We start from the raw sequence: 57671 nt of genomic DNA on the forward strand, positions 1-57671 counted from the left end.
GGCCAAAGACGTGGCCGGCTCGCCCCCGGATCAGCCGCTCGACAAGCTCATGACGCGCAGGCCGATGACGGTGACGCTGACGACGCCGATCGCGGCCGCCGCCCACCAGATGGTATCGGAGGGACTGGAGCTGCTCCCGGTCGTCGACCGGCAGCGCAAGCTGATCGGCGTCATCAGCCGTACGGAGGTGCTCCGGTCGATGCAGTTCGGGGACAGCAGGCGCAGCAGGGCGAAACGTTCGACGCCCTGATGTGGAGCGGATTTACGGAACGGAGGGACGAGGAGAACCGTCCGGTCTTCACGGGGATGGTCTCGCCGCAAATGTCCGGTCCGCTCGGCACGGTGTCCGAAGGCGTGCTCGCGGCGCTGATGCAGCAGGCCGCGGTCAAGGCGGCGAGCGATTTGCGCAAGCGGGAGCACGTGCTGGAAAGCATGACGACGTATTTTCTCCGTACCGTGCCCATCGATTCGACGATCGCCATCGTGCCGAGTATTATCGAATCCAGCCGCCGTCACATCATAATGGAGGTGCAGGTGCTGCACGAAGGGGACACGATGGCCAAAGCGATGCTTATCGCGCAGACGATCGGAGTTTCGTGAAAACCGAATGGTTGCGGATGCCCGCAAACAGGTTGAACAGCCCCATCAGCAGGAAAACGGCGCCGACGATGACGCGGACGGTCGAGCCGGTAAACAGAACCATCTGAACGAGCGCGAGAACGGAGAGCGTCAGCCCGATAAAGATGTTCGTCCGGGCCCCGTAAAGGCCGCGCAGCACCGGATCGGCATTCCGGCGGGAACGGTAGCTGTTGTAGACGGCAAGCACCGACAACACGACGACGGACAGGGAAAACGTCCATTGAAGCACGGATATTAACAACTCGAGCAACCCCTTAAACGTTTGTCCCCCACATTCTATCATAAAAAGACGGAGGCCGCTTCGGGCTATTTAAGCGTAGGGCGGGCTTCGATCCATACGGTCAGGACGCCGTCGGCGACCAGCATCGTCCTTATGCTGACGGCGTAATTTTTTCCTCCGATGTCCGTGTACCGCTTGCCCTCCAGAAGCGCCCGGGCCATTTGGGCTTCGGAGCCGATATCGTAGATTTTGCGACCGAGAAAAACGTTCAAATCCCCGTTTTTGCCGGAGAGCCTTTTCTTGAGCTCCGCTTCGGCCGCCCGGTCGAGCGGAGGGTCGTCCGGCCGTTCCTCGATATAGACGACGATGCTGCGGATGGACGTTTCCTTGCGCGTCGCCTGCAACTGCTGCTCGGTCAGGTGAAGCTGCTCTTTCAGCTCGTAATTGTCCGCGACGATCCGGTGCGTCTGGTCGAGCACCATGCCTTGATGGACGGCGGCCCCCAGGATCATGCCGCACAGCAGAAAAGCCGCGGCCTGCATCCCTTTGCGGTAACGACTGAAATCCGGCACTCTCATCGGCCGCTCACCCCGCGTCCCGGCACATCCACTGGATGAGCTCCGTCGCCAGATGCGCGCCGAGGAAGGCGCATAAAATATAGCCGATCTGCTCGACGGCCGGAGACAGATAGCCTTTCATGACGTGCGACTCGATGACGCGGATCGGATCGATCGAGCCGCCGATGGCGACGACGACCGCCCATATTTTGATTCGGCCCGCGATGTCCAGCATCGTTTCGACGGGCGACCGCCACAGAAAAAAAGAAGCCATTCCCGCGAGCACGGCCGCGCCGAGCACGACGCCGAACGCGATGAAAAAATCCAGCGTCGCTTGCGCATAGATCCGGTTCATGTCCATTCCTCCCACTATCATCTATATGGGACGGGTCCGGCCGCTTATGATACAATGAAAAAAGGGAGTTTACGCGGAAAAGAAGGGATCGATATGTGCGAATTCGTTCATTTGCACGTTCACAGCGAATACAGCCTGCTCGACGGCGCCTCCCGCATCCGGGAGATGGCCGACCGGGCGGCGGAGCTCGGCATGAAGGCGCTGGCGCTTACGGACCACGGGGTTCTGTACGGCGCCATTCCATTCTACAAGGCGTGCCGGGAGCGCGGCATCAAGCCGATTATCGGCATGGAGGCGTATATAACGGCCGGTTCGCGCCACGAGAAAACGTCGCGCAAGGAACAGCCGATCTACCATTTGACGCTGCTCGCCAAAAACGGGACGGGCTACCGCAATCTGATGAAGCTGAGCACGATCGGCCATCTGGAAGGCTTTTATTACAAGCCCCGCATCGATTTCGAAGCGTTGTCGCGCCATGCGGAGGGACTGGTCTGTCTGAGCGGCTGCCTGAACGGCGAGCTGTCGCAGCACCTGCTGCACGACCGCTACGACGAGGCCAAAGCGCTGGCGCTGAAGTACCGGGAGCTGTTCGGGGACGATTATTTTCTCGAGCTTCAGGATCACGGCGTGCTCGAGCAGAAAAAGACGGCCGCGGGCCTTTTGCGGCTCGCGGAGGAAACGGGCATCCCGCTGGCGGCGACGAACGACTCGCACTATCTTTGCGAGGACGACGCCGAGCTGCAGGACGTGCTCATCTGCATCGGCACCGGCAAAACGCTCGACGATCCCGACCGGCTGAAATTGGATACGAGCCAGCTGTTTCTGAAAAGCGCGGACGAAATGGCGGCGCTGTTCCGCCACGCGCCGGAGGCGATCGCCAATACCGCGCGCATCGCGGAGCGCTGCGAGCTGGAGCTCGACTTCGATCGGCACGTGCTGCCGAAGTTTCATCCGCTGCCGGAAGGGACGACCTCCGGCGAGTATTTGGCCCGGCTCAGCCGGGAAGGGCTGGCCCGGCGATACGGCTGGGCGGACGGGAGCCGCGCGGCGCAGCCGGCGAACGATGCCGGCGGCGCGGCGGGGGAGCCGGCCGAAAAGGCGGGACGCGGGAGCATGGCTGCGGCTTCGGAAGGCGAGGGCGAGGGCGCTCCCGGCACCGGGAAATTCCGGCGCGAGGCCGAGGAGCGGCTCGCTTACGAGCTCGGGGTCATCGGAAGAATGGGATTCGACGATTATTTTTTGATCGTGTGGGATTTTATCCGGTTCGCCCGCGAGAACGGCATCGTCACCGGCCCCGGCCGGGGGTCGGCCGCCGGAAGCCTCGTCGCCTATTCGCTGTTCATTACCGACGTCGACCCGCTCAAGCATCACCTGCTGTTCGAACGGTTCCTCAACCCGGAGCGGGTGACGATGCCCGACATCGACATCGACTTCAGCGACGAGCGCCGGGACGAGGTGATTCGCTACGTTGCCGGCAAATACGGCAGCGACCGCGTCGCGCAAATCATCACGTTCGGAACGCTCGCCGCGCGCGCCGCCGTCCGCGACGTCGGCCGCGCGATGAACGTCCCGTACGGCGAGGTCGACAAGGCGGCGAAGCTCATTCCGCCCGCCCCGGGCATGTCGATCGAGCGGGCGATGGAGATCAGCCCCGAGTTTCGCGCGCTAAGCGAGGCCGGAGGGCGATCGGCGGAGCTGGTCGCCATGGCCCGCCGCGTGGAAGGGATGCCGCGGCACGCTTCGACGCACGCCGCCGGCGTCGTCATCTCGACCGAACCGCTGACCGACTACGTTCCGCTGCAGGAAGGGACGGACGGCGTGCCGCTCACGCAATATTCGATGGAAAACCTGGAGTCGGTCGGCTTGCTGAAGATGGACTTCCTCGGCCTCCGCACGCTGTCCATCATCGAGCGGACGCTCGGCTGGATCGAGGAGGAGACCGGCAGCAAGCTGGACTGGTCCGGCATTTCCGCGGACGACAGGGAAACGTACGAGCTGCTCGGACGAGGCGATACGACCGGCATCTTCCAGCTCGAGTCGGCCGGCATGCGGCGCGTGCTCCGGGAAATGAAGCCGTCCTCGTTCGAGGACATCGTCTCGGTCATCGCGCTGTACCGGCCGGGACCGATGGAATTCATTCCGCAGTTCATCGCCTCGAAGCACGGGAAGGCGGCGGTCCATTATCCGCACCCGTCGCTGGAGCCGATTTTAAAAGATACGTACGGCATCATCGTGTACCAGGAACAGATCATGCAAATCGCGTCGCAAATGGCCGGCTTCACGCTCGGCGAAGCGGATCTGCTCCGGCGCGCCGTCGGCAAAAAGAAGCGCGAAATCCTGGACGAGCAGCGGCAATTTTTCGTTCGGGGGAGCCTGAGGCAGGGCTTCGGGGAAGAGGAGGCCAACCACGTTTACGATATGATCGTCCGGTTCGCCGATTACGGCTTTTGCCGGGCGCACGCCGCCGCGTATGCGGTGCTCGCTTTTCAGACGGCCTACTTGAAGACGCATTATCCGGTGCCTTTCATGGCGTCGATGCTGACATCGGTGATCGGCAACCAGCGAAAAACGGCGGAGTACGTCGACGAATGCAGGAGGATGGGGATTTCCGTGCTGCCGCCGGACGTCAACGAGAGCGGCGTGCTGTTTGCGCCGGCTAACTCCTCCGCCGGCCGTGCGATCCGCTTCGGTCTCGCCGCGGTCAAAAACGTCGGCACGCAGGCGATCGAGAGCGTGCTGGCGGTGCGGCGCGAGGCCCCGTTTGCCGATTTGCTCGATTTTTGCCGAAGGGTCGATCCCCGCACGTGCAACAAGCGGGTCATCGAATCGCTGCTGCTCGCCGGAGCGCTGGACACGTTCCCCGGCCATCGGGCGCAGAAGTACGCGGCGCTGGACGAAATGGTCGAAGCGGCCGTGCAGTGGCGGAAGGAACGGGATGAAATGCAGCTCCAGCTCGTGCTCGACGATCTCGGCGACTCCCCGAACTGGGCCGTCGAGTTGCCGGGGGTGTCGCCGTTCACGCAGGCGCAGACGCTGGAGTTCGAGCGCGAGCTGATGGGCTTGTACCTGACGGGCCACCCGCTCGACGAATACGCCGGGTTATGGGATACGCTCCGGCTGGACCGGCTTGTCGATCTCGCGGAAGCGCCGGACGGCGCGCCGGTGCTTACGGCCGGCATGATCGTTTCCGTCAAGCCGATCGTGACGAAAAACGGCCAGGCGATGGCGTTCCTCGAGCTGGAGGACCGGATCATGGGCGTCGAGCTGGTCGCGTTCCCGAGCGTTTGGAAGACGGCGTCCTCCTTTGCGGGGAAGGGGGCGCTCGTGCTCGTGAAGGCGAAGCTCCAGCACGGCGACGAAGACTTCAAGCTGCTCGCCGACGGCATCGTGCCGCTGGCGGCGCCGGATTTGGCCGCGCAGGCGGAGCGTCTGCGCCGCGCGGGCCCCGGCTTCGGCCGCGAGGCGCCGGCGGGGCGCCAAGCGGCCGCAAAGGCGGCGCCGTCCACCGGAGGCGCCGGGAGGATCGCGGCCCGGCCGGAAGCGGGCGGCGGGCGCGCGGCTTCCGCCGAGGCGGGGCAAAGGCGCGCTAGCGGACGCCGGGCGGAGGGCCAGCGCGTGTACGTCCGCATCGGCGAGCGTTGCGAGCGGCCGGAAGTGCTGGCCCGGCTGCAGGAGATGCTGTCCGCGCACCCCGGGCCGCTGCAGACGGTGCTGTTTTACGAGCGCGGGCACCGGACGCTGGCGCTCAACGACGCATATCGCGTCAAGCCGTCGCCCGAGCTGCTCCGCGAGATCGAGTCGCTGCTGGGAGAAGGCAGCGCGCGGGTCAAATAGCCATCAGCCGCTCGGACCTTCGGTTGCTAGTCTCACGACATGTGTGCTATCATTTCTTTATCGTGATAGGCGGCGTCGGCGGCCAAGCTTCCAAACTTGTGTTCGAGCGTCTAATCTTGCGCCCAAGCGTCTAAATTTGCGTCCAAGCGTCTAAAGTAATTATTTGGGGTACCGCTTCATGTGGACGGTCATCTACATCGCGCCGACCGCTAAAATCGCGGAACGGATTCAGAAGCGCCTCACGGAGGAAGGCTTTCTCGTGCAGGTGCGCCCCATCAACCTGACCAAGCCTCAATATGAGATATTGGTGCCGTCCGGCGAAGTGCAGGAAGTGCAGGAAGTGCTCGGAAGCATTTTGCATATGTAACCGATTGGAATCGACTGTTTTCCGGTCTCATTTTTCATAGTTTAGTTGAATGCGCGGCAGACGCCCCGGAAGCCGTCATGCGGCTTGCGGCATGACAGGCGCGAACGGAAACTCATGCGGCTGCACGCCCGCACTTCGGCGGACCGAAATGCGAACGTCTCGCCTGCTCGACGCGGGACATAGGCCGATCGTACGGCCGGAGAAGCCCGTCATCTTTGCCATGTGAGGTGTCGCTGTGTTCAAGGATTTATTTCAGAAGAGAAAATACGCCGTCGTCCCGTCGGCTGCAGGGACAAGTCCCGACCAGGAGGAAGAACGCCCGAAGCGGGAAATTCCCGAAGGGCTGATGAACCGCTGTCCTCAATGCGGCACGATTCAGTTTACGAAAGAACTGGAAAAGAACTTTAAAGTATGCTCCACCTGCGGACACCATTTTCGATTGAGCGCCTCGGAACGCGTCGCGATGACGCTTGACGAAGGGCGTCTTTTTGAGATTGACGCCGATCTGATCGCCGAGGATCCGCTCGAGTTCCCGGGCTATAAGGAGAAGCTGGAGCTGCAAAAGCAGAAATCCGGCCTGAACGACGCGATCGTGACGGGCGAAGGCACGATCGGGGGCTTCCCCGTCGTCATCGGCGTCATGAGCTTCGACTTTTTTACCGGCAGCATGGGCTCCGTCGTCGGCGAAAAGACGACGCGAGCGATCGAGCTCGCCATGGAAAAGAAGCTCCCGCTGCTGCTGTTCTCCACCTCCGGGGGGCGCGGATGCAGGAAGGGATTTTAAGCTTGATGCAAATGGCCAAAACGAGCGCCGCGCTGGCGAAGTTCCAGCAAGACGGCGGCTTGTTCATTTCCGTCTTCACCGATCCGACGCTGGGCGGCGTTTCCGCCAGCTTCGCAAGCCTTGGCGATTACATTATCGCCGAGCCGGGAGCGATCGTCGGCTTTGCGGGCCGCATCGTCATCGAGCAGACGATCCGCCAGAAGCTGCCGGACAATTTCCAGACGGCCGAATTCAACCTGAAGCACGGCCAATTGGACAAAGTGGTGCACCGCAAGGACATGAAGGCGTTCTTGACCAAACTGCTTGACATGCATTCGGGGAAAGGAGAACGCGCCGATGTCAACTGAGCTGCCGTTCGAACAGCCGCTGGACGAGCTTCGCAAGAAAATCGAGCATCTGCGGCGTGTCGGCCTCGATCAAAATATCGATTTTTCGGAAGAGCTGAACCGGCTGGAGGAGCGCTACAAGAAGCTGGAGGAAGAAATCTACAGCCAATTGACCGGCGCGCAAATCATGCATCTGGCCCGGCTGCATCAGCGCCCGACTTCCCTTGATTATATCAATCTGATTTTTACCGACTTTATCGAGCTTCACGGCGACCGCCTGTTCGCGGACGATTTGGCGATCGTCGGCGGACTTGCCAAGCTGAACGGCGTTCCGGTCACGGTCGTCGGCCATCAGCGGGGGAAGGACACGAAGGACAACATTCAGCGGTTTTTCGGCAGTCCGCACCCGGAAGGGTTCCGCAAGGCGCTCCGGTTCATGCAGCAAGCGAACAAATTCGGACGCCCGATCATTACGTTCATCGATACGAAGGGCGCTTATCCCGGCGACACCGCCGAGATGCGCGGCCAATCCGAAGCCATCGCCCGCAACCTGAAGGAAATGGCGCTTTTCGGCGTGCCGATTATTTGCGTCGTCATCGGCGAAGGCGGAAGCGGCGGGGCGCTCGCTCTCGGCGTCGGCAACCGCGTCCTCATGCTCGAGAACGCGATTTATTCCGTCATTTCGCCCAACGGCGCGGCTTCGATTTTGTGGAAGGACGCGTCCAAGGCGGAGCAAGCCGCGGAAGCGATGAAGATCACGGCCAAGGATCTGAAGCAGTTCGGCATCATCGACGAGATCGTGCCCGAGCCGAAAGGCGGAGCGCACCGCGACCCCGCGGCCTCGGCCGAAGCGGTCAAGACGGCGCTGTGGGCGCAGCTTGAGGAGCTTTCGCGGATGACGGCCGAGCAGCTGATCGAGGATCGCTACGCCAAGTTTCGCAGCATCGGCCGATTCGCCTCCCTGGAGCCTGTTTGACCGCAGGCGCAGAGAAGCGGGGCCGTTTGACTTTGATGTTTAAACGACGGAGGAAGAGAAAACCATGCGCAAAACAAAAATCGTCTGTACGATCGGTCCGGCAAGCGAATCGCTGGAAAACACAAAAAAGCTTATCCAAGCCGGCATGAACGTAGCCCGTCTCAACTTTTCGCACGGGGATTACGAAGAACACGGCAAGCGGATTTTGAACATCCGGCAAGCTTGCAAGGAGCTCGGCAAGACGGTCGCGATTTTGCTCGACACGAAAGGTCCCGAAATTCGCCTCGGCAAGCTGAAGGAAGAGCCGATCGAGCTCGTTCAGGGCGAGACGATCACGCTGACGACGGAAGAAATTTTGGGCGATAAAGAGCGTATCCCGGTTACGTACAAGGACTTGCCGCAAGACGTCAGCGTCGGTTCGACGATCCTGATCGACGACGGCCTGATCGGGCTCAGCGTCCTGGACGTGCAGGGGACGGAAATCAAGTGCGAGATCGTGAACAGCGGACAAATCAAGAGCAAAAAGGGCGTCAACGTGCCCGGCGTCGCCATCTCGATGCCCGGCATCACCGAAAAGGACGCGAACGACATCCGTTTCGGCATCGAGCAGGGCGTCGATTTCATCGCGGCTTCGTTCGTTCGCCGGGCGAGCGACGTGCTGGAAATCCGCGAAATTTTGGAGCGCCACGATGCGCGCCACATCCAGATCATTTCGAAAATCGAGAATCAGCAGGGCGTGGACAACCTCGACGAAATTTTAGAGGTTTCGGACGGGCTCATGGTCGCCCGCGGCGACCTCGGCGTCGAAATTCCGGCCGAAGAAGTTCCCCTCGTGCAAAAATTGATGATCGAAAAGTGCAACCAGGCCGGCAAGCCGGTCATTACCGCTACCCAAATGCTCGATTCCATGCAGCGCAACCCGCGCCCGACGCGGGCAGAAGCGTCCGACGTCGCGAACGCGATTCTGGACGGAACCGATGCGATCATGCTGTCCGGCGAAACGGCCGCGGGCAAATATCCGTTCGAATCCGTCGCGACGATGTCCCGCATCGCCGAGCGCACGGAAGCGGCTTTGCATTACCGCGAAATTTTCCAAAAGCAGGCGAAAGCGCAGCAGACGACCGTTACCGAGGCGATCAGCCAGGCGGTAGCGAACTCCGCGCTCGATCTCGACGCGAAAGCGATCGTTACGTCGACGGAGAGCGGCTATACGGCCCGCATGGTATCCAAATACCGCCCGAAATCGCCGATCATCGCCGTTACGCCGCAGGAGCAGGTGCTTCGCCGCCTGCAGCTCGTATGGGGCGTCGTGCCGGTGCAGGGAACGATGGCCGACACGACCGACGGCATGTTTGAAATCGCCGTGGAAGGCGCCCTGCAATCGGGCATCGTCCGCGTCGGGGATACGATTATCATTACCGCGGGCGTTCCGGTCGGCCGTTCCGGCACGACGAACCTGATCAAAATTCACCACATCGGCGAATTGATCACGCAAGGGCAAGGAATCGGCTCCCAAAGCGCGACCGGCAAAGTCGTGACCGCGCGCACGCCGGACGAAGCCGTGGCGAAAATGACCGAAGGCGCCGTTCTGGTCGCTCCGTCGACGGACAAGGAATATATGCCGGCATTCCAGAAGGCCGCCGCCGTCGTTACGGAGAGCGGAGGCATTACGTGCCATGCGGCCGTCGTCGGCCTCAACCTCGGCATCCCGGTCATCGTCGGCGTCGCCGACGCCCTGGAAAAGCTGTCCGACGGCATGGAAATTACGCTGTACGCCGAAAAAGGCGTCATCTATTCCGGCCAGGCGAAAGTGCTGTAACTTTACAAATACGGGCAAAGACCGGGAGCGACGGCCATTACAGCCGTCGCTTCCGGCATATCGAAAGGTGGTTTCGCAAGCTTTGGGCGATTGGTTTCTTCACGCGCTTCGCGTCCGGTACCAAGAGACCGACCGGATGAAGGTGGTTTATCATACGAATTACGTCACCTGGTTTGAAATCGGAAGGACGGAATGGATTCGCCAGGCGGGAATCGCATACCGCGATATCGAGGAAAAAGGGCTGCTTCTGCCGGTCGTGCGCCTGGAAGCGAACTTTCATCAACCCGCAAGCTACGACGATCGGGTCACCGTCTGCACGAGGGTGACGGAGATGACCAAAGTTCGCCTGCGTTTCGAATATCGCATCATGCTTGGCGATTTGACGCAAAACGGGCAAATCCGCCATGCGGACCCTGCGCCCGAAGGCAAGCTTCTGGCAAGCGGAGGCACGCTGCACGGCTGGGTGAACGGGGACTGGAAGCCGGCCCGGCTGGACAGGGAGGCGCCGGAGGTATATGCGACCCTCGTCGAACTTGCAAAAAAAACCGGCGCGAACGGCGAAACGGATTCGGCCTCTTCTACGTAGCTCATAGAAGGCTTCGGCACGTTTCCAAGGGGAGGGATGATCATGAGAAAAAAATACGGCTTATGGCTTGTCTTGGCCGTCGCGGCGGAAATTGCGGGCATCGTCGTTGTCGCCGATTGGATCGGAGCGGGCTCGACATTCGGTTTGCTGCTGCTCGGCGTCGTTGCCGGCGCGCTGCTCGCGCAGACGGAAGGCCGCAAAGCCTGGATGGAAGCGCAGCGGCAATTCCAATCCGGCGGTGCGCCCGGACATGCGATGCTGAACGGCCTTTGCATACTGGCGGGCGGCTTGCTGCTGATCATCCCCGGTTTTTTGTCCGATATCGTCGGGCTGACGCTGCTGCTTCCGTTTACCCGCCCGCTTTACAAAGGCTGGCTATACCATTGGCTCGAGCGCAAATTCCGCTCGGGCTCGTTTCGCATCTACGGCGGCCCGATGCGGTAATGCCGCCTTTCGGATCATTTGCCGTTCGCAATGAACCGGCCGGAAATCGCGAAAGTCGCCGGCCCAACGGCAGGTCGCCGCAAGGATCGTTTCCCGAAGTCATTTTACGCAGCGTTAACAATCCCATAACGTTATGTTTACATTTTTCCGACATAATGATAGAAGAAAGTGGGTTCGCATGCCTAAGCGCAGCATAGGGGGACTTGTGGTGACCGCTTCAAAGAAATATATAAACCGGGATTTGAGCTGGATCGAATTCAACCGCAGAGTATTGGAAGAGGCGGAAGACGCGACGACGCCGCTGCTTGAGCGTTTTCAGTTTTTATCGATCGTAACGAGCAATCTGGACGAATTCATGAGCGTTCGCGTGGCCGGGTTGAAGGATCAACTGCGGGCGGGGTTCAACAAGCCCGATTTTACCGGCTATACTCCGCAAGGATTGACCAAACGGCTGGCCAAGCGGATCAACCGGATGGTGAAGGATCAATACAAGGCGTACCGGGAGCTGATGCGGGCGATCGCCAAGGAAGGCGTCGTCTTCGTCAAATGGCCGGATTTGACCGAAGAGCAAAAAGAAGAATTGGCCTCGTACTTTCAGCAGATCGTCTATCCGGTGCTGACGCCGATGGCGGTCGATTCGAGCCGGCCGTTTCCGCTCGTGCACAGCAAGGAGCTGTACATGGCCGTCGTCTTGCGGCCCGATACCGAAGGGGACAAGCAGGAAGAGCGAACCTATTGCGCGATCGTCCAAGTGCCTTCGATCCTGCCTCGAACGGTTCCGGTTCCGGGACGCAGAGGAACGCGCAGGCACTATTTCATCATGCTCGAAGACTTGATCAAGGAGCAGATCGGTCGGCTGTTCAGCGGCTACGCGACCGAAGCGGTACACGCTTTCCGCGTGACGCGGAATTCGGATCTTACGCTTAATGAAGAAGGCGCGGAGGATTTGCTGGCGGAAATCGAGAAGGAGCTTCGCCGCCGCCGCCGGGGGTTTCCCGTCCGGCTGGAAATCGAGAAAGGCATGCACGAGGACGCTCGCGAATTGCTAGCCGACGAACTGGAGCTGGCCGACGACGAAATCGAGGAGATCGACGGACCGTTGGACTTGTCGTTTTTGTCCCGGTTCGCGGGCTCGCTGCCGAACGCCGAACATCTCCGCTATCCCCGAGTAGAGCCGGTCTATCCGGCGGAATTCGAGGAAACGGACGACATGCTGTCGGCGGTGCGGGAGCGGGACGTGCTCGTCTACCATCCTTACGAATCGTTCGAAGCGGTCAACGATTTCATCAGCGAGGCGGCGGAAGATCCGGAAGTGCTCGCGATCAAAATGACGCTCTACCGGGTCAACGCGAATTCGATTCTCGTGCAGGCGCTCGCCGCGGCGGCCGAATCGGGCAAGCAGGTAACCGTTGTCGTGGAGCTTAAGGCGCGGTTCGACGAGGAGCGGAACATCGCCTGGGCGAGACAGCTGGAGAAAGCGGGATGCCATGTCGTCTACGGGCTGGTCGGCCTGAAAACCCACGCGAAAATTACGCTCGTCGTCCGGCGGGAAAACGGGCTGCTCCGCAGGTACGTCCATGTCGGAACGGGGAACTACAACGAAAACACGGCCCGTTTGTATACGGACGCCGGCCTGTTTACTTGCGATCCCGAGATCGGGGAGGATGCTTCCGCCCTGTTCAACGAAATGACCGGATACTCGACGCCCCACGACTGGCGTTCGATCGCCGTCGCCCCTTCCGGCCTGCGGCCGAAGCTGTTCGAGCTGATCGACCGGGAAATCGCCTTCGCCCGGGAAGGAAAACCGGCCCGCATTCTGGCGAAGATGAACTCGCTGTCGAACCAGTCGATAATCGACAAGCTTTACGAGGCTTCGGCGGCCGGCGTCAAAATCGATCTGATCGTCCGCGGCGTCTGCTGCCTCCGGCCGGGCGTTCCCGGCCTGAGCGAAAACGTGCGCGTCATCAGCATCGTGGACCGGTACCTGGAGCATTCCCGCATTTTGGCGGTCGGCGGCGGAGGCAAGGAAGAAGTGTTTATTTCGAGCGCCGACTGGATGACGCGGAATTTGATTCGCCGCGTGGAATTGCTCTGTCCGGTTTATGACCCCGGGCTGAAAAAGATGCTCGTCAACTTGCTGGAGTTGAATTTGCATGACAATGTAAAGGCGCGGGAGCTTCAGGCGGACGGCGGCTACAAGCGCGTCGCTCCGAAGGCCGGCGAGGCGCCGCTGCGCAGCCAGTTTGCGGCCGCCGATATTTTGCTGTGGAAAAAAGTGGCCGCAGCCGCGGCGGAGGAAGAGCAGGCGGGCGCGCAAAACGCCGGGGATTTTTGAGAGATTGCAGCCAAGGCGGATGCCGGTGCCGGTTTCGGAAGTCGAAATCGGCCCGGCATCCGCTTTCGTATCGTTTCGCCCGCTTGGCGCGTTTAGCGGGCTTTGAGCTTGGGGCTCAGCCCCCAGCATTTTTTGAAGTCTTTGGCGATGGACTCGACTTCCATTTTCTCCATCGGAAGCGGATGGCGCGCTCTGGCCGTCAGCACCAGGCTTTTGCCTTTTTCGACGGCGACGTCCAGATCGACGATTCCTTGCGATTCGCTGCGGTCGAGCGCGGCCGCAAGCTGCAGCAGGACGCCAAGCCGGGCCGAGGCCTCCACGTCTCCGTCCTTCAGAATGGAACGATACGGCGCCAGCTTGCGGCGGAGCTGGCTCGGTCCCCGGTAGGAGGCGATCGACGCGGTAATCAGCGTCTCCCGGTGCGACAGCCCGTACCAATGCGCGTTCAGCAGCAAGTAGAACGTATGGTTCGCGCATTCGTTGTAATCGATGACCGCGCCGATGCGAAAGAGGCGCGAAGCCGCGTCGAGCCATTTGCGCGAAGGCTCGTCCAGGCCGGCGGCCGGCGCGAGGCGGTCGAACAAGTCCAAGGCCAGCCGGTTGACCTGGGCCAAATGCTCCCGCGGCGCGGCCGGATACAGCGTCGTCAGGTTGCGTACGCTTTCGTTCAGCACGTCTTGCGGAGAGGGCGTTTTTTCCCGGGGGAGGCACGTTTCGAAAAACAGCCCGTCCCGGATGCCGGCGCCGCACACGACGATGCGCGAGGCCGCGGCCGATTTCAAAACGGCGCGAAGAATGGCCAGCCCGGGGACGATGACGTCGGTCCTGTCCTTGGACAAACCGGGCACCTTGCGCCTTTTCTCGACGTCCAAGGCGGCCAGCATCCCGACGCTCTCGTCCAGAAGCCGGGGCTCGATCTCGAAGCCGTGCAAGTTGGACAGCGGATAGTTGTCGCTGCGCTGCCGGAATTTGGCCAATGCCCGAACCGTGCCCCCCAGTCCGATCAGCGGGAGACCGGGATAGGACGAAATCCAGGGCTCGCCTTCGAACAGCTTCCGCGCCTCGGCTTCGATTTTTTCCAGGAGGGCGGGCGGCACCGGGTTGCCGTTCAACGACCAGCGGGCGGCGGTGTTGACGCAGCCGATCGGAAACGAAACGGAGGCCGCGACCTTGCGGCCGAGGATCAGGCTGATTTCGGTGCTGCCGCCCCCGATATCGACGAGAAAAGCGTCGGAAAAATCCATCGTGCGCAGCATGGCGACGCTCCCGTAACGGGCTTCGTCCTTGCCGGACAGCAGCTCGACCGACAAGCCGGTTTCGCGCTTCAAACGCTGCAGCGCCACATCGCGATTGGCCGCCTGGCGGATCGCGGCGGTCGCGACGGCCCGGATTTGCTTCGCGCCGTGCATGTTGCAAATGCTGCCGTAATGCCGCAGCACCTCGGCAAGCTCGGCGAGCGTCGCGTCCGGCAGCGTTCCGTCTTCGGCCAGCTTTTGGCTGAGCCTGGCGGACCACCGGCCCTGGTCGATGACGCGGTACGCGCCTTCGCTTGATACTTGATAGACGGCAAGACGCACGGTGTTCGAACCGATATCGATCATGCCGGTTACGGTGGCGGATGCATTCAAAAGGTCGGGAGCCTCCTTCGATGACGAACGGCCGGCAGGTTTCGGCAATTTCCCCGTCGGAGGACGAATCGCCGAACGCCGGACTTCTGATGTGCGTTTAGCAATCATTTTACCACCCGGGGCGCCGGGGCAAAAGAGAGAAAGCGGACGAGATCGCGGTCTCGGGACGGATCTTGGCATTTTTTCCGAAACGCCGAAAACGTGGCTCGAATAATTTGTCACAATTTGCTAATCCTTATGGGTGGCCGCATGACAAGAAATCATTATCCAATCGATAAGACATTTTTATTCGGGCCTCGGTTCCATTCGCCGTTGAAATCGTTTATCATAAAAAAAGGTCAGAAAAGCTGAAACTTTTTCCGTTTTACGCGTCCTAACGCGCGGAATGTCTTCGTTGCTCGCTTTTTTGGCGGCCTGCAGCAGAATCCGCGCACGAAATCATGCGCTCGCATTCGCCCCGGCGAATTCGAAATTTTGGGAACGAAGGAGAGAAAACGATGACGGCAACAAAAGGTCTGGAAGGAATCGTCGCCGCGACTTCATCCGTCAGCTCCATCATCGATGGCGTTTTGACGTACCGCGGCATCGATATCGACGAGCTCGCGGAAAAGGCGACTTTCGAAGAAGTCGCCTATTTACTGTGGAAAGGCAAGCTTCCGACGCAACGGGAACTGGACGAACTGCTCGCCCAGCTCGGGGAATACGCGGCCGTGTCCGACGAAGTGATCGCGGGTCTGCGCCTCTATCCAAAGAGCGCCAACTCGATGGCCGCGCTCCGCACGGTCGTATCGAGCCTCGCTTTGTACGACGGGGAAGCTCAGGACATGAGCGCCGAAGCCAATTACCGCAAGGCGGTCAAGCTGCAAGCCCAATTGCCGACGGTCGTCGCCGCTTTCGCGCGCATCCGCCAAGGACTGGAGCCGGTCGCCCCGAAGAAAGGCGTCGGCATCGCGCATAACTTCCTTTACATGCTGACGGGCGAAGAACCCGCGGCGGTGGCGATCGAAGCGCTGGACAAGGCGCTCGTGCTGCACGCCGACCATGAGCTGAACGCGTCGACGTTTGCCGGCCGCGTTACGGTCGCGACGCTGTCGGATATTTACTCCGGCGTCACGTCGGCGATCGGCGCGCTCAAAGGTCCGCTGCACGGCGGCGCCAACGAGGCCGTCATGGTCATGCTGGACGATATCGGTTCCCTGGCCAACGTCGAGCCGTACATTCAAAACAAGCTGAACAACAAGGAAAAAATCATGGGCTTCGGCCACCGCGTGTACAAGAACGGCGACCCGCGCGCGAAGCACCTTCAGGAAATGTCCCGCCAGCTCGGCGAGCTGAAGGGCGACTCGACCCTGTACGAGATGTCCGTCAAGATCGAGGATCTCGTCACCGGCCAGAAGGGCCTGAAGCCGAACGTGGATTTCTACTCGGCTTCTTGCTACACGATGCTGGGCATCCCGCGCGACCTGTTCACGCCGATTTTCGCGATCAGCCGCGTGTCCGGCTGGACCGCCCACATTTTGGAGCAGCTTGCCGACAACCGTCTCATCCGCCCGCGCGCCGAATACGTCGGTCCCGTCGGCCAGCACTACGTGCCGATCGAACAGCGCGGCTAAGCTTCCGGTTTTTTGCGAACAAATAACCTTGCAGGAGGATAAATGAACATGCAATTGGAAAAATTCGCTCCCCCGACTTCCGGCCAACCGATTACCGTAACGAACGGCGTACTGAACGTGCCGAACAATCCGATCATTCCGTTTATCGAAGGCGACGGCACCGGCCGCGACATTTGGCGCGCTTCCAAACGCGTCCTCGACGCCGCCGTCAAGAAAGCCTATAACGGAGAGAAAGAAATCGCCTGGTACGAAGTGTTCGCCGGCGAAAAAGCGTTCAATACTTACGGCGAATGGCTGCCGGCAGACACGCTGACCGCCATCCGCGAATACATCATCGCCATCAAGGGTCCGCTGACGACGCCGATCGGCGGCGGCATCCGTTCCTTGAACGTCGCGCTGCGCCAGGAGCTCGACCTGTACGTTTGCTTGCGTCCCGTGCGCTATTTCGACGGCGTGCCTTCCCCGGTCAAACGCCCGGACCTCGTGGACATGGTCATTTTCCGCGAAAACACCGAGGACATCTATGCCGGCATCGAGTACCAAGCCGAAACGGCCGACGTGAAAAAAGTGATCGAATTCCTGCAAAAGGAAATGGGCGTCAAAAAAATCCGCTTCCCGGAAACGTCCGGCATCGGCATCAAGCCGGTATCGTCCGAAGGCTCCAAGCGTCTCGTTCGCGCCGCGATCGAATACGCGATCAAGCATAAACGCAAATCGGTTACGCTCGTGCACAAAGGCAACATCATGAAATTCACGGAAGGCGCGTTCAAAAACTGGGGCTACGAAGTGGCCGAAACCGAGTACGCGGATCAAACCTTCACCTGGGGCCAATACGACAAAATCAAAGCCGAGCAAGGCGAGGAAGCGGCCAACGCCGCGCAAAAAGCGGCTCTCGCCGAGGGCAAAATCCTCGTCAAGGACGCGATCGCCGATATCGCGCTGCAGCAAGTGCTGACCCGTCCGACCGACTTTGACGTCATCGCGACGCTGAACCTGAACGGCGACTACCTGTCCGACGCGCTGGCGGCCCAAGTCGGCGGCATCGGCATCGCTCCGGGAGCCAACATCAACTATGCGACCGGCCACGCCATCTTCGAAGCGACGCACGGCACCGCTCCGAAGTATGCCGACAAGGACGTCGTCAACCCGGGCTCCGTCATTCTGTCCGGCGTTATGCTGTTCGAGCATCTCGGCTGGCTGGAAGCCGCGGACCTGGTGTACAAAGGCCTGGAAAAATCGATCAACAGCAAAATCGTGACCTACGACTTCGCCCGCCTGATGGAAGGCGCGACCGAAGTCAAATGCTCCGAATTCGCCGACGAAATCATCAAAAACATGTAACCGGGAGGCGCTGCGGGATATGGCTATAAAGCGCGCTAAAATTACGGTGGTCGGCGCCGGCTTCACCGGCGCAACGACCGCGCTGATGCTCGCTCAAAAGGAACTGGGAGACGTCGTGCTGCTCGACATCCCGCAGATGGAAAACCCGACGAAAGGCAAAGCCCTCGACATGCTCGAATCGACGCCGGTGCAAGGCGTCGACGCGAACATCGTCGGCACGTCGAGCTATGAGGATTCCGCCGGCTCCGACGTCGTCATCATTACCGCCGGCATCGCCCGCAAACCGGGCATGAGCCGCGACGACCTCGTGAACACGAACGCGGGCATCGTCAAATCCGTCTGCGAAAGTGTCAAGGCGACGAGCCCGGACGCTTACGTCATTATCCTGTCAAACCCGGTCGACGCGATGACCTACGTCGCGAACAAGGCGCTCGGCTTCCCGAAAAACCGCGTCATCGGCCAGTCCGGCGTGCTCGATACGGCCCGCTACAACACGTTCCTCGCGCAAGCGCTGAACGTGTCCGTCGAAGACGTTCGCGGCGTCGTTCTCGGCGGCCACGGCGACGACATGGTTCCGCTCGTCCGCTATACGACGATCGGCGGCATCCCGGTCGAACAGCTGCTGCCCGCCGATCGGATCGAAGCGATCGTAAAGCGCACCCGCGTCGGCGGCGGCGAAATCGTCAACCTGCTCGGCAACGGCAGCGCCTACTACGCTCCGGCAGCTTCTCTCGTGCAAATGACCGAGGCGATCCTGAAAGACAAAAAGCGCATCCTCCCGGTCATCGCCCTGCTGGAAGGCGAGTACGGCTACGACAACCTGTTCATGGGCGTGCTCGCCGTTCTCGGCGGCGACGGCATCGAAAAGGTGATCGAGCTGGATTTGACGGCCGAAGAGAAAGCCGCGCTGGACAAGTCGGCCGATTCCGTTCGCAACGTCATTCAAGTCGTGGAAAAAGGGTAACCCGGCGCCATCGACGCTAATCAAGCGCACCTTCGCTGCGGCCTAGCCGCTTCGGAGCGTGCGCTTTTTATTCGATTCGGATGAAAAATCGGCAAATTCAAACTTTCCGTTAATTCGAAGCGGCTCGTTTTCGTTTTGGGCGTTTTTTGTGTATACTGGACATGAACTGTTGTAAATATTGGCTGGGAGGATTTCTACAAATGTCGACGTTTATGTTGTTTTTGCATGTCGTGGGCGCCGTCGGAATGGGCATATATGCCGTGCTTCCGTTCGTCGCGGCAAGGTTTCGGCAATTGTCCACGCCTGCGCAGGAAGGACTTGCGAACGGATTGGTGACGGCCGGCAGAGTCGGGCAGTTCGCGCTCGTCATTCAGCTGCTTACCGGCGGCTATCTGATTTCGCAAGCCGACTATACCGTCCCCTGGATGATCGTCGTGGTCGTGCTGTTTGTCGTCATGGGCGCTTTCACCGGCATTATGCAAGGACCGCTGAAGCGGATTCAGGCCGCGGCCGCAAGCAACACGGACGCCAGCGGAGCGATCTCGCGAGTGCAGACGCTGAGCGTGCTGACGCTGATCGTTTTCCTCGTCGTTTTGTGGCTGATGCAGGATCCGTGGTACGCCTAAAACGAGAAGACGTTTGCCTTGCTTCGTTCGGGGGATCTTCCCCAAGCGGAGCAAGTTTTTTTATATTCATTGACCGTTGACCGTCCCGCGACAGCCGAATGTACCCGCCATTTTCGCCCTCTTGACCGCCGATCGTCCGCAGCGGTGCCGGAGCCGTATTCCGAAGTCTCCAGGCCGTAGCGTTTTTCGACAAAGAATAGGCACAAAGGTCAAGGCCACCTTGCCATCCGGCAAACCGGGACTTATAATCAGAAAAGTTGCAAATATGTTCGATCGTCCATACAAACTGGGAGGCACTACGCAATGAAAAAAGGATTTTTGCTACTGACGGCTATCATACTGGCGCTGAGCCTTGCGGCTTGCGGAGCCTCGGAAAATGAAAGCGGCAACGCCGGCACGGAGAACGCGGGTCAGAAGATTGTCTCGATTATGACTCCTTTCCTATCCTCGGTCACGACCGGCCAAATGGTGGAAGAGCTGAAGAAAGACGCGGAGGCGAAAGGCTGGAAGACGAACGTCGTCGATACGAAGGGCGATGTCGGCCAGTTGGCAAGCCGGATGGAAGACGTCATTTCGTCGAAAACGGACGCGATCGTGCTCGTCAGCACGGACCCGAATCAAGTAAAAAGCCAAATCCAGTCGGCGGCGGAGCATAACATTCCCGTCTTCGGCTGCGATTCCGGATATATCGAAGGCATGGCGATGAACGCCACGAGCGATAATGCGGCCATGTCGGAGATGATCACGAACCACTTGTTCGAAACGATCGGCGGCAAAGGCAATCTGGTCGTGCTGACGTACCGGGCCCATCCCGGCGTGCTGAAGCGGACCGAGAAGCTGGATGAGCTGCTGGCCGCCGCTCCGGACGTGAAGACGGTAACGGAGCAGCAGGTCGAAGTGCCCGGGCCGATCGAAAGCGCCCGCAAGCAAATGGAAAGCCTGCTTCTCGCCAATCAGCAGGAAGGCGCCGTCACGGCCGTCTGGGCGGGCTGGGACGAGCCGGCGATCGGCGCGGCGCAGGCGATCGAAGCGGCCGGACGGGACGACATCGTCGTCATCGGAATCGACGGCAACAGCCAGGCGGTCGATATGATCAAAAAGGGTTCGCCGCTGATCGCCACCGTCGAGCAAAACTTCGAAGGAATGGCGGATATCGTCGTCGCCCAGATCGATCGCACCTTCCAGGGACAGGAAGTGGAAGGAACCGAGCTTTACGCACCGGCCAGCCTGATTACGAAGGACAGCGCCGAATAACGCCGATACGTTGGGACGATGAAGGGATTAGAATCGAAGTTTGGCAAGAGGCCGAACGGAAGGGGCGGGGGTTGTGGCCTTGTTGAAGGCAAGCCGACTCGATAAGAGGTTCGGTCAAAACTACGCGCTATCCGGGGTCGACATCGAAATCGAACCGGGGGAAGTGCACGCTCTCGTAGGCGAAAACGGCGCGGGCAAGTCCACGTTGATCAAAATCGTGACGGGAGTGTACGTCCCGGACGGCGGAGAGCTGCTGTGGGAGGGACGGCCGGTCGATGTCGGCAGTCCCGTTCAGGCGCGCCGGCTCGGGATCAACGCGGTGCACCAGGAAAGGCATCTCGTTCCGTCCTTTACCGGGTATGAAAATCTTTTTCTCGGACTGGACTATCCGAAAAGAGCGTTCGGAGCGGCGGTCGACTGGCGAAAAATGCGCCGGGAGGCCGATCGGCTGAAAGACGAGCTCGGCCTTTCCCTCGAGCTGAATCTGGCCGCGTCGCGAATGTCTCCTCCTCAGAAGACGATGCTGGAAATAATGCGGGCGATGATGACGGGGTGCAGGCTGCTCATTTTGGACGAGCCGACGGCTTCGCTTACCGATCAGGAATCGGAGCGGCTGTTCGAATTGATCGGCAGGCTGACGAGCCAGGGCACGGCCATCTTGTACGTGTCCCACCGGATGGACGAAATTTTCCGGCTGTCGGACCGGATTTCCGTGTTCCGCAACGGACGGTCGGTCGGAACGTTCCTTGCCGAAGACACGAGCAAAGAGCGCGTGATTCGGCTGATGAGCGACGACAAGACGGACGGAGCGTCCGCGAAGCGCGATCGGCTCCGCCCCGGCGAATCGCTGCTCGAGGTGAGCGGGCTTTCGACGGCAGACGGAAAGGTGCGCGAGGCGAGTCTTACGGTACGCCGCCATGAAATCGTCGGCCTGTTCGGGCTGGCGGGCGCGGGGCGGACGGAGCTGCTGGAAGCGATTTACGGGCTCCGGCGGGTTTCGTCCGGCGAGGCGCGGCTGAAAGGCGGCCCGATCGCCCTGAGTCCGCGCCATTCGCTCGGGCGGGGAGCCGTTCTTATTCCGGAGGAGCGCAAACGGGACGGGCTCGTGGCCGGCATGTCGATTCGGGAAAATATGACGCTGCCCGTTCTTGGCGTTTTTTCCGGCGGGTTTCGGATGAAGGGCCGGAAGGAACGCGGCGAAGTCGAACGCCGGATGGCGGAGATGAACGTCAAGGCGACGGGAACCGAACAGGCCGTCGGCGAGCTTAGCGGCGGCAACCAGCAGAAGGTCGTTTTCGCGAAGGCGCTGCTTTCCGACCCCGACCTGCTGCTCTGCGACGAACCGACGCAGGCGGTCGACGTCATGACGCGGGCCGAGATTCATCGCCTGCTGAAAGAACAGGCGCGGCAAGGCCGCGGGGTTTTGTTCGTCTCTTCGGATTTGCAGGAAGTGCTTGACGTCGCGGACCGCTTGTACGTCATGCGGGAGGGCCGCATCGCGGCCGAGCTGGACGAAGACGGCCTGACCGCCGGTCAGGTGCTGCAAATCTGCTACGGGCAGGGATAAGAAAGCGAGGCGCTTTATGGGGAAGACGTTAGCATCCGCGGCCGGCGCCAATTACGTGCGGCTGCTGCGGGCGTACGGTACGGTTATGGCCGCCGTTCTGATCATTGTCGTTTTTTCGGTTTTAAGTCCGTCTTCGTTCGCGACGGTAGACAACGCGATCAACATTTCGCGCCAAATTTCGTTTCTCGTGCTGATCGCGATCGGCGCGACCCTGGTGATGGCGGTCGGCGAATTCGACCTGTCGGTCGGCTCGATGGCGAGCTTCGGCGGCGTGGCGGCGGCATTGCTTGCGGTAAAAGGATATCCGCTTGCGGTCGTTTTTCTAGTTACGCTTGGCGCGGCGCTGGCGATCGGATTCGTGAACGGCTGGATCGTCACCCGCTTTAAAGTGCTGTCGTTCATTACGACGCTGGCGATGGGGACGATTTTGGGAGGGCTGAACTTCCGGCTGACCGGAGGGGCGACCGTGTTCGAAAACATTCCCGATTCGTTCCGATATTTGGGACAAACGTCCGTGGCGGGCATTCCGCTGCTGTCGATCATCATGCTGCTCGCGACCGTGCTGTTCTGGTACGTCATGGCCCATACGCCGTTCGGGCGCAAGCTTTACGCGATCGGCGGCAACGAATCGGCTTCTCGGGTCGCGGGCGTTCGCGTCGCGATCAACAAGAACGCCGCTTTCGCGCTTTGCGCGGCGATGGCGGCGCTGACCGGCATTTTAATGGCGTCGAGGCTCGGTTCCGCTCATCCGAACGGCGGGGAAGGCTTGTTTTTGCAGGCGTACGCGGCGGCGTTTATCGGCATGACCTCCTTCAAGGAAGGCGTCCCGAACATTTGGGGCACGTTCGTCGGGGCGGCGATCATCGGCATATTGGCCAACGGGCTGACGATTTTGCAGGTGCCGACCTATATGCAGGACATCATTACCGGGTGCATCATCGTCGCGGCGGTTCTGCTGCAGAAGATGGGGCGCCCGCAGGCATGACGGGGCCGGCGCAAGTCGGGCGTCCGGAAAGGAGTTTTTCGCTTTGAAGTACATCGCCGCATTCGATATCGGGACGACCAACGTAAAAGGAATTCTCGTCTCGCAGGACATGGGGGTCCGGGCGGAACGGGACGTCCCGCTTCGCATCCTGCAATCCGGACAGCGGATGGAGCAGCATCCGGACGATTGGTATGCGGCGGTAGCCGACATCTCCCGCCATTGGTTTTCCGCGGGCATCGCGCCCGAAGCGATCGTTTCCGTCACGTTCAGCGGCCAAATGCAGGACTGCATTCCGGTGGACGGGCGGCTGCGCCCGATTCGTCCGGCTATCTTATATTCCGACGGACGGGCATCGGCCGAATCGGACCGGCTTCGGGCCGATATCGGGGACGAGGAAATTTTTCGGGTCACCGGCAATCATATGGACGGGACGCTTACGTTTCCGAAGCTGCTGTGGCTGCGGGAGCACGAGCCGGACGCGTACGAGCGGACCGCCGGCTTTCTGATCAGCGCGAAGGACTATGTCGTCGCGCGGCTTACGGGAGAGTTGGCCACCGATCCGACGGCGGCTTCCACGTCCGGGTGCATGGCCATCGCGACGCGGGATTGGGCGGGAGCCTGGTTCGAGCGCTACGGGCTCGATCCGGGCAAAATGCCGCCCGTCCGGCCTTCCGACGAGCAGGTCGGCGTCGTCGTCCCCGAGGCGGCGGCGTTTACCGGCTTCGCTCCGGGCACGCCCGTTCTGTGCGGCATCGGGGATGCGGGAGCGGCTACGCTCGGAGCCGGCATCTACCGGGAAGGCGATTTGTACGCCTACATCGGGACGACCGGCTGGGTCGCCGCGGCTGCGTCCGCTTTCGTCGACGTTTCCTCGGGAGCCTTCAACTTAAGCTACGTGAAGCCGAAGTCGTATATTGCGATCGCGCCGGTGCTGAACGCGGGCAACGTCATGGAGTGGGCGCTTGCGGCTTTCGGGCCCGCGGCTGTGCCGGGCGGCGCCGGGGCGGAAGCCGGCGGGCCGGAGCCGGGCGGAACGGAAACGGCGGAAACGGCATACGAAGCGTTCGAGCGGCTGCTTCGGACTTCGGACCGCTCGGCCAACGAGCTGCTGTTCCTGCCTTACTTGAACGGCGAACGGTGCCCGGTGCAAAAAGGCCGGGCGTCCGGCTCGATGATCGGCCTGCGGCCGACGTCGACGAAGGCCGATATGGGCGTCGCCGTACTGGAAGGCGTCGCGTTCGCCCTGCGGCAGATGATGGAGGTCGTCGCGCCCGCCGCGCCTGCGCCGTCCGGCCGCCGGATGACGATGATCGGCGGCGGCACGAAAAGCCGGCTGTGGTGCCAAATCATGGCCGATATATTCGGCTTCGAGATCGCGGTGCCGGGGGAGGCGCAATATTTGCCCTCGGCCGGAGCGGCGGCGCTCGCCTTCGCGGCGGTCGGCTGGACCGGGGATTACCGGGAAGCGGTCGACCGTCTCGGCCGGGACAGGCAGGAGGAGATTTTCGTTCCGGATCCGGAGCTGATCGCGCATTACGAGCGGAAGTACGAGCGGTACAAGCTGCTGTACCCGGCGCTGGAAGCATTGTTTTAAGCAGGTCGGGGATCGGATGGAACGGCGGTTGGCGGCTGCCGGACGCGGCTTCCGGGACGAAGGCCGGGGAAGCGCCGTTTGTCGAGCGACAGAATCGGTGGAAAGCTCTCCGGACCGTTGCGGCATCCGAACGAAAGCTCTCCGATCCGCTCCGGAAGCGGATTGGAAGCATTCCGGTTCGCTCCGGCAGCGGCATACAGCCGTCCGAAGTTGAGTCGTGGCGACTCATCTCAACCCGCCAGACGCATAAGGCCGCCCGCAGTTGAGTAAAAATGACTCATTTCACCGTCCCCGCACGCCGCTGCCGATCCAGCTGAGTCGTGGCGACTCAGCTCAACCCGCCATTCGCATAAAGTCGCCCGCAGTTGAGTAAAAATGACTCATTTCACCGTCCCCGCACGCCGCTGCCGATCCAGCTGAGTCGTGGCGACTCAGCTCAACCCGCCATTCGCATACAGCCGCCCGCAATTGAGTAACAATGACTCATTTCACCGTCCCCGCACGCCGCTGCCGATCCAGATGAGTCGTGGCGACTCATCTCAATCCACCAGCCGCATACAGTCGCCCGCAGTTGAGTAACAATGACTCATTTCACCGTCCCCGCACGCCGCTGCCGATCCAGCTGAGTCGTGGCGACTCAGCTCAACCCGCCATTCGCATACAGCCGCCCGCAATTGAGTAACAATGACTCATTTCACCGTCCCCGCACGCCGCTGCCGATCCAGATGAGTCGTGGCGACTCATCTCAATCCACCAGCCGCATACAGCCGCCCGCAGTTGAGTAAAAATGACTCATTTCACCGTCCCCGCACGCCGCTGCCGAGCCAGACGACGAAGTCGTTTCGGCCGCAGGGCGCCGATGGAAGCCGCCGTTGAGCCGGCGGCACGACAGCGCGCTATTCGTCCTCCGACAATTCGTCCACCGTCTTCTCGAAGCTGGGCGCTAACCGGTCGAGAAACCATTCCACCTCGGGCAGATCGAGGCCGCGCAGGCGCTCTTCCATTTGCCTTCGGGCGGTGGCGAATTCCCGGTTGCCGGCCGACATTTCGCTTACGCATTTCAGATAGGCGTCCAGCACGTCCGCGGCTTTGACCAGCTTCGCGAGCGCCGGGGAGACGGCCTTCCTTCCGAGCAGCGGCCGGTACACGTCGCGCAGCGGCTCCGGAACCGTGGACAAAAGCCGGTCCGCGGCCAGCGTCTCGATTTGGCGAAAGTTCGACAAAATGTCCGGGTTATGGTGCTTGACCGGCGTCGGAATATCTCCGGTGATCACTTCGGTCGCGTCGTGGAACAACGCGTAGGTCGCCGCTTCCTCGGGGCTCACGTCGTTGCCGAAAACATAGCGGGAAATGCTGGCGAGCAGGTGCGCGAGCAGCGCGGTATGAAACGAGTGTTCGGCTACGTTTTCCTCGGTCGTTTTGCGCATCAGACTCCATCGCTCGATATACTGCAGCCGGTACAAATAAGCGAGAAAATGATGAGGCATGCTTTTCTTCCTTTCCTTCCGTTCCTAAAGACGGCTTCACAGGGTTTTATTATATCACGACTCGCGCGAAACCGACGGGGGCCGAACGCGCTTCCGACGGTTTTCTGACGTTTTATCATTCGTAGGAGCGCCGCGAATGTGCTATTATTATAGATATTGTGAACTAGCGATCAGAGAGGAGAATTGACACGAAAATGTCACAATTCGAAGACAGCATTTATAAGTTAATCGTCGAAACGTCCACCAACCTGCCCGCCGACGTGCGCAGGACGATCGCCAAAGCCCGGCAAGCCGAAGACAGCGCCACGCGCGCCGGCCTGTCGCTCAGCACGATCGCGCAAAATATCGAAATGGCGGAGTGCAACGTTTCTCCGATTTGCCAGGATACGGGCATGCCGACGTTTATCGTTCATACGCCGGTCGGAGCCAATCAAATCGTCATGAAACGGGAAATCCGCCAAGCGGTCGCCCGCGCGACGAAGGACGGCAAGCTGCGGACGAACTCGGTCGATTCGCTGACGGGCGCCAACACGGGGGACAACCTAGGCCCGGGCACGCCGGTCATTCATTTTGAGCAATGGGAAAAGGACGAGGTCGACGTCCGTCTCATTCTGAAAGGCGGCGGCTGCGAAAACAAAAACATCCAGTACAGCCTGCCGTGCGAGCTGGAAGGTCTCGGCAAGGCCGGACGCGATCTGGACGGCATTCGCAAATGCATTCTGCACGCCGTTTACCAGGCGCAAGGACAGGGCTGCAGCGCGGGCTTCATCGGCGTCGGCATCGGCGGCGACCGGACGACGGGCTACGAGTTGGCCAAGCATCAGCTGTTCCGTCCGGTCGAGGACACGAACCCGATTCCGGAGCTGGCGAAGCTGGAAGAGTACATCATGGAAAACGCGAACAAGCTCGGCATCGGCACGATGGGCTTTGGCGGCAACGTCACGCTGCTCGGATGCAAAGTCGGCGTCATGAACCGCCTTCCGGCGAGCTTTTTCGTCTCCGTCGCTTATAATTGCTGGGCGTATCGCCGCCAGGGCGTGCTGCTCGACGGCAACACGCACGAAATCAAGGAATGGATTTACGAGAGCGGCTCGAACGAGCCGATGAACGCTTCGGCCGAGAAGGAGAGCGCGGCCGCCTCGGCATCTAGCGGGGAGCGCCGCGAGGTCGTCCTGACCGCGCCGCTGACGGAAGAACAGGTGCGTTCGCTCAAAGTGGGCGACGTCGTCATTTTGAACGGCGAAATGCATACCGGGCGCGACGCGCTGCACAAGTATTTGATGGACCACGACTCGCCCGTCGACCTTAACGGCGGCGTGATCTACCACTGCGGTCCGGTCATGCTGAAGGACGAAGCGGGCTGGCACGTGAAGGCGGCGGGCCCGACGACGAGCGCTCGCGAGGAGCCGTACCAGGGCGACATCATCAAAAAGTTCGGCATCCGCGCGGTCATCGGCAAGGGCGGCATGGGCGCGAAGACGCTGGCCGCGCTGAAGGAGCACGGAGCCGTCTATTTGAACGCGGTGGGCGGCGCGGCCCAATATTACGCGGAATGCATCAAGAACGTCAACGGCGTCGACTTCATGGAGTTCGGCATTCCGGAAGCGATGTGGCACCTTCAGGTCGAAGGCTTCGCCGCGATCGTGACGATGGACGCGCACGGCAACAGCCTGCACGCCGATGTCGAGCAAGATTCGAAGCAAAAGCTCGCGCAGTTCAAAGATCCGGTGTTCGCGTAATTGCAGGCGCCTTTCCGGAGCGAATGACGGCCGATAGCGGCCGTTATTCGACCGGAACCGAATAAGAATTCAAATAACGGCCAAAATGACCCCGAATCTCTTGTCAACATCGATTTCAAACGATGATGCGGCAGGCACGGTCTTTTGACCGTTCATTTTTGTAAAGAAACGCTCCCGCTTCTTGAAAAGCCGCTTTTTTGAATCGTTAAATCCCGCGCGCGTGAGGAGTTTTCATGAAAAAATTTCGCTTCAAGCTGACCGCGTTGTTCGTCCTGATGATCGGGCTTTCCGTTCTGGCAGCCGGCCTGTTGATGGGGAAGAGCTATAAGGACAACCATACGCTCGCGCTGCAGGAGCATATGGAAAAGGAGATGCGCGTGCTCATCGCCGCGGCGCCATGGCCCGTCGGCCTGACGGAAGACGGCCAGACGGAGTATTTGCAAAGCCAGGCCGTCCGATTCAAGGAATTGGCGGACATGCGGGTCACCTACGTTCGCGCCGACGGCGTCGTGCTGGGCGATTCCGATCATGAGCCGGAAACGATGGCCAACCATCTGGACCGCGAGGAAGTGCGGGAAGCGCTGGAACACGGCATCGGCAGCAGCGAACGGCATAGCAGCACGCTGGACGAAAACATGCTGTATATGGCGATGGCGGTCAAGGACGGCGATCGGGTGCAGGGCGTAATCCGGCTGGCCGTCGGCATGACCGACATCGAAAGAAGCCTGAGCAAAATGTGGGTGGCGCTCGTTTTGGGCTTGCTCCTGCTGTTCGTGTTGGCGGCCGGGGTCAGCTACCGGGTGGCGCTCGGCGTCACGCGTCCGCTGGAGCGGATGACCGGCGCCGCGAAACGCATGGCGGATATGGACTATGAAATCCGCGTCCCGGACGACGGAAAGGATGAAGTGAGCGAGCTGGCGCGCGCCTTGAACGCGCTGGCCGAGAGCCTGCAGGGGCAGATGGCCGTCATCCGGCGAAACGGCATGCGGCTGCAGTCGGTGCTCGACAACATGCCGAGCGGCGTCGTCATGATCGATCCTGCGGGCAACGTAACGCTTTACAACAGCAGCGCCGAATGGCTGCTCGGCAGCTCCGCGAAGGAGCGGGTCGGGCGCAGCTTTACCGAGTTCAAGCAGCATTACGAGCTGAGCCAGTTGATTCGCCAGGCGCTGGACAGCCGCGAGCCGCTTCACGAAGAGCTGACCGTTTATTTTCCCGAAGAACGGCTGCTGGAGCTGAACCTCGTGCCGATGCGCATGAGCGGGGAAGAGGAGACGGGCCTGCTCATCGTGCTGCAGGACGTGACCGCCATTCGCCGCCTGGAGCGGATGCGGAGCGAATTCGTCGCCAACGTGTCGCACGAGCTGAAGACGCCCGTCGCCGCGGTCAAAGGTTTTGCCGAAACGCTGATGGCCGGTGCGGTGAACGATCCGGAAACGGCCCAATCGTTTTTGAAAATCATCCACGACGAAAGCGAGCGGTTGAACCGGCTGATCGGGGACATTCTGGAGCTGTCGAAAATCGAGTCCCGCCGTTCCACGCAGCAATTTTCGCCGGTCGATCTGAACGCTTTCCTCGAGCGGACGATGGAATTCATGAAAACGGAAGCCGCGAAAAAAAACATCGAGCTCCAGTGGGAAGCCGATCCGGAGCTGTTTTTGGAGGCGGACGAGGACCGGCTGGGACAAATTTTGCTGAATTTGCTCCAGAACGGAATCAATTACACGCCGGATGGCGGCAAGGTGAAGGTTCGGGCCGAATACGTGGCCGGCGAGGGCGCGGACGATGTCGACGGAAAAATAAGAATTACGGTTTCGGACACCGGCATCGGCATCCCGAAAAAAGATTTGCCCCGCATTTTCGAGCGTTTTTACCGGGTGGACAAAGCCCGCTCCCGCAGCTCCGGAGGCACCGGACTGGGACTGTCCATCGTCAAGCATCTCGTCGATATGCATCATGGCACGATTCGCGTCGAAAGCACGGTCGGCGTCGGGTCCCATTTTATCATCGAGCTGCCGTTGCTTCAGCCTTGATTAACGCGGTCGCATTTTAACGCTGCGTTAACAAAAGGATAATGCGGTTTTTACATTGGCATGATAAATTGACAGCAGGCGTATTAAACGGCGGAACGATAGCCGGACCGGAGGTACCCATGTCGGACAAGGCGCTAATCATAGAAGACGAGCCTACCATCGCACGCTTGTTGACGTACAACTTATCCCAGGAGGGCTACTCGACGGAAGTCGTCGCGAACGGCTCCGAAGGGCTGCAAGCGGCGCTGCGAGGCAATTATGCCATCATTTTTCTCGATCTTATGCTCCCGGGCATGAACGGTTTCGAAGTGCTTCAGAAGCTGCGGCAAAGCGGGCTGAAAACGCCGGTCATCATTCTGACCGCCCGCAACGCGGAAGAAGAGGTGGTTCAAGGACTGAAGCTCGGAGCGGACGATTATATTACGAAGCCGTTCGGCGTAGCCGAGCTGCTCGCCCGCACGTCGGCCGTTCTGCGGCGAACGCGCAATGAGGACACGCAAGCGGCAGAGCAGGATAGCGACGAGAAAGTCATCACGCACGGCGATTTGCAAATTTTTCCGGATAAGTACGAAGTATCGCTGAACGGCGAATGGATTACGCTGCGGCCGAAGGAATTCGAGGTGCTGCTGTACCTCGCGGAGCGGCCGGGCATCGTCATTACGCGCGACGACCTGATGAACGTCGTGTGGGGCTTCGATTACATCGGAGGGCAGCGGACGGTGGACGTGCACGTCAGCTCGCTCCGCAAAAAGCTGGAGATGAACCAGCAATCCGTGCAAATCGAGTCGATTCGCGGCGTCGGCTACAAGCTGACGGTCAACCGCAAGGCGGGCGCTTCGAGCAAGTAAGTCGCTTCTTGGCGGGGGGCGGGCCGGGGGCGGTTGCGACTTGCGCGACTCGGGAGCCGGGCGGACGACGTTGAATGGAATTAGAATGCATAAGTGCCCGGCAGCGCCGGGGCTGTATCGGGGAGCCGTCTCGCAGAGGGAGGGCTTCTTTTTATTGCGCCCCTGGAGAGCTGAGCGGCCGCGCGTGCCGGAGGCGGAGACGTAAACGGCGAGACCTAAGGGAAGGGGCGGTAAACGCGAGCGGTAATACCTGCGGGAGGGGGCGAGAAATACGAGCGGTGCGACCTGCGGGAGGGAGTGGCGATCCATGCCCCGCCTGCGCTAACCGATCCGGCAGTGGCGCAGTTGGGAAATAGGGCGGAAGCGCCAGTCAAGGGTTTGTACGATATGGCTTAAATTCGGTGTGCAATCAGCGGCGCTTGACGCTTCAATTGTTGGTGGCGGCAGCCTAGGTTGGATTTTATCCACTCTACGGAACGGAAAACGAGGACGCCTTTGGACTAGAGTGGATTTTATCCAACGAAAAGCGGGGATTTCGGACAAAGTCTCCAAAAAGGTCCCGCCTGATTGGATAAAATCCAACGAAGGCAGCGAGTTTCGCCAAAACGCCGCTTTTGATTGGACAAATTCCAACGAAGCTTCGTCGATCCTGAAGCGCGAGTCAATTGTAAGCCGGAACGAGCATAAAAGAGGAACTGCAGAGGGCCGGGCGGAAACCGGAGCAAGGTGAAAAGGAGAAGCGAAGCGGAGCGCGCGGAGTGACCGTTCGCCACAGCCAAGTTGCATTCGGGATTCAGGGTTAAAATTTCAAAACGGTTTTTCCGATATTTAGGGTAAATGGATTTCAGGAGGAAGAACATGCAAGTCAATTACGAGACGTTTATGCGGTCGTTTGCGTCCGTTCGGCGGCTGGATGCCGATTCCGCTTTCGCAACCGGACGGTTTTCCGATCGTCCGATCCATCTGGGCGGCATCGATCGATCGCGGATGCCGGCCGCGCCGCCGCCGGATAAGCAAGCGGGCGACTCGGCGAGTCCGGCGGAAGAGACGGCAACGGTCCGAGCCGAAAAACGCGAAAGCCGAGGATCGGCCGCCGGAATGCTGTCCAATACGTACGGAGCGCTCCGCGATAGCTTGCAGGCTTCGCTGGATCCGCTGGCCGAACAGTTGGAGGCCGCGGAACGGCTTTACGCGGAAGCGGCCGCCGCGCCCGATGCGGACGAAGAATATCTGGCCGCGCTTCAGGGGAACGTCGGGATGGCGAAAGCCCGCATCCGGCAGGCGGCGGACACGATAACGGGGTTCTACGGCGGGTTTATGCAAGCCGTATCGCGGCTGCCGAGTGCCGGAGGACTCGGGAGCTGGTCCGAAGCGGTCCGGAATGCGGCCGCTCAAGGGCGGGCGTTCGGAGCGGACGGGCTCGATCTTTCCGCCGAAGGCCTCGGCCTCGACCGGCTGGATGGCGGCGCGGAGGAGATCCGCAACCGGCTGCAGCAAGCGTACGGGCTGCTGGATTCGCTGAGAGAGCTGATGGACCGGGCGCAAAAAGGTTCCAACGAAGTTTACGGCCAGGCCCGGAGGCAAGCGGAGACGTCAGCGAAGTTTGTCGATGCCGTCATATAACCGGAAGCGAAAAAAGGGAGACTGCGAGAGTCTCCCTTCTTCCTTTTACGGCCGGCCCCATGCCAGCATTTTGCGCTGAAACTCCTTGGGCGAGCATTGGTTGAAGCGCCGGAACATTTTGTAGAAATGAGCCATGTTCGGCATGCCGGTCATATCGCCCACCTCGCTTACGCTCAAATCGCGGGTCAGCAGCAGCTGCTCCGCGTATTTGATTTTGCGGAAGTTGACGTATTCGGTAAACGACAGCCCCATCGTCCGCTTGAAAAATTTCACGAAGTAATAATAGCTCATGTTGGCAAGGCGGCAGGCTTCCTCGACGGTGATCCGCTCGGCGATGTTGCGGTCGACGTAATCGAGCACGGGCTTGAGCCGGATGCGTTCGACGCGGTCCTGGTCGGCTAGCAGGCCTTTCGTGTCGTTGCGGATGAGAATGAGCAGAATCTTCTTGATGAGCAAATTGACCGCCAATTCGTAACCGCTTTCTTTTCGCTGCGCTTCCTCGTCGATTTGCCGGACGCATTCGGCAAGCTCTTCGCGGGCTTTCGGATTGTCGCGGAAAATATAGTTCATCGCGCTCAGCGGTACTTTCGTCTCGTTGAAGTATTGCAAATAGGGAATCGTGCTTTTGTCGAAAAAGGTTTGCAAATCGAACTGCAGCACGATGTAATCGAGCTTGTCCGCGTAGCTCCTGTCGCGGTGAAGCTGCGAGCTGCCCAGCACGATCACGTCGTCGCTGCCGAGCGAGAACAGCTCGTTCTCCACTTCGACATCGAGCCGGCCGTTCAGCACGAGCATGATTTCGCATTCGGGGTGCTGGTGCCAGTTGACCGTGTTGGCCCGGTCGCGGCGGGCGTGCCAAACCTTTATCGAAAGCAGCGGGTTTTCGTATTGGATTTTCTCCTGACGGATATCTTCGTGGCCGGAATTCATTTCGAAGCAGGGCCCCCTATTGCCAAAATCGCATAATGACCACTCACCATTGGAGAATGGGAAAAAGAGCTCACCGTGTTATACTTTGAATTGTAGTTGGAATCCTGATCACTGGCAAGGAGGACGCCGAAAATAATGAGCAACGTTCACATTGGAATGATCGGCTGCGGCGGGATCGCATACGGAAAACATTTTCCCGCATTGGCCAAAATCCCGGAAGCCCGCATCGTCGCGTTTTTCGACGTGTCGGCCGAGCGCGCCCACGATGCCAAAAACCAGTTCGGAACTCAAGATGCTAGGGTTTACGGCAGCGTCGAAGAGCTGCTGAACGATCCGGACGTGCATGCCGTCCATGTGTGCACGCCGAACGACACGCACGCGGAAATCTCGATCAAGGCGATGGAAGCGGGCAAGCACGTTTTGTGCGAAAAGCCGATGGCGAAAACATCGGAAGATGCCAGAAAAATGCTCGAAACGTCCGAACGGACGGGGCGCAAGCTCAGCATCGCTTATCAGAACCGGTTCCGCGCCGACAGCCGCTGGCTGCATGAAGCGTGCCGGCAAGGCCAGCTTGGCGAGGTCTATCTCGCGAAAGCGCATGCGGTTCGCCGCCGCGCCGTGCCGACGTGGGGCGTTTTCCTCGATCTGGAGAAGCAGGGCGGAGGCCCGCTCATCGACATCGGCACCCATGCGCTCGACCTGGCGTTGTGGATGATGGACAACTACGAGCCGCGCACCGTTCTCGGCACGACGTTCCGCAAGCTCGCGGAGCAAGGCAGCGAAGCGAATGCCTGGGGCCCTTGGGATCCCGCGAAGTTTACGGTCGAGGATTCGGCTTTCGCGATGATTACGATGAAAAACGGCGCTACCGTCTGGCTGGAATCGAGCTGGGCGCTCAATACGCTCGACGTCGACGAGGCGAAGGTGACGCTGTGCGGCTCCAAGGCGGGCGCCGATATGAAGAACGGCCTGCGCGTCAACGGGGAAGAGCACGGCAAGCTGTACACGAAGGAAATCACGCTTGGCGACCAATGGAAAAGCGAACCGCCGAACGATTCGGCCGAGCGCGAGGCGCGCGCCTGGATCGACGCGATCTTGCACGACCGGGAACCGGTCGTAACGGCGAAACAAGCGTATGTCGTGCAGCAAATTCTCGAGGCGGTCTACGAATCGGCAAACAAGGGACAAGCCGTCTCCTTCGTATAGCCCGGGAGCCGGTTGTCCGCATTTTTAAGGAAATAAGTGGACGCAAACGGATGACAGCGCTTTTACGATCGGTTAAACTAAGTATGGCGGATAAACAAAGATTCGCCATGCTCGACCTCGCACCGCGCTGCCCGGAAGGGCAGGCCGGAAATCCTTTAATTAGAGAAAGGTAAGGTGAGCTTTGTGAAACTCGGTGTTTTTCTCGTGTTATTCGGTCAACAATCGTTGGAGGATGCGCTCGACACGGCCAAATCGGCCGGCATTCAGGCCGTCGAATTGGGAACGGGGGCGTATCCGGGCACCGCGCATGTGAACGCCGCGGCCATTCTGAACGACGAAGCCGCCATTTCCCGCATCAAGACGGCGGTGGAATCGCGCGATCTGACGATCAGCGCGCTGAGCTGCCACGGCAATCCGCTGCATCCGAACAAGGAAATCGCGAAACAGCATCATGACGATTTCGTCGCCACGGTGCAGCTCGCGGAGAAGCTCGGCGTCGATACGGTCATCACGTTCTCCGGCTGTCCGGGAGAATCGCCGTCTTCGCAATATCCGTCCTGGGTCACCTGCCCCTGGCCGCCGGATTTCCTGACCGTGCTCGAATGGCAATGGAACGAAATCGCCATTCCTTACTGGAAAGAGCAATCCGCGTTCTGCCGCAAGCACGGCGTCAAGGTGGCCATCGAGTCGCATCCGGGCTTCCTCGTTTACAATACGGAAACGGCCCTGCGTCTGCGCCGCGAAGCCGGCGACAACATCGGCGTCAATTTCGACCCTTCCCACTTGTTCTGGCAGGGGATGGATCCGATCGAGTGCGTCAAGGCGCTCGGAGATTCGATTTTCCACGTTCATGCCAAAGATACGAAAATCGACGCGCGCAACACGGCGATCAACGGCGTGCTGGATAACAAGCCTTACGCGGACGAGCTGAACCGCTCGTGGATTTTCCGCACGGTCGGCTACGGGCACGACGATGATTTCTGGAAGCACTTCGTGAGCACGCTCCGGCTTGTCGGCTACGACGGCGCGATCAGCATCGAGCACGAAGACAGCCTCATGTCGGTAGGCGAAGGCTTCCGCAAGGCGGCGAGCTTCCTGAACGGACTTATTCTTAAAGAGAAAGCGGGCGAGATGTGGTGGGCGTAAACAAGACGCTTAACGTCGGCATGGTGGGCTACAAATTCATGGGCAAAGCCCACAGCCACGCTTATAAGGACGTCGGCATGTTTTTCGATATGGAAGCGGGCGTCGGAATGAAGGCGATCTGCGGCCGGGATGCGGCGGGCGTGAAGGAAGCCGCCGAGCGGTTCGGCTGGGAAAGCTTCGAAACCGATTGGCGCAAGCTGGTCGAGCGCGACGATATCGACGTGATCGACATCAACGCGCCGAGCGACGCGCACAAGGAAATCGCGCTGGCGGCGATCGCAAGCGGCAAGCACGTCTTCTGCGAAAAGCCGCTGGCGCTTAACCTTGCGGATGCGCGCGAAATGCTGGAAGCGGCGGAGAAGGCCGGCGTCAAGCACGGCATTTGCTTCAATTACCGCTTCCTGCCGGCCGTTCAGCTGGCGAAGTCCATTATCGACAGCGGCAAGCTGGGCGAAATCCATCATTATCGGGCGACTTATTTGCAGGACTGGCTCGTCGATCCGGAAGCTCCGCTTGCCTGGAGACTCAAGAAGGAAGTGGCAGGCTCCGGGGCGCACGGAGATATCAACGCCCACAGCATCGACCTCGCCCGTTTCCTGATCGGAGAGTTCGACCGGGTCATCGGCCATAACCGGACGTTCGTCAAGGAGCGTCCGATCCCGGTGTCGACGTCCGGCCTCGGCGGCGTCGGCTCGGCCGAGAAAGGCGAAGTTACCGTGGACGACGCGACGGCGTTTCTCGCCGATTTCAAAAACGGCGCGATGGGCATCTTCGTCGCCAGCCGCTTCGCGACCGGACGCAAAAACGGCAACACGTTCGAAATTCACGGCAGCCGGGGCTCGATCCGCTGGGATCTGGAGCGCCTGAACGAGCTGGAAGTGTATTTCCGCGACGACGAGCCGGAGCTGGCGGGCTTCCGCCGGATCATGGTGACCGAGCCGCAGCACAAGTACGCGGGGAACTGGTGGCCGACCGGACACATTATCGGCTACGAGCACGGCTTCGTGCATATCGTGTACGAATTCATGCAGCATATTTCGACCGGCTCGCCGTTCGCGCCGACGTTCCTGGACGGCGTGCGCTGCCAGGAAGTGCTGGAAGCGGTCGATCTGTCGATCGAGCGGGGCGCTTGGGTAAGCGTGGACGAAATTTAATCCATCAAGCAAAAGAGGAGCACGTCCCTTCGGGGGCCTGCTCCTCTTTTCGATTTTTGAAAGCCGGTCATTCCACGACGATCGAACCGACCATGTCATTGTGGCCGGAACCGCATTGGATGGAGCAATGATATTCGTAGGTCCCGGCCTTGTCGACGGTAAACGTGGCCGTTTCGCCGCCTTTGACGTTGACGTTAAGCTCGGGAATTTCGATGCCGTGATTGCCGGCTTCGTTGTTTAGCGTCAAGTTGATCGTATCCCCGGCTCTCACCCGAATTTCCGTCGGTTCGAACGCCCAGTTGGTCGCATTTACGGTAATGTCCTGGGTTCCGCCGCCGCCTGCCGCGTTGCCGGCTCCTTGCGTCGCGGTACCGGTAGCCGTCGGCGTCGGCGTCGCATTGTTGTTGCCCGCGTTGCCGTTGCCCGCATTGCCGTTGCCCGCGTTGCCGCCGCAAGCGCCAAGCGTAAAAATAACGGCGGCCGTCAGGCATGCGGCTGCGATCTGTCTTGGTTTATTCATTTTAACGTCCTCCCGGAATTCAAATCGTCATTCGCTTTGCAGGATGCTCTTATTATTCCCCCGTCTTCTCCAAACGAATACCTCTTCGGGCTGATGCTATAGACCTAAATTTTAATACTGAGCAAACACGAACCGAATGTCGAATTTACATCCAATTGTTAACATCGGGCATGGGAAGGAAATTGCAGGATATCTCGCAGGATGACGAGGGGGACATGCTGTGGTTTTGGCCGTAGAGGAAAGACCGGGACGAGAAAAAGAGAAAACCGCCGTCAAAACGCCTGAAACTGCCGAACTAGCGCAACGTGCCGCAAACGCGGAGTCAAGTCCGAAGCTGCAGAACCAAACCGGAGACAAGATCGACAAGGACCGCAACGGCCCCCGGAACGTCGAGACCGCGGAGCAATTTCGTTTGCAGGAAAAGATCCGACGCTGTCCGACCGTTTCCCCGGACGAGCTTTGCGGCGACGTGATCGCTTTGTTTCGGCGCAGCGCCGATTCGGAATGCATTGTCGTATGCGACGAAAACGACAAGCCGCTCGGACTTGTCATGAAGCACCGCTTTTTCCGGATGCTGGGGACGCTTTACGGAATGTCGCTTTACGGGGAGAAGCCGATTTCGAAGCTCATGGACAGCGAGCCGTACATAGCGGATTGCGGACTGCCTGCCCAGGAACTGATCGACAGGGCGATGTCCAGGCCCGAGGAGCATGTGTACGATACCGTAATCATGTCTCAAAACGACGTTTTTGCGGGGATTTTAACGGTCAACGATTTGCTCGGCATTTCGCGGCTGCTTCAACGGGAGGCGTCGGGAAGGCAAATTCGTACCGTGCGCGACGTAGACGGCATGATCGGCGACATTCACGGCGCCGTGGAAAAGGTAGCCGAAACGGCCGAGTTGTCCCGCCGCAGCAGCGAGCGGATCGCGGAAGCGACGGAAAACGGGAAGGCGGAGCTGAGTCAAATCTTATCGCTTCTCCATGTATGGACGTCCTCCGCGGACCGTCAGGACAAATCCGTGACGGAATTGCTTCAGCGCACGAACGAGGCATTCGGCATTACGAGAATGATCGCCGAGCTCGCGGATCAATGCAACCTGCTGGCGATCAATGCGCAAATCGAAGCGGCGAGAGCCGGGGAACACGGGCGCGGATTCGCCGTCGTCGCGCAGGAAGTCAAGGCGCTCGCCGACCAGACGAAGGACTCGACCGAGAGGATCAAACGGCAGCTGAGCGATATGGCGCAAGCCGCGGAAGCCGCAGCTCGGGCCGTGAGGGACGGCAAGCTTGGCGCGGAGGAAGGGATTCGGCATGTCCATCTGGCCGAAGCGAAGTTCAACGAATTGTGGGACATCAGCGGCTCCAATCTCGAAGCGGCTTCGAAGCTGAATGCCGCGTCCGCCGAGGCGAAAGCGATATCCGGCCAAATTCGCGGCCAAATTCGCAAGCTGACGCAGCAATTGAACGGAACGGAAACGGACATTTAAGAGTAGTCCGGGCATTCGGTAAAACGAAACGAAAAAACTTTTTGTTATGATCGCGCAATTTTTACATTCCGTTAACAAAACGAAAACATGGCTAAAACGAATGGTAGATAGAATCGAAGATGTGCAAGGGACATGACGAAGCGAAATGCGGAGAGGCCATGTCTAAAAAAACGAAAAGCACAACATGGAAAGGGGAACCTATTTCAATGAAGAAATCTATGACTTTGTTAATGACGGTCGTACTCGGTTTGACGCTGGCCGCCTGCGGCAGCAACAACGGCAACAACGCGAACGGCGCTGCGAGCCCGAGCGAAAGCGCATCGGCATCGCCGTCGGCATCCGCGCCTGCATCGGAATCGCCAAGCCCGAGCGCGGAAAAGCTGACCGGCTCGATTCTCGCAACCGGCTCCTCGGCGCTGCAACCGCTCGTCGAGCAAGTCGCTCAAAAGTTCATGGCCGAAGAAGAGTATAGCGGCATCACGGTTCAAGTACAAGGCGGCGGCAGCGGCACGGGCCTGACGCAAGTATCCGACGGCCAAGCGGATATCGGCAACTCCGACATTTTCGCGGAAGAGAAGTTCAAGGACGCGGACGCTCCGAAAGCGGCCGAACTGGTCGATCATCAAGTGGCGGTTGTCGGCATGGCCGCGGTCGCTCATCCCGAAGTCGGCGTCGACAACCTGACGAAGCAGCAACTGGTCGACATTTTCACCGGCAAAATCACGAACTGGAAAGACGTGGGCGGCGCCGATCAAGAGATCGTCATCATCAACCGTCCGAGCAGCTCCGGCACGCGCAAAACGTTTGAAACGTACGCGCTCGGCACGACGACGGAAGACCTTCCGGGTTCGATCCAACAGGATTCCTCCGGTACGGTTCACAAGCTGGTAGCCGAAACGCCGGGAGCGATTTCCTACCTGGCCCTGTCTTACCTGGACGATAAGATTCAAGTTCTGAAATACGACGGCGTCGAGCCGACGGTCGAAAACATCACGACGGGCAAATTCCCGGTATGGGCATACGAGCACATGTACACGAAAGGCGAGCCGAATCCGGTCGTCAAAGCCTTCCTCGATTACATGATGAGCGAAGAAGTTCAAAACACCGACGTAACGGAGCTTAACTTCATTCCGGTCACGAGCATGCAAATCGTTCGCGATATCGACGGCAACATCACGCAAAAGTAAGGCTATGATGGAACGCGATTGCGAATAACTTCCGAAATATTTCTTAGCGGCGAGAGGCGACAATAGTGTGCCTCTCCTTGCCGTTGGAGGAGAGGCGTGCATGAACATTCCCTACGAAGAAGTTAAAAAGGATCCGGCCTCGGCCGCACCAAATTCGAAAAAGTTTCCGAAGCACCGCATGGAAGAGCTGCGGGGTAAGGCTTACGTATATGCTTGCATTCTCGTGCTGATCGTCACCATCTTCTCGATCGTCTACTTTATCGCGGTTCGGGGCCTGTCTCCGTTTTTGTCCGACGGTGTAGGCATCGGAGAAATGCTGTTTGGAAAAACTTGGGCGCCGGATGCGGACGTTCCGCTGTACGGGGCGCTTCCCTTCCTGTTCGGCTCGTTTTCGACGTCGCTCCTGGCGGCGCTCATCGCCGCGCCGCTCGGCTTCTGCGCGTCGATCTTCATGACCGAAATCATGCCGAAGCTCGGAAAAACGGTGCTGCAGCCGGCCATCGAGCTGCTTGCGGGGATTCCTTCGGTCGTCTACGGCTTCGTCGGCCTTTCGGTCATCGTGCCGTTTTTGCGCGACACGTTCCCCGGCCAGGGCATCGGCATTTTGGCGGGGGGAATCGTGCTGTCGATCATGATATTGCCGACGGTCACGACGATTTCCACCGACGCGCTGCGCAGTCTGCCGTCCGGGTTGAAGGAAGGCTCCTACGCGCTCGGGGCGACGCGCTGGCAAACGATATCCCGCATCGTGCTGCCGACGATGCTGCCTTCGCTGCTTACCGGCATCGTGCTCGGCATCGCGCGCGCGTTCGGGGAAGCGCTCGCCGTTCAGATGGTCATCGGGAACGCGCCGCACATTCCGGGCTCGCTGTTCGAGTCGGCCTCGACGCTGACCAGCATCATTACGCTGTCGATGGGCAATACGACGCTCGGTTCCCCTCATAACAACGCGTTGTGGAGCCTTGCCTTGTTCCTGCTCATTATGACCTTCGTCTTCGTCTTTATCGTTCGTCTGCTGGAAAGGAGAGCGGTGCGATGAGAGCCAAAACGGTTGACCGGATCGCGACGGGCGTAATCGTCGTCATCGCCGCGCTCATTCTGGCGGTGCTGGCGGGACTGCTTGCCTTCCTGCTGATCCGCGGACTCGGACATATCAGCTTCGACTTTCTCACTTCCCCGCCGCAAACGATCAAGGCGGGCGGCGGCATCGGCCCGCAGCTGTTCAACTCGCTGTTTCTGCTGGTGCTGACGATGATCATTACGATCCCGCTCGGTCTCGGCGCGGGCATTTATATGAGCGAATACGCGAAGGAGAACCGGTTTACTTCGTTCATCCGGCTGGTCGTGGAAGTGTTGTCGTCCTTCCCGTCGATCGTCATCGGCTTGTTCGGCCTTCTCGTCATCGTCAATACGTTCAACCTCGGCTTCTCGCTGCTGTCCGGCGCCCTCGCGCTGACGGTGTTCAATTTGCCGATGATGGTGCGGATTACCGAGCAGTCGCTGCGCAGCGTGCCGAAGGAGCAGAAGGAAGCGGGCCTTGCGCTCGGCATTTCCCGCTGGAAGACGATCACGTCGATCATGCTTCCGGTTGCTCTTCCCGCGATCGTGACCGGCACGATTTTGACGGCGGGCCGGGTGTTCGGCGAAGCGGCGGCGCTCCTGTTTACGGCAGGGATGAGCTCGCCTCGCCTGGACTTTACGGACTGGAACCCGTTCAGCCCGACGTCGCCGCTCAATCCGATGCGGCCGGCGGAAACGCTCGCGGTTCATATCTGGAAAATCAACAGCGAAGGCCTTGCGCCGGACGCGTCGGAAATCGCGGCCGGAGCGTCCGCCGTGCTCGTCATCACGGTGCTGCTGTTCAATCTCGGAGCTCGCTGGTTCGGACGTTTTCTGTACCGCAAGCTGACCGCTAGCAAGTAGGAGGAGCGCCATGAGCAGGAATGCGTTGGTTACGAAAAACCTGTCGGTCTATTACGGGGAAAAGCATGCGGTCAAACGCATCGACATGGATTTCCCGGAGCGGGAAGTCGTCGCGCTCATCGGTCCGTCCGGCTGCGGCAAGTCGACGTTTCTCCGGTCGCTCAACCGGATGAACGACCTCATTCCCGGCGCCCGCATCGAGGGCGACATCTGGATCGGAAACGACAACATTTGCGATCCGAAAACGGACGTCGTGCAGCTTCGCCAGAAGATCGGCATGGTGTGGCAGCGTCCGAACCCTTTTCACAAATCGATCTATGAAAATATCGCCTTCGGGCCTAGATATCACGGCGTGCGCAAAAAGTCGGAGCTGGACGAAATCGTCGAATCGACGCTGCGGAAAACCGCGCTCTGGGACGAAGTCAAGGACCGGCTGCGCCAATCGGCGCTGTCGCTGTCCGGCGGCCAGCAGCAGCGGCTTTGCATCGCCCGCTCCCTTGCGGTAAGGCCCAGCATTTTGCTGATGGACGAACCGGCTTCGGCGCTCGACCCGATCTCGACGTCCAAAATCGAAGAGCTGATCGCCGAGCTGAAAAAGGAATATACAATCATCATCGTGACGCACAACATGCATCAGGCCGCGCGCATTTCCGATAAAACGGGATTTTTTCTGCTGGGCGACCTGGTCGAATACGACGATACGCAGAAGATGTTTACGAACCCTTCGAAAAAATCGACGGACGACTATATCTCGGGACGCTTCGGCTGACGACAAGGAGGCAAGGAAACATGATCGAAATCGATAAGCTTCAACTGTACTACGGATCGTTCCACGCCTTGAAGGATATCGCCCTGTCGATTCCCGAGAAGCAGGTTACGGCGTTCATCGGCCCGTCCGGCTGCGGCAAGTCGACGCTGCTCCGCACGCTGAACCGGATGAACGATTCGATCGAAGGCGTCCGGATCGAGGGCAAGGTCGAAATTCAAGGCCAGGACATTTACGGTTCGGATATGGACGTCGAATCGCTGAGAAAGCGGGTCGGCATGGTGTTTCAGCAGCCGAATCCTTTTCCGAAATCGATTTACGACAACGTGGCTTACGGGCCGAGGCTGCACGGCAAGCGGAACAAGGCGGAACTCGACGAAATCGTGGAAAAAAGCCTGCGCGCGGCTTCGCTCTGGGAGGAAGTCCGCGACGTGCTCAAAAAGTCGGCCTGGAGCCTTTCCGGCGGCCAGCAGCAGCGGCTGTGCATCGCGCGGGCGCTGGCGGTCGAGCCGGATATTTTGTTGATGGACGAATCGACGTCCGCGCTCGATCCGATTTCGACGAACAAAATCGAGGAACTGACCCGCGAGCTGTGCCGCAACTACACGATCGTCATGGTGACCCACAACATGCATCAAGCCGCCCGGATTTCGGATCGCACCGTCTTTTTCCTGAACGGCAACGTGGTCGAGGCTTCCGAGACGGAGTCTCTGTTTTCCAATCCCGTCGATCAACGGACGGAAGATTATATTTCGGGCAGATTCGGTTAGGAGGACAAAGGGACGATGGTCATTCGCAAAGACTTTGATATCGGACTGGAGCAACTGGAAAGATTGTTGGTCGAAATGGGAGACCGGGTGGAAAAAGCGTTGGAAGAGGCGATGAGCGCGCTGGAAAAGCTGGACGTGGAAGCTGCGCGCAAAATCGTCAAGGACGATCCGCAAATCAACCAAATCGAGGAGCGGATATCGGATTTGGGCGCCAAGCTGATCGCCACTCAGCAGCCGGTAGCCAAAGATTTGCGAAGGATTTTGGTCGCGCTGAAAATATCGTCCGACCTTGAGCGCATGGGCGACCTGTCGGTCGATATCGCGAAGGTCGTCCTTCGGATGGAAGGCCAAACCCTGATGAAGCCGCTGCTCGATTTGCCGCAAATGGCGAGCATCGTGCGGACGATGATTACCGAATCGATCCAATCCTACATCGACGAAAACGTCGATCTGGCCTACAAAATGGCCAAGGACGACGATCAGGTCGACGCGCTCTATTCGCAAATTTTACGCGAAATGTTCACGCTCATGGCGGAAAATCCGAAGACGGTCGGGCAGGCGATGTATTTGAGCTTCGTCGGGCGCTACATCGAGCGGATCGCGGACCATGCGACGAACATCGGCGAAAGCGTCGTTTTCCTCGTCGTCGGCAAGCGTCCCGATTTGAACCAATAATCGCAGCGGAAATCACGAAGGCCAGCAAGGGAACGGCAATCGCGAAGGCTTGCGCCAATTTCTTTTTTTCAGCCCGGGCGGCTTGCCCGGGTTTTTTCGCGTTGGCCTGGATCTGTTACGATAGTTGCGGGTCGATGGACCTATTTTTACATAGCGTTAACCAATTGCGAAAATTGTCGATACATCGGACTGGTACGATGAGGCTGCGGATGCGATGGCGCTCCTGCCGTCGAAAGAAGCCAAAAGAGCGGGGTGAACCTGCGTGAAAAAGTTTGCTTCGGAACCCAATGGCGAAGATGGCGCCTTCTTGCGCATCGAGGTGCAGTATTTGCCGGTCGCCTCGCTGCTGGACGGTTCGGTTTACGGATATGAGGCCGTTCCCTGCCGAAAAGACGGCCGCGAACGCCTGACGGCGGAAAAGCTGTTCGCCGAAGCGGAAGCGTTAGGCTGCCTTCCGAAATGTTATCGCTTATTTCAAGAGCGGGCTGTCGCCGGATGGTCCGAGCAAAAAATGGAGAAAAAACTGTTTTTGCCGGTGCCGGCTTCTTTGATCGGCGACGAATTGCGCAAGGAATCGACGCCGAAGCCTTCCTCGGCGCCGGAATCGGCGGCGGTTCCCGCCGTCGCCGGATCGCTGCCGGAACAGATCGTCCTGAAGCTGATCGGTTCGGAAGGCAAGGAGGAATCGGCCGTCCTGGCCGCGCTCCGGCATTACCGCAAACAGGGTTATCGAATCGCGCTGTCCGATATTTCGGTCGACCGCGCATCGCTGATCCGTTTGCTGTCGCTGCATCCCGATTACGCTTTTCTCGCTTCGTCGCGGACCGATTCCGAGCCCCGGCGGTCCGATAAGCTTGACGGCGAACGGGGCGATAGCGCAGCGGGAGCGGAGCCTATCCGCTCTCCCCGGCGAACGATACCCGGCTCCTTGACGAAAAGCATCGAGCGGACGGTGGACGAGACCCTGCTTCAAGCGCTGACGGGACTTGCGCGCAAGGAGCAGGTCGTGCTGATCGCGCAAGGCATCGACCGGCAATCGCAGCTTGCGCTTCTGTCGGCTTGCGGCATCGGCTACGGCCAGGGAGACTGGATCGGACGGGAAGAGAGGCAGGCCCCTCGCTTCGGCCGTCCGTCCGGGAGATCATTCGCCGCGAGGCGGAGCGGCGTTTTCGCACGGCAAGCGGCTCCTTGTCGGAGCTTGCGATGCCGGCGGAAGTGTTCGACAGCCAAACTCCGGTGTCGGAGATTGCCACGTATTTCGAACGGCATCGGGATACGCACGGCTTCGTGATCGCCGACGAGGGACGTCCCGTCGGACTGCTCATGAAGGAGAAGCTCCAGCAGCTGTTGTCGGGCAAGTTCGGGCTGGCGCTCTACTGGAACCGTTCCGTCGGCAAAATCATGGACAAGCAGCCGCTGGTGCTGGAGGAAGCGACGCCGCTGGAGCAAGTCGCCCAGCTGGCGATGGCGCGCGAGCAGGACAAGCTGTATGACGCGATCATCGTCACGCGCCAAGGCCGCGTGTACGGAATCGCATCCGCCCGCGCCGTTCTGGAATGGGTGACCCAGGCGCATATGGCCAACGCGCAGTACGCCAATCCGCTGACGGGACTTCCCGGCAACGTTCCGATCCGGCAGGAAATGACGCGTCGGCTCGGCGGCGACAGTCCGTTTTCCGTTTTATACGCCGATATCGATCATTTCAAATGGTTTAACGACCGGTTCGGCTTTCAACTGGGCGACGAAGTCATCCGGTTTACGGGAGAAATGCTGCTCGAAGCGGTAAGGTCCTGCTGTCCGGACGAAAGCTTCGTCGGCCATATCGGCGGAGACGATTTTATCGCCATTTTGCCCTGCGGAGATCCGGTCGAAGTATCCAACCTCTTTATGGAGCTTTTCGAGCGGGGGATCGGCGCCTATTGCGAAGAAGCGGGGCCGGTGACGGACCGGAACGGAAACGCGACGGAAGCTTCGGGCCTTTCGCTGTCGCTCGCGCTTCTCCTCTGCGATCGGGCGGGCGGATGGACGCCCGAGCAATTGGCCGAGCATGCGGCTAAATTAAAGAAGCGGGCTAAACGGCAAACCGGAAACTCGCTCGCGTGGGAAAGCATTTCATCGGATTCGGGCAGCGAGGCAAAGCCATCAATCATGGTTGGAGTGGATTCGGAATGATTCATGCAGGCTCGGACAGCAGCGGCTTGGAACGCGTAAAACGGCGGATAGCGGAAAGACAGGAATCAAGCTGCGATCTTCAAGGCACCCTCGGAATGATCTGCGTGGATTTGAACGATGCGGGCAACGGCGAATGGACATTTCGGCAGGAGTGGGACGATTGGCTCGGCCGAGCCTTCCCGATGAGGGACGTCTGGTTGGGGGACGAGCTCGGCGGGCATTTGTGGGTGTACGCGGAGCTCCCCCATGCGATGCCGTTTCGGGCGGAAGCCGCGTTGGAGGACATCGCCAGGCAAATCCGGCAGGCGGTGGCGGATGAAACGGGAATTTCGGCAGCCGGGACCGCGCCGGGTTTTTCGGCTCGGGGATATGGGGTGTCGCTGCTCGAGGTTTCCGCCGGCATGCCGCTTAAGCAAACCTTGTACAAAAGCGCGCTCGAAGCGATTCGGAACATGGGCAAAACGGATCCTTCCGCTTCCGGCTCGGAGCTGCATTCGGAAATGGAGCGCCTGCTCAGGGAACGCAGCATCCGCAGCGTCTACCAGCCGATCAAGAGCCTGGGATCCGGCGAAATATTCGGCTACGAGGCGCTTACCCGGTGCCCGCAGCCTTGCCGCTTCGACGGTCCGCTGGCGCTGTTCGGCTTCGCGGAGAAAGAAGGCTATGCGTTCGCGCTCGACCGTCTAGCCAGGGAAAAAGCGATTCACGGCAGCCCGGCGCTGAGCGAGACCCAGAAAATTTTTATCAACGTCACGAACGGCATCATGAACGATCCGCAATTCGTTTCCGGCCAAACCGTTCGCTGGCTTCGGGAGCGCGGGATGAATCCGAACCAGGTCGTGCTGGAATTGACCGAAAGAAGCTCGATCGACGATTTCGGCGCGGCCAAAAAAATTTTAAACCACTATCGCAGCCAAGGCTATCAAATCGCGATCGACGACGCGGGAGCGGGCTATTCGTCGCTTCAGGCGATCGTGGAGCTGAGCCCGGATTACATCAAAGTGGACAAATCCCTCGTCCGCCACGCGGACGGCGACGAAATGAAAAAGCAGATGCTGCTGACGTTCGTCGGCTTTGCCAAACGGATGAACATCCGCACCGTGGCGGAAGGGATCGAGCGCGAAGAGGAGCTTCGGCTCGTCCGCGAAATCGGCGTCGATTACGGGCAAGGCTATTTGCTCGGCAGACCCGGGGATTATGGCAGCCCCTTTTGTCCTCCGGGACTCGCGCTTTGAACCCGTCCGCTTTCGTTCGCATCGCCTGCGTTCGTCCGATATGGTATGATGACTCTGTATGAAGTAAACGAGCGGGGTGACCTCGGATGGGCAACGACAGGCAAAAGGTGCTGCTGATCGACGGGAACAGCATCGTGAATCGGGCGTTTTACGCGATGCCGCCGCTGACGAACAGCAGCGGTTTACATACGAACGCGGTATTCGGGTTTACGACGATGCTGCTTAAAGTAATCGAGGAAGAGAAGCCGACGCATATGCTGGTCGCGTTCGACGCGGGCAAGGAAACGTTCCGGCACGAGGGCTACGCGGAATACAAGGGCGGCCGCCAGAAGACGCCGCCGGAGCTGTCGGAGCAGTTTCCTTTGCTGAAGGAGCTGCTCAAGGCGTTCTCGATTCCGCAATTCGAGCTTCCGGGCTACGAGGCCGACGACATTATCGGCACCTTGACCCGGATGGCAGAGGAGCAGAAGCAGACGGCCATCGTGGTGTCGGGCGACAAGGACATGCTGCAGCTGGCGTCGGACAAGGTGACGGTGCTGCTTACCCGCAAAGGCGTCAGCGAGACGGAACGGTTTACGCCGGAGGAAATTCGGGAGAAGTACGGCCTGACGCCTCCGCAAATCATCGATTTAAAGGGGCTTATGGGCGACGCCTCCGACAACATCCCCGGCATCCCGGGCGTCGGAGAAAAAACCGCGCTCAAGCTGCTGGCCGAGTACGAAACGGTGGAGCAGGTGCTAGAGCATGCGGACGGCATTAAAGGCAAGCTGGGCGAGAACGTCCGCAATCACAAGGAAGATGCGCGCATGAGCAAGGAGCTGGCGACGATTTTCCGGGAGGTTCCGCTTGAGCGCACGTGGGACGAGCTGAGCTGGAGCGGCTACGACGCGGGGGAATTGGCCGCGGCGTTTCGCAAGCTGGAATTCAAGTCGCTGATCGAGCGCCTGAACTTGCCGGAGTCGGACGGCGGGGGCCCGGAGACGGACGGCGGCGGGGAGGTCCGCTATGAAGTCGTGCATGTCGACAGCGAGGAAGCATGGGAGGCGCTGAACGCGGCGCTTCCCGCGGCGGAAGCGCTGATCGTCGAATCGTACGGCGAAAACCCGCATCAGGGGGAAGGCATCGGGCTTGCCGTCGCCGCGGGAGAGAAGCGGTTCGTCGTGCTTTACGAGCGGCTGCGCGAGGAGCAGGCTTCCGCGTTAAGGCGCTGGCTGGCGGACGGGAAGGCGGTGAAGCGCGGCTACGATCTGCACCGCGCCGAGCTGGTGCTCGCGCGAAGCGGCATCGAGCTGCGCGGGCAAACGTTCGACGTGCAGCTGGCCGGCTATTTGCTCGATCCGACCGAGGCGGATCCGTCGTTGGCCGGCTTGCTGCAGCGGCACGGGCTCGCCGCGATCGCTTCCGACGAGGCCGTGTACGGGAAGGGCGCCAAATTTCGCGTTCCCGAGACGGAAGCGCTGGCCGGGCATCTGGCCGCCAAAGCCGACGCCGTGGCGCGTTTGGCCGGTCCTTTGGCGGAGGAGCTCGACAAGGCGGGCATGCGCAGGCTGTACTACGAGCTGGAGCAGCCGCTCTCGGTTATTCTGGCCGGGATGGAAAAGACGGGAATCGTGGCCAGGGAGGAAGCGCTCCGGCAGCTTGGAGAGGAGTTCCAGCGGGGCATCGATCAGACGATGAAGGAAATTCATCGGATCGCCGGCTTCGAGTTCAACATCGGATCGACGAAGCAGCTGGGCGAGGTGCTGTTCGACAAGCTTGGCCTGCCCGTCGTCAAAAAGACGAAAACCGGCTACTCCACCGACGCGGAAGTGCTGGAAAAGCTGGAACCGTACCATGAAATCGTCCGTCTCATTCTTCACTACCGGACGCTGACGAAGCTGCAGTCGACCTACATCGAAGGCTTGCTGAAGGAAATTCGGGAAGACGGCAAAATCCACACCTATTACCGACAGACAATCGCGGCGACCGGCCGGCTCAGCAGCCAGTTTCCGAACCTGCAGAACATTCCGATCCGGCTTGAGGAAGGCCGTCAAATCCGCAAGGCGTTCCTGCCTTCGGAGGAAGGCTGGTCGATTTTGGCCGCGGACTATTCGCAGATCGAGCTGCGGGTATTGGCGCATATTTCGGGGGACGAGCGGCTGAAGGAAGCGTTCGTCCGGGAAATGGACATCCATACGAAAACCGCGATGGACGTGTTCGGGGTGTCCGCCGACAGAGTCGACGGCAACATGCGCCGCCAGGCGAAAGCGGTCAACTTCGGCATCGTGTACGGAATCAGCGATTACGGCCTCTCGCAAAACCTGAACATCACGCGGAAAGAGGCGGCCGCGTTTATCGAGCAATATTTTCACGTGTTCAAAGGCGTTCGCAGCTGGATGGACGCCATCGTCGCGCAGGCGAAAAAGGACGGCTACGTCACGACGCTGCTCGAGCGGCGCCGCTATTTGCCCGACATTAACGCTTCGAATTTCAATCTTCGCTCGTTCGCGGAACGGACGGCGATGAATACGCCGATTCAAGGAACGGCGGCGGACATCATCAAGCTGGCCATGCTGAACATGGACAAGGCGATTCGCGAGCGCGGGCTGAAAAGCCGCATGCTGCTCCAGGTGCACGACGAATTGGTGTTCGAGGTGCCGCCGGACGAACTGGAGCTGATGCGGAAGCTCGTTCCGTCCGTCATGGCGGACGCATTCCCGCTCGATGTGCCGCTCAAAGCGGACGTCAGCGTTGGCGTAAATTGGTACGAAGCCAAATAAGCGAAAAAGGCCCGGGGCGGGGTGGCTCAGGCCTTTTTCTTCGTTTATAATGGAAAGGATAAGCTAGGCAAGTTGGAGGGAGCGCTTTATGCCGGAATTGCCGGAAGTGGAAACGGTGCGCCGCACCTTGAACAAACTGATCCCCGGCAAAACGATCCGCAGCGTGTCGGTGACCCTGCCGCGCATCATTCAGCGGCCGGACGATCCGGACGTCTTTTCCGCCATGCTGGAAGGACGCACGTTTCAAAGCGTGGAACGGCGGGGAAAATTTTTGCGTCTGCTGACGGACGGGCTCGTCCTCGTGTCCCATTTGCGAATGGAGGGCCGGTACGGCCTTTATGACGAGAATGAACCGGTCGAACGTCATACGCACGTCATTTTTCATTTTACGGACGGGACTTCGTTAAGATATAAGGATGTCAGGCAATTCGGGACGATGCATTTATTTACTCCCGGGGAAGATTTGAAGTCGAAGCCGCTGCTCAAGCTGGGGCTCGAGCCGTTGGACGAAGCATTCACGCCGGAGGCGTTTGCCGGTGCGATCGGCCGTCGGTCGACGAAGATCAAACCGCTGCTGCTCAACCAGGAAATCGTCGTCGGGTTGGGCAACATTTATGTGGACGAAGCGTTGTTCGCGGCCGGCATTCACCCGGAACGCGAGGCCGACAGCTTGAGCCGGGGAGAACGGGAGAAGCTGCATGCGGCGATCGTCGCCACGCTGACCTCGGCCGTCGAGGCCGGGGTTCTTCGATCAAGTCGTACGTAAACGGACAGGGCGAGATGGGGATGTTTCAGCATCGGCTCAAAGCATACGGCCGTACAGGCGAACCGTGCGAGCATTGCGGGCATGCGATCGTAAAGTTCACGCTCGGAGGCAGAGGGACGCATATTTGCGAGCGCTGCCAAAGGCTGCCCCGGAGCGAGCGTTCGGCCGCCCGCGCAAAAGAAAGAACCGCTGCAGTCGGAAAGCCGGGAACGAACGCGGTCAAGAGGCGACTGGACGGAACGGCAGGGTCAGCCCCCTCCGTCTGACGGATCGGGGCATCCGCCCGGCAAGCTGCATACGATGGGTGAAGAGTCAGCTTCAAGGGCAGATCGCCCGGGAAACGACGATTTCCGTATGCAGGAGGTACGCCATGCTCGTACACGGAGCTTCGCTGCTGCTCTTGTCGTTCGCGGTCAGCTTGGACGGATTCGGCGTCGGGATGACCTACGGATTAAGGAAAATACGGATTCCGCTGCCGTCGATTCTGATCATTTCCGTTTGTTCCGGCGTTATCCTTCTTCTTTCGATGATGGCGGGGGTCGCGCTGGCCGGCGTTTTGTCGCCGCACGGGGCTTCGGCGGTCGGGGCGGTTATTTTGATCGGAATCGGCGTTTGGGCGCTTGTCCAATTTTCTCGCAACCGGGATCGGGACGATGCGGATGCGCCGAAAGAGGCGGACAGGACGGTACCGCCGCCGGCAAAGTCGACTTTGGTCACGCTGGAAATTCGAAGGCTGGGCATTATCATTCAAATTTTGCGAACGCCGTCGGCGGCGGATGTCGACCGATCGGGCATTATAACGGCGGGGGAAGCCTTTCTGCTCGGAGCCGCTTTGTCGCTGGACGCGTTCGGCGCGGGAATCGGAGCCGCCCTCGTAGGATTTCCGCCGGTCGCGACGGCTATCCTGATCGCTTGCTCGAGCGGACTTTTTCTATGGCTCGGGATGCGTTTCGGTTTCGCGGCGGCCGGTTGGCGATGGATACGCAAGCTTAGCGTGCTGCCGGGTATTATTTTAATCGTGATGGGAATCGTTAAATTGTTCTAAACGGAAATGAGGTGCCGCATGAATGTCGGTTTAACCGGTGGAATCGCCACCGGGAAAAGCACGGTTGCCCGCTTGCTTGTCGAAAGCGGTGCGGCGCTGGTCGACGCCGATCGCATTGCCCGGGAAATTGTCGAGCCCGGGCAGCCTTCGCTGGCGCAAATTGCGGAGCGGTTCGGACAAGACGTGATCCGGGAAGACGGGACGTTGAATCGAAAAAAGCTGGGCGAAATCGTGTTTTCGAACGAGAAGGAGCGCAAAGCGCTCGAAGCGATCACGCACCCCGCGATACGGGCCTTGATGCGCGAGCGAATGGACAAGCTCGAACGGGAAGCGCCGGACCGGCTGGTCGTCGTCGATGTTCCTCTATTGTACGAATCCGGGCTGCAGTTTCTTTTTGAACGAGTCATGGTCGTGTACGTTCCCCGGGACGTCCAGCTTCAGCGGCTGATGAAGCGGGACGGGCTGCCCGAAGCCGAAGCGAAGCGGAGATTGGCCGCCCAAATGGATATCGAGGAGAAAAAACGGATGGCCGACATCGTGATCGACAACAGCGGCAGCATGGAAGACACGATTCGCCAGGTGCATTCCTTTTGCGGAGGCAAAGGCTTCGCATGAGCGCCGCCGTCAGAAAGCGGAGAAGGCGGTTGTTGATCCCGCTCGTTCTCGTTGTCGCCGTTATCGCAATCGTCCAAACGGACTGGCTCGGCAGAACGATGTATCCGATCTACTATAAGGATGAAATTCGTTCCACCGCTTCGCGCTTCCAGCTGGATCCGCTGCTCGTCGCCGCGATCATCCGGGTCGAATCGAATTACAGGGCCGAAGCGGTTTCCCCCAAAGGGGCGCTTGGCATTATGCAGGTCATGCCGGACACCGCGAACTGGATTTTGGAAAAGGAAGCGGAATTCGGCGCGTTGACCGTACAGGAAATCGGCCGGAATCCGGAAGCCGGCATGCAGGTCGGCGGCTGGTATATCCGGGAAATGCTGCGGCAGTTCGACGGAAACCTCGCGGCGTCGCTTGCGGCGTACAACGCGGGTCCGGGCAAGGTCAGGCAATGGCTGAACGAAGGCGTTTGGGACGGCAGCCAGCAGAGCATTAACGATATTCCGTATGGGGAAACGAGGCATTACGTTCAGCGCATATTTTATTATTATAATAAGTATCAGCAATTATATGATGAATTATAAAGAGGAAGCCTTGAGCGCGCGAGGCTTCAAGACTTCCCATTAGTTCGAAATGGCGTTGATGAAACGATTACTTGAATTGGCCGGCAAGTTGTTGTTCCGCGATCGTCACCAGGCGTTTCGTGATGTTACCACCGATCGAACCCGTATCGCGGGTCACCATGTTCCCGTAGTAGCCGTCCTGCGGGATGGCAATGCCAAGCTCTTGCGCAACCTCGAATTTCAGTTGGTCCAGCGCTTGGTTCGCTTGAGGGACAAGCAGTTGATTGCTGCGGGATCCTTCACCCATTGTTGTTCACCTCCTCGCGGTTGGTAATCGTATTATGTGCATTCGTTTTGGGTTCATGTAAGGTAAGCGTTGGAAAAGATATTGGCATGAAAGGAGACAATTTTGCTTATGAAATGCCCGTATTGCGATTACAGCGGCACGAAAGTGCTCGATTCGCGTCCGGCCAACGACAATAAATCGATCCGCCGCCGCCGCGAGTGCGAGCAATGCAGCCGCAGATTCACGACGTTCGAGATGGTGGAAGAAACGCCGCTCGTCGTCGTCAAAAAAGACGGCAGCCGCGAAGAGTTCAGCCGCGACAAAGTGCTGCGCGGGCTGCTGCGCTCCTGCGAAAAACGGCCCGTATCGGTCGATCAGCTGGAAGTGATCGTCTCGAACGTGGAGCGCGAGCTTCGGACGACGGCCCAAACGGAAGTTGAAAGCCGCGTCATCGGCGAGCTTTTGATGGAGCAGCTGTACTCGGTCGATGAAGTCGCCTACGTCCGTTTCGCTTCGGTATATCGGCAGTTTAAGGACATCAACATGTTCCTGAAAGAACTGAATAGTCTGATTTCAAAACATGGCATCTAAAAGCGTTGACACGCCGCATTTCCTGTGATAAACTCATTTTTGTCGTCACGGAACGACGTGTCGCACGGGGCCATAGCTCAGCTGGGAGAGCGCATCGCTGGCAGAGTTGGGGTCACAACAGAATACGGGGCATTAGCTCAGTTGGGAGAGCGTTGCACTGGCAGAGCAGAAGTCAACTGAATAAGGATTGTATAATGTGGGGGCATAGCTCAGCTGGGAGAGTGCTTGCATGGCATGCAAGAGGTCAGGGGTTCGATCCCCCTTGTCTCCACCACTACCGAATTTACACCCTCATATGAGGGTTTTTATTTTGTCTTCTTAAGGAGTTTGACCGTTGTATAAAATATTTGGATGATTGTATAAAAATACAAATCTTCGATATCGCGGTAACAATCCGGTAACATGCGGTAAAATTAAATGTCTGAGTACATAAAATAACGAGAAATAACGATGTGGGAGCAGTGTAAGCAAGCATGGTTTTTTAGTAACTGGGTAGTCTAAACATGGAACCCATAGGAGGATTATTTCGTTTGTGTTATACTGGATACATAAGAAATGATCAGCTTGTGAGGTGGATTGCATGACAACAGCCGAAATGAAAAAATACATCGATGGTATGGATGAATACATTAAAAAAATTAGTGTGGAGCCACGTGGGAAGTCCCTAGAGTTCTTGCAGAAGGCAGGTATTGTGGATAAGGACGGTAAGCTTACGCCGCAATATCAAGAAAAATGATGTATTCGAATTTACCGAATTTTGTACTTGGCTTTCATGGCTGCGATAAAGCTGTCGCTGAAAGAATACTGCTTCATGAGGATAAAATGCGTTCCAGCGACAACGATTATGACTGGCTTGGTCCTGGAATTTACTTCTGGGAAAACAACCCTCAGCGTGCTATTGACTATGCTCAAATGCTAAGGGATTATCCTAATCGATCTAGGAAGCCAATCATAGAGCCTGCCTCTCTCGGTGCCATTATTGATTTGGGTCATTGCTTGAATTTGTTGGAGCAAAGCTCATTGGATGTTTTAAGAAGAGGCTACGAAATACTCAAAATTAAACTGAATAATTTGAATACGCCTATGCCTCAAAATAAGTACGGCTTCGGTAATGAGAGTAAAGACCTGCTAAGACGCTATCTGGATTGTGCTGTGATCCAAGCTGTACATGAGTACAACAAGGAGACTGGACAAAAGCCGTACGATTCGGTAAGAGGTGTATTCTTTGAAGGCAGAGATCTCTACCCAGGTGCGGGCTTTAAGGAGAAGAATCATATTCAAATTTGCGTCATAAACCCCAATTGTATAAAGGGATATTTTAAGCCGACGGAGCCTATAGAAGGATTCGATATTCCATAACGTAAGAAAAGCCACTTCTACTGAAATGGCTTTTTTGCTTATTCCTTATTTATGCGATAATTGTTCATGATCTTGTTTTATTAATTTCGTCCCTGAATTTTGCTAATCCTTCCCTTTGCATTCCTGGTATGACATGTGAGTACATATCTAACGTGACTCGAATCGAGCTGTGTCCGAGCTTAGTGGAAAGCGCTTTGATATTAGCTCCAGATTTGACCGAAATTGTTACTGCCAACGCATAATGCCCGCCAGTTGACGGTGTAAGTTGTCCTGCTGGTGATGGTCAATCTGTCCCCTGATGTTTAAGGAAAAGGGAGAATCACGATAATTCTCCCTGGATGACACGCTTGACCATATGATCGTCAATGATCCGATGTTTGTTCTGTGAGCCGTAGATGAGTGCATGTGTACATACTTTGTTGATCAGCCTTGCGGCGCCGCTCGAGAATCGGTAGATGTCGTCGATCGCGCTGTCGGTAAAGATGTCATGCTCCGCGCCAGCGAACGTCATGTGACGCCTAATGTAATCGCCGGTCTGGGCACGATCATAGTGCGGCAGCTTGCACTGCAGGTCGATCCGCTGGCGGATCGCCGCATACGCTTGCATATTCAGGCGATCCCACAGCTCGCTTTGACCGACCAGGATGAGCGCCATAGGGCTCTGTGCATCCATCTTGAAATTGAGCAGGAAACGCACTTCCTCCAGCATTTCGCGATCCAGCAGATGGGCCTCGTCGACGACGACAACCGGCTGCAATCGATGAATACCGCGCATAAGCTCAATCTCGCGGTGCAGCTGGCGCTTGGCATCGCCGCGGTAGAACTTCGATTCGCAGCCGAGTTGTTCGAGCAACCCCTTGTAAAAATGCCGCGGCGTCAGCTTAGAGTCCGATAGGTAGAGCACCTTGTACTTTGCCGGATCCAGCACTTCGGTGAACCGCCGAATCGTCGTCGTCTTCCCCGTGCCGCAATCGCCGGTAACAACCGCAAACCACTGCCGCTGGGCAGCGTACTCCAGACGCCCGAGCGTTTCCTCGAGCGTGACCGATTCGTACAACTCGCTGGTCGAGATGTCCCGGGAGAATGGTGAGCGGGTAAGGCCGTAGAAGGACTCAAACATGACCGTCCTCCTTGGTCATCCGGCGATAAGCCACGGCCGGCGCCTGCTCCGCTTTGCGACTCCTGCTGCGATCCTCCGCTGCCGCGAGCAGCCTTGACGCATCTGCCGGCAGCGGACCGATATGCTCCGGAAGCTGCGGCCGCTTGCCTGCGCGTTCGCCGATGATGAGTTCCCGCACGCGCCAAGGTATATGGCCTTCGTACTCGATCGTAAGCTCGGTGATGTCCGCAGGGTCGAACACCACATCCACCGTGCAGCCGATGAACGGCAGGCCGACCTCGTACTTCCGGTCCATGAAGCTGATGCAGCCGGATTTGTCGACCTTGCGTGTCTCGCAGTGCAGGAATGCATTCGCGAGCTCGTCCGGATCCACGAACCGAAGCGCTTGCTTGTCGCTACGGTACGCCGTTTCCGGACTACGCTTGTTCTCCAGCGCCGAATGCGGCTTGTTCTGATAGCACTCCGACAGCCATACGGCAAACAGTTCGTTGAGCCGCTCGAGCGTTTTCGGTTTCTCAAGCGCGGACTCGCTCAGGAACGCATCCACCACGCGATTAAACCGTTCGACCTTGCCGGTCGCCTCCGGCGAGTAGGGCCTCGCGAATAGCAGCCGGATCCCGAGCTTGGAGCATGCCCTCGTCATCCATTTGGTCCGGTACTGCTTGCCGTTGTCGAAATAGACCGCCTCGGGAGCGCCGAACTTCTGAATGGCTTGGCGGAAGCAGTGCTCCACGATGGTCTTGTCCATGACCGGGTAGAATTCGCCATGAAGCACAAACCGCGTCGCGTCGTCGATAAACGTCACCAGAAATACCTGCTTCATGGTACCTCCGGGGCCGATGGGCAAGTACGGGCCATA

Annotated in this window: 49 protein-coding genes, 1 tRNA gene and 3 pseudogenes (2 of these 53 running past the window's edge); 43 read left to right on the forward strand and 10 right to left on the reverse strand. The window is 59.2% G+C overall.

What is annotated here, in order from left to right; all coding sequences use genetic code 11:
• A pseudogene (locus JW799_RS17275) lies at nucleotides 1-600 on the forward strand (DRTGG domain-containing protein); it begins 743 nt to the left of the window's first position.
• Here JW799_RS17275 and JW799_RS17280 read toward each other — a convergent pair.
• The 3 genes from JW799_RS17280 to JW799_RS17290 all read right to left on the reverse strand — a co-directional run bounded on the left by JW799_RS17280 (nucleotide 572) and on the right by JW799_RS17290 (nucleotide 1771).
• Nucleotides 572-880: a YtpI family protein gene (locus JW799_RS17280; RefSeq protein WP_080833877.1), complete on the reverse strand. Its 309-nt coding sequence runs from the start codon at nucleotides 878-880 to the stop codon at nucleotides 572-574. The pseudogene JW799_RS17275 and the gene JW799_RS17280 overlap by 29 nt on opposite strands.
• Nucleotides 881-945: 65 nt before the next feature.
• Entirely contained in the window at nucleotides 946-1437 is a 492-nt protein-coding gene (locus JW799_RS17285; RefSeq protein WP_205430840.1) for a sporulation membrane protein YtrI, read from the reverse strand.
• Nucleotides 1438-1444: 7 nt separating this feature from the next.
• Nucleotides 1445-1771 (reverse strand): YtrH family sporulation protein, encoded by a 327-nt coding sequence (locus tag JW799_RS17290; protein WP_080833873.1) that lies wholly within the window; start codon nucleotides 1769-1771, stop codon nucleotides 1445-1447.
• 93 nt (nucleotides 1772-1864) lie between these two features.
• On the opposite strand from JW799_RS17290, the gene JW799_RS17295 reads away from it, so the two are divergent.
• From JW799_RS17295 to ppk1, 8 genes and pseudogenes are all read left to right on the forward strand, one after another.
• Nucleotides 1865-5605 carry a DNA polymerase III subunit alpha gene (locus tag JW799_RS17295; protein ID WP_205430841.1) on the forward strand — a complete coding sequence of 1247 codons (3741 nt, stop codon included), beginning with the start codon at nucleotides 1865-1867 and terminating at the stop codon, nucleotides 5603-5605.
• A gap of 178 nt (nucleotides 5606-5783) precedes the next feature.
• The gene (locus tag JW799_RS17300; RefSeq protein WP_080833869.1) at nucleotides 5784-5972 is read left to right on the forward strand and encodes a glutamate decarboxylase; all 189 of its coding nucleotides are present in this window, start codon (nucleotides 5784-5786) and stop codon (nucleotides 5970-5972) included.
• A 235-nt stretch (nucleotides 5973-6207) separates the two neighbouring features.
• Nucleotides 6208-7103 (forward strand): annotated as a pseudogene (accD, locus tag JW799_RS17305) (acetyl-CoA carboxylase, carboxyltransferase subunit beta).
• A complete protein-coding gene (locus JW799_RS17310) occupies nucleotides 7093-8058 on the forward strand; it encodes an acetyl-CoA carboxylase carboxyltransferase subunit alpha (protein ID WP_080833865.1) in 966 nt (321 codons plus the stop codon). The pseudogene accD and the gene JW799_RS17310 overlap by 11 nt, the downstream one beginning before the upstream one ends.
• Nucleotides 8059-8122: 64 nt before the next feature.
• Nucleotides 8123-9877, forward strand: coding sequence for a pyruvate kinase (gene pyk, locus JW799_RS17315; protein ID WP_080833863.1), 1755 nt, complete (start codon nucleotides 8123-8125; stop codon nucleotides 9875-9877).
• 82 nt (nucleotides 9878-9959) lie between these two features.
• A complete protein-coding gene (locus tag JW799_RS17320) occupies nucleotides 9960-10463 on the forward strand; it encodes an acyl-CoA thioesterase (protein WP_080833862.1) in 504 nt (167 codons plus the stop codon).
• 42 nt (nucleotides 10464-10505) lie between these two features.
• Nucleotides 10506-10907 (forward strand): FxsA family protein, encoded by a 402-nt coding sequence (locus JW799_RS17325; protein WP_080833860.1) that lies wholly within the window; start codon nucleotides 10506-10508, stop codon nucleotides 10905-10907.
• A 208-nt stretch (nucleotides 10908-11115) separates the two neighbouring features.
• Nucleotides 11116-13242, forward strand: a complete 2127-nt coding sequence (ppk1, locus tag JW799_RS17330) for a polyphosphate kinase 1 (RefSeq protein WP_420830630.1) — start codon at nucleotides 11116-11118, stop codon at nucleotides 13240-13242.
• Nucleotides 13243-13334: 92 nt separating this feature from the next.
• On the opposite strand, the gene JW799_RS17335 is transcribed toward ppk1, so the two are convergent.
• The gene (locus tag JW799_RS17335) at nucleotides 13335-14870 is read right to left on the reverse strand and encodes a Ppx/GppA phosphatase family protein (RefSeq protein ID WP_205430843.1); all 1536 of its coding nucleotides are present in this window, start codon (nucleotides 14868-14870) and stop codon (nucleotides 13335-13337) included.
• Between the two features lie 497 nt (nucleotides 14871-15367).
• Between JW799_RS17335 and citZ the strand changes: the two genes are divergently transcribed.
• From citZ to JW799_RS17375, 8 genes are all read left to right on the forward strand, one after another.
• Complete coding sequence (gene citZ, locus JW799_RS17340; RefSeq protein WP_205430844.1) at nucleotides 15368-16483, forward strand: citrate synthase; 1116 nt, start codon at nucleotides 15368-15370, stop codon at nucleotides 16481-16483.
• 48 nt (nucleotides 16484-16531) lie between these two features.
• Nucleotides 16532-17824: an NADP-dependent isocitrate dehydrogenase gene (gene icd / locus JW799_RS17345; protein WP_080833851.1), complete on the forward strand. Its 1293-nt coding sequence runs from the start codon at nucleotides 16532-16534 to the stop codon at nucleotides 17822-17824.
• Nucleotides 17825-17843: 19 nt separating this feature from the next.
• Entirely contained in the window at nucleotides 17844-18788 is a 945-nt protein-coding gene (gene mdh / locus JW799_RS17350; protein WP_080833849.1) for a malate dehydrogenase, read from the forward strand.
• Nucleotides 18789-18988: 200 nt separating this feature from the next.
• Complete coding sequence (locus JW799_RS17355; RefSeq protein WP_205430845.1) at nucleotides 18989-19414, forward strand: DUF2269 family protein; 426 nt, start codon at nucleotides 18989-18991, stop codon at nucleotides 19412-19414.
• Between the two features lie 303 nt (nucleotides 19415-19717).
• Nucleotides 19718-20668 (forward strand): sugar ABC transporter substrate-binding protein, encoded by a 951-nt coding sequence (locus JW799_RS17360; RefSeq protein WP_205430846.1) that lies wholly within the window; start codon nucleotides 19718-19720, stop codon nucleotides 20666-20668.
• A 73-nt stretch (nucleotides 20669-20741) separates the two neighbouring features.
• A complete protein-coding gene (locus JW799_RS17365; protein WP_205430847.1) occupies nucleotides 20742-22235 on the forward strand; it encodes an ATP-binding cassette domain-containing protein in 1494 nt (497 codons plus the stop codon).
• A 16-nt stretch (nucleotides 22236-22251) separates the two neighbouring features.
• Nucleotides 22252-23220, forward strand: a complete 969-nt coding sequence (locus JW799_RS17370) for an ABC transporter permease (protein ID WP_205430849.1) — start codon at nucleotides 22252-22254, stop codon at nucleotides 23218-23220.
• A 43-nt stretch (nucleotides 23221-23263) separates the two neighbouring features.
• Nucleotides 23264-24814, forward strand: a complete 1551-nt coding sequence (locus tag JW799_RS17375) for a xylulokinase (RefSeq protein WP_205430851.1) — start codon at nucleotides 23264-23266, stop codon at nucleotides 24812-24814.
• An 896-nt stretch (nucleotides 24815-25710) separates the two neighbouring features.
• On the opposite strand, the gene yfbR is transcribed toward JW799_RS17375, so the two are convergent.
• On the reverse strand, nucleotides 25711-26301 hold the full coding sequence (yfbR, locus tag JW799_RS17380) for a 5'-deoxynucleotidase (RefSeq protein WP_205430853.1): 591 nt from the start codon (nucleotides 26299-26301) through the stop codon (nucleotides 25711-25713).
• A 194-nt stretch (nucleotides 26302-26495) separates the two neighbouring features.
• Here yfbR and JW799_RS17385 point away from each other — a divergent pair, with 194 nt between their 5' ends.
• The 4 genes from JW799_RS17385 to JW799_RS17400 all read left to right on the forward strand — a co-directional run bounded on the left by JW799_RS17385 (nucleotide 26496) and on the right by JW799_RS17400 (nucleotide 32544).
• Nucleotides 26496-28040 (forward strand): fumarate hydratase, encoded by a 1545-nt coding sequence (locus JW799_RS17385; protein ID WP_080833760.1) that lies wholly within the window; start codon nucleotides 26496-26498, stop codon nucleotides 28038-28040.
• Nucleotides 28041-28273: 233 nt separating this feature from the next.
• On the forward strand, nucleotides 28274-30073 hold the full coding sequence (gene pnpS, locus JW799_RS17390) for a two-component system histidine kinase PnpS (protein WP_205430863.1): 1800 nt from the start codon (nucleotides 28274-28276) through the stop codon (nucleotides 30071-30073).
• A gap of 119 nt (nucleotides 30074-30192) precedes the next feature.
• Nucleotides 30193-30921, forward strand: coding sequence for a response regulator transcription factor (locus JW799_RS17395; RefSeq protein ID WP_080833755.1), 729 nt, complete (start codon nucleotides 30193-30195; stop codon nucleotides 30919-30921).
• A gap of 858 nt (nucleotides 30922-31779) precedes the next feature.
• On the forward strand, nucleotides 31780-32544 hold the full coding sequence (locus tag JW799_RS17400; protein ID WP_205430866.1) for a hypothetical protein: 765 nt from the start codon (nucleotides 31780-31782) through the stop codon (nucleotides 32542-32544).
• 45 nt (nucleotides 32545-32589) lie between these two features.
• Here the strand turns inward: JW799_RS17400 and JW799_RS17405 are convergent, their stop codons facing one another.
• A complete protein-coding gene (locus JW799_RS17405; protein WP_205430868.1) occupies nucleotides 32590-33474 on the reverse strand; it encodes a helix-turn-helix domain-containing protein in 885 nt (294 codons plus the stop codon).
• Between the two features lie 135 nt (nucleotides 33475-33609).
• On the opposite strand from JW799_RS17405, the gene JW799_RS17410 reads away from it, so the two are divergent.
• From JW799_RS17410 to JW799_RS17420, 3 genes are all read left to right on the forward strand, one after another.
• A complete protein-coding gene (locus JW799_RS17410; protein ID WP_080833748.1) occupies nucleotides 33610-34680 on the forward strand; it encodes a Gfo/Idh/MocA family protein in 1071 nt (356 codons plus the stop codon).
• A 183-nt stretch (nucleotides 34681-34863) separates the two neighbouring features.
• Entirely contained in the window at nucleotides 34864-35826 is a 963-nt protein-coding gene (locus JW799_RS17415; RefSeq protein ID WP_080833832.1) for a sugar phosphate isomerase/epimerase family protein, read from the forward strand.
• Between the two features lie 20 nt (nucleotides 35827-35846).
• Complete coding sequence (locus tag JW799_RS17420; protein ID WP_080833830.1) at nucleotides 35847-36980, forward strand: Gfo/Idh/MocA family protein; 1134 nt, start codon at nucleotides 35847-35849, stop codon at nucleotides 36978-36980.
• A gap of 67 nt (nucleotides 36981-37047) precedes the next feature.
• Here the strand turns inward: JW799_RS17420 and JW799_RS17425 are convergent, their stop codons facing one another.
• Entirely contained in the window at nucleotides 37048-37500 is a 453-nt protein-coding gene (locus JW799_RS17425) for a cupredoxin domain-containing protein (protein ID WP_080833747.1), read from the reverse strand.
• 220 nt (nucleotides 37501-37720) lie between these two features.
• Here JW799_RS17425 and JW799_RS17430 point away from each other — a divergent pair, with 220 nt between their 5' ends.
• From JW799_RS17430 to JW799_RS17500, 15 genes and pseudogenes are all read left to right on the forward strand, one after another.
• Nucleotides 37721-38989 (forward strand): methyl-accepting chemotaxis protein, encoded by a 1269-nt coding sequence (locus JW799_RS17430; RefSeq protein WP_205430878.1) that lies wholly within the window; start codon nucleotides 37721-37723, stop codon nucleotides 38987-38989.
• Nucleotides 38990-39195: 206 nt separating this feature from the next.
• A complete protein-coding gene (locus JW799_RS17435) occupies nucleotides 39196-40176 on the forward strand; it encodes a phosphate ABC transporter substrate-binding protein (RefSeq protein WP_205430880.1) in 981 nt (326 codons plus the stop codon).
• 178 nt (nucleotides 40177-40354) lie between these two features.
• Nucleotides 40355-41215 carry a phosphate ABC transporter permease subunit PstC gene (gene pstC, locus JW799_RS17440; protein WP_240353721.1) on the forward strand — a complete coding sequence of 287 codons (861 nt, stop codon included), beginning with the start codon at nucleotides 40355-40357 and terminating at the stop codon, nucleotides 41213-41215.
• The gene (gene pstA, locus JW799_RS17445; RefSeq protein WP_080833738.1) at nucleotides 41212-42099 is read left to right on the forward strand and encodes a phosphate ABC transporter permease PstA; all 888 of its coding nucleotides are present in this window, start codon (nucleotides 41212-41214) and stop codon (nucleotides 42097-42099) included. The genes pstC and pstA overlap by 4 nt, the downstream gene beginning before the upstream one ends.
• A 10-nt stretch (nucleotides 42100-42109) precedes the next feature.
• A complete protein-coding gene (gene pstB / locus JW799_RS17450; protein WP_080833737.1) occupies nucleotides 42110-42868 on the forward strand; it encodes a phosphate ABC transporter ATP-binding protein PstB in 759 nt (252 codons plus the stop codon).
• Between the two features lie 20 nt (nucleotides 42869-42888).
• On the forward strand, nucleotides 42889-43635 hold the full coding sequence (gene pstB / locus JW799_RS17455; RefSeq protein ID WP_080833735.1) for a phosphate ABC transporter ATP-binding protein PstB: 747 nt from the start codon (nucleotides 42889-42891) through the stop codon (nucleotides 43633-43635).
• 15 nt (nucleotides 43636-43650) lie between these two features.
• Nucleotides 43651-44310 (forward strand): phosphate signaling complex protein PhoU, encoded by a 660-nt coding sequence (phoU, locus tag JW799_RS17460; RefSeq protein ID WP_080833733.1) that lies wholly within the window; start codon nucleotides 43651-43653, stop codon nucleotides 44308-44310.
• A 262-nt stretch (nucleotides 44311-44572) separates the two neighbouring features.
• Nucleotides 44573-45601 (forward strand): EAL domain-containing protein, encoded by a 1029-nt coding sequence (locus JW799_RS17465; protein ID WP_205430882.1) that lies wholly within the window; start codon nucleotides 44573-44575, stop codon nucleotides 45599-45601.
• Nucleotides 45514-46482 (forward strand): GGDEF domain-containing protein, encoded by a 969-nt coding sequence (locus tag JW799_RS17470; RefSeq protein WP_205430884.1) that lies wholly within the window; start codon nucleotides 45514-45516, stop codon nucleotides 46480-46482. Before JW799_RS17465 ends, JW799_RS17470 begins: the two co-directional genes overlap by 88 nt.
• 104 nt (nucleotides 46483-46586) lie before the next feature.
• Nucleotides 46587-47717 (forward strand): EAL domain-containing protein, encoded by a 1131-nt coding sequence (locus tag JW799_RS17475; protein ID WP_205430887.1) that lies wholly within the window; start codon nucleotides 46587-46589, stop codon nucleotides 47715-47717.
• Nucleotides 47718-47803: 86 nt separating this feature from the next.
• Nucleotides 47804-50476 carry a DNA polymerase I gene (gene polA, locus JW799_RS17480; protein ID WP_205430889.1) on the forward strand — a complete coding sequence of 891 codons (2673 nt, stop codon included), beginning with the start codon at nucleotides 47804-47806 and terminating at the stop codon, nucleotides 50474-50476.
• Nucleotides 50477-50564: 88 nt separating this feature from the next.
• Nucleotides 50565-51508: pseudogene (mutM, locus tag JW799_RS17485) on the forward strand (DNA-formamidopyrimidine glycosylase).
• 104 nt (nucleotides 51509-51612) lie between these two features.
• Nucleotides 51613-52287 (forward strand): sporulation membrane protein YtaF, encoded by a 675-nt coding sequence (ytaF, locus tag JW799_RS17490; RefSeq protein WP_205430891.1) that lies wholly within the window; start codon nucleotides 51613-51615, stop codon nucleotides 52285-52287.
• A gap of 18 nt (nucleotides 52288-52305) precedes the next feature.
• Nucleotides 52306-52902, forward strand: coding sequence for a dephospho-CoA kinase (coaE, locus tag JW799_RS17495; protein WP_080833720.1), 597 nt, complete (start codon nucleotides 52306-52308; stop codon nucleotides 52900-52902).
• Entirely contained in the window at nucleotides 52899-53477 is a 579-nt protein-coding gene (locus tag JW799_RS17500; RefSeq protein ID WP_080833718.1) for a lytic transglycosylase domain-containing protein, read from the forward strand. Before coaE ends, JW799_RS17500 begins: the two co-directional genes overlap by 4 nt.
• A gap of 67 nt (nucleotides 53478-53544) precedes the next feature.
• On the opposite strand, the gene JW799_RS17505 is transcribed toward JW799_RS17500, so the two are convergent.
• Nucleotides 53545-53763, reverse strand: a complete 219-nt coding sequence (locus tag JW799_RS17505; RefSeq protein WP_080833716.1) for an alpha/beta-type small acid-soluble spore protein — start codon at nucleotides 53761-53763, stop codon at nucleotides 53545-53547.
• A gap of 108 nt (nucleotides 53764-53871) precedes the next feature.
• On the opposite strand from JW799_RS17505, the gene nrdR reads away from it, so the two are divergent.
• The 4 genes from nrdR (at nucleotide 53872) to JW799_RS17525 (ending at nucleotide 55692) form a co-directional block, all read left to right on the forward strand.
• Complete coding sequence (gene nrdR / locus JW799_RS17510) at nucleotides 53872-54333, forward strand: transcriptional regulator NrdR (RefSeq protein ID WP_080833713.1); 462 nt, start codon at nucleotides 53872-53874, stop codon at nucleotides 54331-54333.
• A gap of 198 nt (nucleotides 54334-54531) precedes the next feature.
• A tRNA-Ala gene (locus JW799_RS17515) sits at nucleotides 54532-54607 on the forward strand.
• A gap of 306 nt (nucleotides 54608-54913) precedes the next feature.
• On the forward strand, nucleotides 54914-55069 hold the full coding sequence (locus tag JW799_RS17520) for a hypothetical protein (protein WP_158289243.1): 156 nt from the start codon (nucleotides 54914-54916) through the stop codon (nucleotides 55067-55069).
• On the forward strand, nucleotides 55066-55692 hold the full coding sequence (locus JW799_RS17525) for a hypothetical protein (protein WP_205430893.1): 627 nt from the start codon (nucleotides 55066-55068) through the stop codon (nucleotides 55690-55692). The genes JW799_RS17520 and JW799_RS17525 overlap by 4 nt, the downstream gene beginning before the upstream one ends.
• A gap of 319 nt (nucleotides 55693-56011) precedes the next feature.
• Here JW799_RS17525 and JW799_RS17530 read toward each other — a convergent pair whose 3' ends face one another.
• Both JW799_RS17530 and JW799_RS17535 read right to left on the reverse strand, forming a co-directional pair.
• Complete coding sequence (locus JW799_RS17530) at nucleotides 56012-56812, reverse strand: ExeA family protein (protein WP_080832321.1); 801 nt, start codon at nucleotides 56810-56812, stop codon at nucleotides 56012-56014.
• Nucleotides 56805-57671, reverse strand: partial view of a DDE-type integrase/transposase/recombinase gene (locus tag JW799_RS17535; RefSeq protein ID WP_080832320.1) — the 3' portion only. 486 nt of this gene lie beyond the right edge of the window; 867 of the gene's 1353 nt are visible here — the last part of the coding sequence; its start codon lies beyond the right edge, outside the window; its stop codon occupies nucleotides 56805-56807. Before JW799_RS17535 ends, JW799_RS17530 begins: the two co-directional genes overlap by 8 nt.

It is taken from the genome of Cohnella algarum, assembly GCF_016937515.1.
GTDB classification, from domain to species: Bacteria; Bacillota; Bacilli; order Paenibacillales; family Paenibacillaceae; genus Cohnella; species Cohnella algarum.

Bases quoted from the DNA above. Each gene is read 5' to 3' on its own strand.
- JW799_RS17285 (WP_205430840.1), bottom strand. From the start codon at position 1,437: ATGAGAGTGCCGGATTTCAGTCGTTACCGCAAAGGGATGCAGGCCGCG.
- JW799_RS17290 (WP_080833873.1), bottom strand. From the start codon at position 1,771: ATGAACCGGATCTATGCGCAAGCGACGCTGGATTTTTTCATCGCGTTC.
- JW799_RS17295 (WP_205430841.1), top strand. From the start codon at position 1,865: ATGTGCGAATTCGTTCATTTGCACGTTCACAGCGAATACAGCCTGCTC.
- JW799_RS17300 (WP_080833869.1), top strand. From the start codon at position 5,784: ATGTGGACGGTCATCTACATCGCGCCGACCGCTAAAATCGCGGAACGG.
- JW799_RS17310 (WP_080833865.1), top strand. From the start codon at position 7,093: ATGTCAACTGAGCTGCCGTTCGAACAGCCGCTGGACGAGCTTCGCAAG.
- pyk (WP_080833863.1), top strand. From the start codon at position 8,123: ATGCGCAAAACAAAAATCGTCTGTACGATCGGTCCGGCAAGCGAATCG.
- JW799_RS17325 (WP_080833860.1), top strand. From the start codon at position 10,506: ATGAGAAAAAAATACGGCTTATGGCTTGTCTTGGCCGTCGCGGCGGAA.
- citZ (WP_205430844.1), top strand. From the start codon at position 15,368: ATGACGGCAACAAAAGGTCTGGAAGGAATCGTCGCCGCGACTTCATCC.
- icd (WP_080833851.1), top strand. From the start codon at position 16,532: ATGCAATTGGAAAAATTCGCTCCCCCGACTTCCGGCCAACCGATTACC.
- mdh (WP_080833849.1), top strand. From the start codon at position 17,844: ATGGCTATAAAGCGCGCTAAAATTACGGTGGTCGGCGCCGGCTTCACC.
- JW799_RS17355 (WP_205430845.1), top strand. From the start codon at position 18,989: ATGTCGACGTTTATGTTGTTTTTGCATGTCGTGGGCGCCGTCGGAATG.
- JW799_RS17360 (WP_205430846.1), top strand. From the start codon at position 19,718: ATGAAAAAAGGATTTTTGCTACTGACGGCTATCATACTGGCGCTGAGC.
- JW799_RS17370 (WP_205430849.1), top strand. From the start codon at position 22,252: ATGGGGAAGACGTTAGCATCCGCGGCCGGCGCCAATTACGTGCGGCTG.
- yfbR (WP_205430853.1), bottom strand. From the start codon at position 26,301: ATGCCTCATCATTTTCTCGCTTATTTGTACCGGCTGCAGTATATCGAG.
- JW799_RS17385 (WP_080833760.1), top strand. From the start codon at position 26,496: ATGTCACAATTCGAAGACAGCATTTATAAGTTAATCGTCGAAACGTCC.
- pnpS (WP_205430863.1), top strand. From the start codon at position 28,274: ATGAAAAAATTTCGCTTCAAGCTGACCGCGTTGTTCGTCCTGATGATC.
- JW799_RS17395 (WP_080833755.1), top strand. From the start codon at position 30,193: ATGTCGGACAAGGCGCTAATCATAGAAGACGAGCCTACCATCGCACGC.
- JW799_RS17400 (WP_205430866.1), top strand. From the start codon at position 31,780: ATGCAAGTCAATTACGAGACGTTTATGCGGTCGTTTGCGTCCGTTCGG.
- JW799_RS17405 (WP_205430868.1), bottom strand. From the start codon at position 33,474: ATGAATTCCGGCCACGAAGATATCCGTCAGGAGAAAATCCAATACGAA.
- JW799_RS17410 (WP_080833748.1), top strand. From the start codon at position 33,610: ATGAGCAACGTTCACATTGGAATGATCGGCTGCGGCGGGATCGCATAC.
- JW799_RS17420 (WP_080833830.1), top strand. From the start codon at position 35,847: ATGGTGGGCTACAAATTCATGGGCAAAGCCCACAGCCACGCTTATAAG.
- JW799_RS17425 (WP_080833747.1), bottom strand. From the start codon at position 37,500: ATGAATAAACCAAGACAGATCGCAGCCGCATGCCTGACGGCCGCCGTT.
- JW799_RS17435 (WP_205430880.1), top strand. From the start codon at position 39,196: ATGAAGAAATCTATGACTTTGTTAATGACGGTCGTACTCGGTTTGACG.
- pstC (WP_240353721.1), top strand. From the start codon at position 40,355: ATGGAAGAGCTGCGGGGTAAGGCTTACGTATATGCTTGCATTCTCGTG.
- pstA (WP_080833738.1), top strand. From the start codon at position 41,212: ATGAGAGCCAAAACGGTTGACCGGATCGCGACGGGCGTAATCGTCGTC.
- pstB (WP_080833737.1), top strand. From the start codon at position 42,110: ATGAGCAGGAATGCGTTGGTTACGAAAAACCTGTCGGTCTATTACGGG.
- pstB (WP_080833735.1), top strand. From the start codon at position 42,889: ATGATCGAAATCGATAAGCTTCAACTGTACTACGGATCGTTCCACGCC.
- phoU (WP_080833733.1), top strand. From the start codon at position 43,651: ATGGTCATTCGCAAAGACTTTGATATCGGACTGGAGCAACTGGAAAGA.
- JW799_RS17470 (WP_205430884.1), top strand. From the start codon at position 45,514: ATGCCGGCGGAAGTGTTCGACAGCCAAACTCCGGTGTCGGAGATTGCC.
- polA (WP_205430889.1), top strand. From the start codon at position 47,804: ATGGGCAACGACAGGCAAAAGGTGCTGCTGATCGACGGGAACAGCATC.
- ytaF (WP_205430891.1), top strand. From the start codon at position 51,613: ATGCTCGTACACGGAGCTTCGCTGCTGCTCTTGTCGTTCGCGGTCAGC.
- coaE (WP_080833720.1), top strand. From the start codon at position 52,306: ATGAATGTCGGTTTAACCGGTGGAATCGCCACCGGGAAAAGCACGGTT.
- JW799_RS17500 (WP_080833718.1), top strand. From the start codon at position 52,899: ATGAGCGCCGCCGTCAGAAAGCGGAGAAGGCGGTTGTTGATCCCGCTC.
- JW799_RS17505 (WP_080833716.1), bottom strand. From the start codon at position 53,763: ATGGGTGAAGGATCCCGCAGCAATCAACTGCTTGTCCCTCAAGCGAAC.
- nrdR (WP_080833713.1), top strand. From the start codon at position 53,872: ATGAAATGCCCGTATTGCGATTACAGCGGCACGAAAGTGCTCGATTCG.
- JW799_RS17520 (WP_158289243.1), top strand. From the start codon at position 54,914: ATGACAACAGCCGAAATGAAAAAATACATCGATGGTATGGATGAATAC.
- JW799_RS17525 (WP_205430893.1), top strand. From the start codon at position 55,066: ATGATGTATTCGAATTTACCGAATTTTGTACTTGGCTTTCATGGCTGC.
- JW799_RS17530 (WP_080832321.1), bottom strand. From the start codon at position 56,812: ATGTTTGAGTCCTTCTACGGCCTTACCCGCTCACCATTCTCCCGGGAC.